The organism is Roseovarius litorisediminis, from assembly GCF_900172295.1.
Taxonomy (GTDB): Bacteria; Pseudomonadota; Alphaproteobacteria; order Rhodobacterales; family Rhodobacteraceae; genus Roseovarius; species Roseovarius litorisediminis.
The window spans coordinates 1-56,978 of the sequence record NZ_FWFL01000005.1 but is presented as its reverse complement, the minus strand read 5'-3'; the positions used below and the strand labels follow the sequence as shown (position 1 = coordinate 56,978).

The 56,978-nt window shown below is 53.4% G+C and carries 57 protein-coding genes (1 of these 57 running past the window's edge); 34 read left to right on the top strand and 23 right to left on the bottom strand.

The genetic code is table 11. From position 1 onward, the window contains the following. The 3 genes from PEL8287_RS10675 to PEL8287_RS10665 all read left to right on the top strand — a co-directional run. Positions 1-440: the 3' portion of a CCA tRNA nucleotidyltransferase gene (locus PEL8287_RS10675; RefSeq protein ID WP_085892395.1), read on the top strand. 706 nt of this gene lie to the left of the window's left edge; 440 of the gene's 1,146 nt are visible here — the last part of the coding sequence; its start codon lies beyond the left edge, outside the window; its stop codon occupies positions 438-440. Positions 441-482: 42 nt separating this feature from the next. After that, the gene (locus tag PEL8287_RS10670; protein WP_085892394.1) at positions 483-1,706 is read left to right on the top strand and encodes a class I SAM-dependent RNA methyltransferase; all 1,224 of its coding nucleotides are present in this window, start codon (positions 483-485) and stop codon (positions 1,704-1,706) included. A gap of 81 nt (positions 1,707-1,787) precedes the next feature. Continuing rightward, positions 1,788-2,285: a L,D-transpeptidase family protein gene (locus PEL8287_RS10665; protein ID WP_085892393.1), complete on the top strand. Its 498-nt coding sequence runs from the start codon at positions 1,788-1,790 to the stop codon at positions 2,283-2,285. A gap of 12 nt (positions 2,286-2,297) precedes the next feature. On the opposite strand, the gene dalA is transcribed toward PEL8287_RS10665, so the two are convergent. Further along, complete coding sequence (dalA, locus tag PEL8287_RS10660) at positions 2,298-2,807, bottom strand: divisome-associated lipoprotein DalA (RefSeq protein WP_085892392.1); 510 nt, start codon at positions 2,805-2,807, stop codon at positions 2,298-2,300. 166 nt (positions 2,808-2,973) lie between these two features. Between dalA and PEL8287_RS10655 the strand changes: the two genes are divergently transcribed. Then, entirely contained in the window at positions 2,974-3,576 is a 603-nt protein-coding gene (locus tag PEL8287_RS10655; protein ID WP_085892391.1) for a L,D-transpeptidase, read from the top strand. Positions 3,577-3,721: 145 nt separating this feature from the next. Continuing rightward, entirely contained in the window at positions 3,722-3,910 is a 189-nt protein-coding gene (locus PEL8287_RS10650; RefSeq protein ID WP_085892390.1) for a hypothetical protein, read from the top strand. A gap of 66 nt (positions 3,911-3,976) precedes the next feature. Here the strand turns inward: PEL8287_RS10650 and hemH are convergent, their stop codons facing one another. Continuing rightward, positions 3,977-5,041: a ferrochelatase gene (gene hemH, locus PEL8287_RS10645; protein ID WP_085892389.1), complete on the bottom strand. Its 1,065-nt coding sequence runs from the start codon at positions 5,039-5,041 to the stop codon at positions 3,977-3,979. 61 nt (positions 5,042-5,102) lie between these two features. After that, positions 5,103-5,918, bottom strand: a complete 816-nt coding sequence (locus PEL8287_RS10640; RefSeq protein WP_085892388.1) for a methyltransferase domain-containing protein — start codon at positions 5,916-5,918, stop codon at positions 5,103-5,105. 15 nt (positions 5,919-5,933) lie between these two features. On the opposite strand from PEL8287_RS10640, the gene PEL8287_RS10635 reads away from it, so the two are divergent. The 4 genes from PEL8287_RS10635 to PEL8287_RS10620 are packed head-to-tail and all read left to right on the top strand — an operon-like array spanning position 5,934 to position 8,236. Next, complete coding sequence (locus tag PEL8287_RS10635) at positions 5,934-6,665, top strand: double zinc ribbon domain-containing protein (protein ID WP_370737920.1); 732 nt, start codon at positions 5,934-5,936, stop codon at positions 6,663-6,665. A 33-nt stretch (positions 6,666-6,698) separates the two neighbouring features. Then, on the top strand, positions 6,699-6,956 hold the full coding sequence (grxC, locus tag PEL8287_RS10630) for a glutaredoxin 3 (RefSeq protein WP_085892387.1): 258 nt from the start codon (positions 6,699-6,701) through the stop codon (positions 6,954-6,956). A gap of 5 nt (positions 6,957-6,961) precedes the next feature. After that, the gene (locus tag PEL8287_RS10625; protein WP_085892630.1) at positions 6,962-7,792 is read left to right on the top strand and encodes a carbon-nitrogen hydrolase family protein; all 831 of its coding nucleotides are present in this window, start codon (positions 6,962-6,964) and stop codon (positions 7,790-7,792) included. Next, positions 7,793-8,236, top strand: a complete 444-nt coding sequence (locus PEL8287_RS10620) for a MarR family winged helix-turn-helix transcriptional regulator (protein ID WP_085892386.1) — start codon at positions 7,793-7,795, stop codon at positions 8,234-8,236. 3 nt (positions 8,237-8,239) lie between these two features. Here the strand turns inward: PEL8287_RS10620 and ubiG are convergent, their stop codons facing one another. Continuing rightward, complete coding sequence (gene ubiG / locus PEL8287_RS10615) at positions 8,240-8,986, bottom strand: bifunctional 2-polyprenyl-6-hydroxyphenol methylase/3-demethylubiquinol 3-O-methyltransferase UbiG (RefSeq protein WP_085892385.1); 747 nt, start codon at positions 8,984-8,986, stop codon at positions 8,240-8,242. Positions 8,987-9,035: 49 nt separating this feature from the next. Here ubiG and pip point away from each other — a divergent pair, with 49 nt between their 5' ends. From pip to infB, 5 genes are all read left to right on the top strand, one after another. Beyond that, complete coding sequence (gene pip / locus PEL8287_RS10610; protein ID WP_085892384.1) at positions 9,036-10,010, top strand: prolyl aminopeptidase; 975 nt, start codon at positions 9,036-9,038, stop codon at positions 10,008-10,010. A gap of 286 nt (positions 10,011-10,296) precedes the next feature. Next, the gene (gene rimP, locus PEL8287_RS10605) at positions 10,297-10,872 is read left to right on the top strand and encodes a ribosome maturation factor RimP (protein ID WP_085892383.1); all 576 of its coding nucleotides are present in this window, start codon (positions 10,297-10,299) and stop codon (positions 10,870-10,872) included. Between the two features lie 5 nt (positions 10,873-10,877). After that, entirely contained in the window at positions 10,878-12,491 is a 1,614-nt protein-coding gene (gene nusA, locus PEL8287_RS10600; protein ID WP_085892382.1) for a transcription termination factor NusA, read from the top strand. 24 nt (positions 12,492-12,515) lie between these two features. After that, a complete protein-coding gene (locus PEL8287_RS10595; protein WP_085892381.1) occupies positions 12,516-13,148 on the top strand; it encodes an RNA-binding protein in 633 nt (210 codons plus the stop codon). Further along, a complete protein-coding gene (gene infB, locus PEL8287_RS10590) occupies positions 13,145-15,640 on the top strand; it encodes a translation initiation factor IF-2 (RefSeq protein ID WP_085892380.1) in 2,496 nt (831 codons plus the stop codon). Before PEL8287_RS10595 ends, infB begins: the two co-directional genes overlap by 4 nt. 179 nt (positions 15,641-15,819) lie before the next feature. Here infB and mutT read toward each other — a convergent pair whose 3' ends face one another. The 3 genes from mutT to PEL8287_RS10575 are packed head-to-tail and all read right to left on the bottom strand — an operon-like array spanning position 15,820 to position 18,304. Continuing rightward, the gene (gene mutT / locus PEL8287_RS10585; RefSeq protein WP_085892379.1) at positions 15,820-16,218 is read right to left on the bottom strand and encodes an 8-oxo-dGTP diphosphatase MutT; all 399 of its coding nucleotides are present in this window, start codon (positions 16,216-16,218) and stop codon (positions 15,820-15,822) included. After that, positions 16,215-17,444 (bottom strand): bifunctional glutamate N-acetyltransferase/amino-acid acetyltransferase ArgJ, encoded by a 1,230-nt coding sequence (argJ, locus tag PEL8287_RS10580; protein ID WP_085892378.1) that lies wholly within the window; start codon positions 17,442-17,444, stop codon positions 16,215-16,217. Before argJ ends, mutT begins: the two co-directional genes overlap by 4 nt. 2 nt (positions 17,445-17,446) lie before the next feature. Next, positions 17,447-18,304, bottom strand: coding sequence for a peptidylprolyl isomerase (locus PEL8287_RS10575; protein WP_085892377.1), 858 nt, complete (start codon positions 18,302-18,304; stop codon positions 17,447-17,449). A 190-nt stretch (positions 18,305-18,494) separates the two neighbouring features. Here PEL8287_RS10575 and secA point away from each other — a divergent pair, with 190 nt between their 5' ends. The 3 genes from secA to PEL8287_RS10560 all read left to right on the top strand — a co-directional run bounded on the left by secA (position 18,495) and on the right by PEL8287_RS10560 (position 23,890). Then, a complete protein-coding gene (secA, locus tag PEL8287_RS10570; protein ID WP_085892376.1) occupies positions 18,495-21,191 on the top strand; it encodes a preprotein translocase subunit SecA in 2,697 nt (898 codons plus the stop codon). Positions 21,192-21,370: 179 nt separating this feature from the next. Continuing rightward, complete coding sequence (locus tag PEL8287_RS10565) at positions 21,371-22,306, top strand: hypothetical protein (RefSeq protein WP_085892375.1); 936 nt, start codon at positions 21,371-21,373, stop codon at positions 22,304-22,306. A gap of 24 nt (positions 22,307-22,330) precedes the next feature. Then, complete coding sequence (locus PEL8287_RS10560; protein WP_085892374.1) at positions 22,331-23,890, top strand: substrate-binding domain-containing protein; 1,560 nt, start codon at positions 22,331-22,333, stop codon at positions 23,888-23,890. On the opposite strand, the gene radC is transcribed toward PEL8287_RS10560, so the two are convergent. The 3 genes from radC to dnaK form a co-directional block, all read right to left on the bottom strand. Then, a complete protein-coding gene (gene radC, locus PEL8287_RS10555) occupies positions 23,887-24,651 on the bottom strand; it encodes a RadC family protein (RefSeq protein WP_085892373.1) in 765 nt (254 codons plus the stop codon). The two genes, PEL8287_RS10560 and radC, sit on opposite strands and share 4 nt — an antisense overlap. A 161-nt stretch (positions 24,652-24,812) precedes the next feature. Then, positions 24,813-25,958: a molecular chaperone DnaJ gene (dnaJ, locus tag PEL8287_RS10550; RefSeq protein WP_085892372.1), complete on the bottom strand. Its 1,146-nt coding sequence runs from the start codon at positions 25,956-25,958 to the stop codon at positions 24,813-24,815. 76 nt (positions 25,959-26,034) lie between these two features. Continuing rightward, a complete protein-coding gene (gene dnaK, locus PEL8287_RS10545) occupies positions 26,035-27,945 on the bottom strand; it encodes a molecular chaperone DnaK (RefSeq protein ID WP_085892371.1) in 1,911 nt (636 codons plus the stop codon). A 258-nt stretch (positions 27,946-28,203) separates the two neighbouring features. On the opposite strand from dnaK, the gene PEL8287_RS10540 reads away from it, so the two are divergent. Next, positions 28,204-28,653 (top strand): DMT family transporter, encoded by a 450-nt coding sequence (locus PEL8287_RS10540; protein WP_085892370.1) that lies wholly within the window; start codon positions 28,204-28,206, stop codon positions 28,651-28,653. Beyond that, the gene (locus tag PEL8287_RS10535; RefSeq protein ID WP_085892369.1) at positions 28,650-29,264 is read left to right on the top strand and encodes an alpha-ketoglutarate-dependent dioxygenase AlkB family protein; all 615 of its coding nucleotides are present in this window, start codon (positions 28,650-28,652) and stop codon (positions 29,262-29,264) included. Before PEL8287_RS10540 ends, PEL8287_RS10535 begins: the two co-directional genes overlap by 4 nt. A 57-nt stretch (positions 29,265-29,321) precedes the next feature. On the opposite strand, the gene PEL8287_RS20030 is transcribed toward PEL8287_RS10535, so the two are convergent. Both PEL8287_RS20030 and PEL8287_RS10530 read right to left on the bottom strand, forming a co-directional pair. After that, on the bottom strand, positions 29,322-29,492 hold the full coding sequence (locus PEL8287_RS20030; RefSeq protein ID WP_176228616.1) for a hypothetical protein: 171 nt from the start codon (positions 29,490-29,492) through the stop codon (positions 29,322-29,324). 33 nt (positions 29,493-29,525) lie between these two features. Continuing rightward, the gene (locus tag PEL8287_RS10530) at positions 29,526-30,347 is read right to left on the bottom strand and encodes an ABC transporter permease (RefSeq protein ID WP_085892368.1); all 822 of its coding nucleotides are present in this window, start codon (positions 30,345-30,347) and stop codon (positions 29,526-29,528) included. Between the two features lie 135 nt (positions 30,348-30,482). On the opposite strand from PEL8287_RS10530, the gene cysQ reads away from it, so the two are divergent. The 8 genes from cysQ (at position 30,483) to PEL8287_RS10490 (ending at position 39,524) form a co-directional block, all read left to right on the top strand. Then, positions 30,483-31,280: a 3'(2'),5'-bisphosphate nucleotidase CysQ gene (cysQ, locus tag PEL8287_RS10525; RefSeq protein ID WP_085892367.1), complete on the top strand. Its 798-nt coding sequence runs from the start codon at positions 30,483-30,485 to the stop codon at positions 31,278-31,280. Continuing rightward, positions 31,280-32,080: a 3-deoxy-manno-octulosonate cytidylyltransferase gene (locus PEL8287_RS10520; protein ID WP_085892366.1), complete on the top strand. Its 801-nt coding sequence runs from the start codon at positions 31,280-31,282 to the stop codon at positions 32,078-32,080. Before cysQ ends, PEL8287_RS10520 begins: the two co-directional genes overlap by 1 nt. A 160-nt stretch (positions 32,081-32,240) precedes the next feature. Then, the gene (gene galU / locus PEL8287_RS10515) at positions 32,241-33,134 is read left to right on the top strand and encodes a UTP--glucose-1-phosphate uridylyltransferase GalU (RefSeq protein WP_085892365.1); all 894 of its coding nucleotides are present in this window, start codon (positions 32,241-32,243) and stop codon (positions 33,132-33,134) included. Between the two features lie 18 nt (positions 33,135-33,152). Beyond that, complete coding sequence (gene galE / locus PEL8287_RS10510; RefSeq protein WP_085892364.1) at positions 33,153-34,136, top strand: UDP-glucose 4-epimerase GalE; 984 nt, start codon at positions 33,153-33,155, stop codon at positions 34,134-34,136. 43 nt (positions 34,137-34,179) lie between these two features. After that, positions 34,180-35,202 (top strand): glycosyltransferase family 2 protein, encoded by a 1,023-nt coding sequence (locus PEL8287_RS10505; protein WP_085892363.1) that lies wholly within the window; start codon positions 34,180-34,182, stop codon positions 35,200-35,202. A 201-nt stretch (positions 35,203-35,403) separates the two neighbouring features. Continuing rightward, positions 35,404-36,369, top strand: coding sequence for a glycosyltransferase family 2 protein (locus PEL8287_RS10500; protein ID WP_176228615.1), 966 nt, complete (start codon positions 35,404-35,406; stop codon positions 36,367-36,369). Positions 36,370-36,386: 17 nt separating this feature from the next. Then, positions 36,387-38,084, top strand: coding sequence for a DUF5927 domain-containing protein (locus PEL8287_RS10495; RefSeq protein WP_085892362.1), 1,698 nt, complete (start codon positions 36,387-36,389; stop codon positions 38,082-38,084). Between the two features lie 6 nt (positions 38,085-38,090). Then, positions 38,091-39,524, top strand: a complete 1,434-nt coding sequence (locus PEL8287_RS10490; RefSeq protein ID WP_085892361.1) for a sulfotransferase family 2 domain-containing protein — start codon at positions 38,091-38,093, stop codon at positions 39,522-39,524. A gap of 7 nt (positions 39,525-39,531) precedes the next feature. Here PEL8287_RS10490 and PEL8287_RS10485 read toward each other — a convergent pair whose 3' ends face one another. From PEL8287_RS10485 to PEL8287_RS10460, 6 genes are all read right to left on the bottom strand, one after another. Continuing rightward, complete coding sequence (locus PEL8287_RS10485; protein WP_085892360.1) at positions 39,532-39,996, bottom strand: PTS sugar transporter subunit IIA; 465 nt, start codon at positions 39,994-39,996, stop codon at positions 39,532-39,534. A gap of 51 nt (positions 39,997-40,047) precedes the next feature. Next, complete coding sequence (gene hpf / locus PEL8287_RS10480) at positions 40,048-40,611, bottom strand: ribosome hibernation-promoting factor, HPF/YfiA family (protein WP_085892359.1); 564 nt, start codon at positions 40,609-40,611, stop codon at positions 40,048-40,050. A 243-nt stretch (positions 40,612-40,854) separates the two neighbouring features. Next, the gene (gene lptB, locus PEL8287_RS10475; protein ID WP_085892358.1) at positions 40,855-41,613 is read right to left on the bottom strand and encodes an LPS export ABC transporter ATP-binding protein; all 759 of its coding nucleotides are present in this window, start codon (positions 41,611-41,613) and stop codon (positions 40,855-40,857) included. A 3-nt stretch (positions 41,614-41,616) separates the two neighbouring features. Continuing rightward, positions 41,617-42,114 carry a lipopolysaccharide transport periplasmic protein LptA gene (gene lptA / locus PEL8287_RS10470; RefSeq protein ID WP_085892357.1) on the bottom strand — a complete coding sequence of 166 codons (498 nt, stop codon included), beginning with the start codon at positions 42,112-42,114 and terminating at the stop codon, positions 41,617-41,619. After that, entirely contained in the window at positions 42,111-42,683 is a 573-nt protein-coding gene (lptC, locus tag PEL8287_RS10465; protein WP_235862276.1) for an LPS export ABC transporter periplasmic protein LptC, read from the bottom strand. The genes lptA and lptC overlap by 4 nt, the downstream gene beginning before the upstream one ends. 41 nt (positions 42,684-42,724) lie before the next feature. Continuing rightward, on the bottom strand, positions 42,725-43,336 hold the full coding sequence (locus PEL8287_RS10460; RefSeq protein ID WP_085892355.1) for a ribonuclease D: 612 nt from the start codon (positions 43,334-43,336) through the stop codon (positions 42,725-42,727). 210 nt (positions 43,337-43,546) lie between these two features. Here PEL8287_RS10460 and PEL8287_RS10455 point away from each other — a divergent pair, with 210 nt between their 5' ends. The 7 genes from PEL8287_RS10455 (at position 43,547) to mdoH (ending at position 53,160) form a co-directional block, all read left to right on the top strand. Next, on the top strand, positions 43,547-45,184 hold the full coding sequence (locus PEL8287_RS10455) for a thiamine pyrophosphate-binding protein (protein ID WP_085892354.1): 1,638 nt from the start codon (positions 43,547-43,549) through the stop codon (positions 45,182-45,184). Between the two features lie 12 nt (positions 45,185-45,196). Continuing rightward, positions 45,197-46,375, top strand: coding sequence for a CaiB/BaiF CoA transferase family protein (locus PEL8287_RS10450; RefSeq protein ID WP_085892353.1), 1,179 nt, complete (start codon positions 45,197-45,199; stop codon positions 46,373-46,375). Between the two features lie 85 nt (positions 46,376-46,460). Next, positions 46,461-46,931, top strand: coding sequence for a DUF302 domain-containing protein (locus PEL8287_RS10445; RefSeq protein WP_085892352.1), 471 nt, complete (start codon positions 46,461-46,463; stop codon positions 46,929-46,931). A gap of 209 nt (positions 46,932-47,140) precedes the next feature. After that, complete coding sequence (locus PEL8287_RS10440) at positions 47,141-48,517, top strand: tetratricopeptide repeat protein (protein WP_085892351.1); 1,377 nt, start codon at positions 47,141-47,143, stop codon at positions 48,515-48,517. Positions 48,518-48,548: 31 nt separating this feature from the next. After that, positions 48,549-49,781, top strand: a complete 1,233-nt coding sequence (locus PEL8287_RS10435; protein ID WP_085892350.1) for an OpgC family protein — start codon at positions 48,549-48,551, stop codon at positions 49,779-49,781. Further along, positions 49,778-51,289 carry an OpgD/OpgG family glucan biosynthesis protein gene (locus PEL8287_RS10430; protein ID WP_085892349.1) on the top strand — a complete coding sequence of 504 codons (1,512 nt, stop codon included), beginning with the start codon at positions 49,778-49,780 and terminating at the stop codon, positions 51,287-51,289. Before PEL8287_RS10435 ends, PEL8287_RS10430 begins: the two co-directional genes overlap by 4 nt. Further along, positions 51,277-53,160, top strand: a complete 1,884-nt coding sequence (gene mdoH / locus PEL8287_RS10425) for a glucans biosynthesis glucosyltransferase MdoH (protein ID WP_085892348.1) — start codon at positions 51,277-51,279, stop codon at positions 53,158-53,160. The genes PEL8287_RS10430 and mdoH overlap by 13 nt, the downstream gene beginning before the upstream one ends. 45 nt (positions 53,161-53,205) lie before the next feature. Here the strand turns inward: mdoH and PEL8287_RS10420 are convergent, their stop codons facing one another. The 5 genes from PEL8287_RS10420 to PEL8287_RS10400 are packed head-to-tail and all read right to left on the bottom strand — an operon-like array spanning position 53,206 to position 56,141. Further along, positions 53,206-54,048 carry a CE1 family esterase gene (locus tag PEL8287_RS10420; protein WP_085892347.1) on the bottom strand — a complete coding sequence of 281 codons (843 nt, stop codon included), beginning with the start codon at positions 54,046-54,048 and terminating at the stop codon, positions 53,206-53,208. Then, positions 54,045-54,488, bottom strand: a complete 444-nt coding sequence (locus PEL8287_RS10415; protein ID WP_085892346.1) for a rhodanese-like domain-containing protein — start codon at positions 54,486-54,488, stop codon at positions 54,045-54,047. Before PEL8287_RS10415 ends, PEL8287_RS10420 begins: the two co-directional genes overlap by 4 nt. A 3-nt stretch (positions 54,489-54,491) precedes the next feature. Next, positions 54,492-55,115, bottom strand: a complete 624-nt coding sequence (locus PEL8287_RS10410; RefSeq protein ID WP_235862275.1) for an SCO family protein — start codon at positions 55,113-55,115, stop codon at positions 54,492-54,494. Further along, positions 55,112-55,678 (bottom strand): hypothetical protein, encoded by a 567-nt coding sequence (locus PEL8287_RS10405; protein WP_085892345.1) that lies wholly within the window; start codon positions 55,676-55,678, stop codon positions 55,112-55,114. Before PEL8287_RS10405 ends, PEL8287_RS10410 begins: the two co-directional genes overlap by 4 nt. 10 nt (positions 55,679-55,688) lie before the next feature. After that, a complete protein-coding gene (locus PEL8287_RS10400) occupies positions 55,689-56,141 on the bottom strand; it encodes a hypothetical protein (protein WP_085892344.1) in 453 nt (150 codons plus the stop codon). Positions 56,142-56,978: the final 837 nt, after the last annotated feature.

Below are 56,978 nucleotides of genomic sequence, written 5' to 3'. Positions count from 1 at the left end.
CCACAGCAGACGATAGGGCACTCGGACCACTGATTCATTTCGAAAATCTGGCCGGAGTTGCACCTGACAGTATCCGCCGATTGGCTGTTCTTGGCGGTCAGGAGGTTCCCGATCGGCTGCGCCTCAGCAAGGATCAGGCGCGCCGCTTGTTGCAAATAACAGCGGGTGTTGAAAATATGATGTCAGCGGCAGAACTAGGCTATCGCTGTGGCGTTGATCTGGGTCGTGATATCCTTTTGGCCCGCGCTGCGTTACTGGAACAGTCGGTTCCATTGGGCATGCAGTCTGACCTTGAAAAAGGTTCTGCGATGCAATTTCCAATCACTGCGCAGGACCTGATGCCGGATTATTCCGGGCCGTCCCTTGGGGCCCGGCTGAAAGAGCTGGAGCAGCGCTGGATTAATTCCGGGTTTGAGCTAACCCGCGATCACCTTCTGTGAGCGCCCTTTAACGTAGGTTCCGGGCAGGTTAATCAACTGGGCATGAATCGGTATACAATCACCCGACTGGGCCATAAGGGCGATGGCATCGCTGATGGCCCGATCTTTGCCCCACTCACCCTGCCGGGAGAGGTGGTTACAGGAGTGCCCGAAGGTCAGCGTTTGCGCGATGTCAAAATTGAAACTCCCTCGCCTGATCGTGTTGCACCACCTTGCCGCCATTTCAAAGCTTGTGGCGGCTGTCAGCTTCAACACGCCACTGATGATTTTCTGGCTGAATGGAAAGTCGACGTGGTTCGTGCGGCATTAGCAGCCTATGGGATCGAAGCCGATTTTCTACCAATCGCTGTTTCGCCGCCATTGTCGCGTCGCCGTGCCACCCTGGCAGCGCGCCGTACAAAAAAAGGCGCGATGGCAGGATTTCACGCAAAAGAATCAGATGTGATTGTTGAAATTCCTGATTGTCAGCTTTTGCATCCGGATCTGCTGGCTGCCCTTCCCGTGGCCGAGGCGCTTGCACTGACCGGAGCCAGCCGCAAACAAAACCTGTCTGTTTCAGCGACGCTCTCGCTGAGTGGGCTGGATATTCACGTACTGGGTGGAAAGCCATTGGATGGCCCCCTGAGAATTGAATTGGCGGCGTTGGTTGAAAAGCATCAGTTGGCGCGTTTGTGCTGGCAGGATGAGGTGATTGCCACCCGCTGTCAGCCGGAACAGGCCTTTGGCCGTGCTAAACTTGTCCCTCCGCCAGGGGCGTTTTTGCAGGCCACGCCGCAAGGCGAAGCGGCCCTGCTGGCCGATGTAACGCAATTTCTTTCCAGTGCGGGACGGATTGTTGACTTATTTGCCGGCTGCGGAACATTTGCGCTACCGCTGGCAATACATAGTGCCGTTCATGCAGTTGAGGGCAGTCACGCGATGATGCAGGCCCTTTATGCAGGGTGGCGAAAGGCAGAGGGGCTGAAGGAAGTCAGCTGTGAGGCGCGCGATTTGTTTCGACAGCCACTTTTACCTGATGAGCTGCAGCAGTTTGACGCTGCCGTGATTGATCCGCCCCGCGCTGGGGCAGCGGCACAGATTTCCGAGATGGTAAAGGCCAAGATTCCCCGGATTTCTTATGTTTCCTGCAACCCGGCCAGTTTTGCGCGTGATGCAAAAACATTGATTTCCGGGGGGTACGGGATGGATCAAATTCGGGTGGTCGATCAGTTTCGTTGGTCGACACATATCGAGACGGTCGCGGGGTTTGCGATCAATTCCACTTGAATATTGGAAAAAAGACTGTCCGATTGTCTCGAGACCAGAGTATTAAAGTCCCACTCGAGCAGTATAAAAAACGGCAAGAAAATGCGAATTTTGAAAACTATGGTGCTTGTTGCGCTGGCTTCAGGCTTAACAGGTTGCACTAAGTCTAAATTCAAGACCTACAACGGCCCCGAAGTAACTCGTGTGATCGTCGACAAAAGCGAGCGCGAAATGTTTCTTCTGCATCATGAAAAAGTGCTGAAATCCTATAACGTTGATCTGGGATTTGCACCAAACGGTCACAAAGAATTTGAAGGCGACGGCAAGACCCCTGAAGGGAGCTATCTTATTGACCGGCGCAACCCGAACAGTGATTTCCATTTGTCGATTGGTATTTCTTATCCCAATGAAAGAGATATCGCCAAGGCGCGGGCCGTCGGCCGAGACCCGGGCGGAGATATTTTTATACATGGCCGCCCCAACAAACGCAGCGGTATCGGCCCTGACTGGACGGCCGGGTGTATCTCGGTCAAGAATAGGGAGATGGAAGATATTTATGCGATGGTTAAGGACGGAACGCTGGTTACAATCACTCCGTGATGCTTTGGCGCGTTAATCGCCCATCACCAGTGTCCACCAGATTTTACCATTGTCTTCCTGCAGCCAGGCGAAACCCATTTTGCGGGCATCCGGTGCCAGAATAACTTGACGCGTGCCCGGCTCTTCCATCCAGGCCGCCAATGTTTCCAGCTCGGTTTCGTAGGTTTCCGAAATATTTTCACCTACAAGGTTTCCAGAATAGCCGACACGTCGCACACGGTCGATTGGGGATGAGCCATCAGAGCCGAAATGCCACGGCCGGTTCTGGACCGACATATCGCGTGAATGAGTCGCCGCAGCGGCATTCAGGGCTGCATCCAGATCAACAGTTCCGTGACCCGCCGCCTGTCGAAGAGAATTAACAGAATCCAACATACTGAACTGAACTCTGGATGTGTCACCGGCGCGGATACGGTATAATTTAGGGAGTGGCTTTCCATCTGAACCAATTTGTGGTTCCGGGGCCGTACAGGCCGACAACGTCAAGATCGTAGTCAGAATCAGGATAAGAATACGCGCCATATTTAAGCCACCCGAATTTGTTGTTCCCCGAGCTTTATCTTGGGTCGCGTTGTGTTTCAAACCCAGTTCCGCGTATCTTTGCGGAATAACGCTTGTTTGATTTGCGATTGCGTCTTTCGGGACATATGTGTTCGCCTATACTGTGCATAAACTCGGGAGAGAAAGAATGGCCAATAAATTCGTGAACGGGTTGAACAGGCGCGCCTTTCTGGCCGGTACAGCGGCCGCCATTGGCGCACCTGCTTTGGCGCAGGATGTTGATGGTGCCGGAAGCGTTGAAATTGAAAGCGACGTCACAGAAACCGTCCGGCGCAATATTTCCAGCTTTCGGTCGCTGGATTGGCGACCCTATTTTTCGAATCTGAACAACGGTGCGATTCTGGTTGATATCACCTCACGGGCGCTGCATTTCTGGTCAGCGGATGGGCAAACCTATAAGCTGTATCCATCAAGCGTACCTGTTTCCGAAGAGCTTACCCGCCGTGGCCGGACACAGGTTGTTCGCAAAGTAGTAGGGCCCAGCTGGCGGCCGACTCCGTCGATGCTGGAAAGAAATCCCGAATGGCCAGAGTTTATCGGACCTGGCCCGGACAATCCTCTTGGGACCCATGCGATGTACCTGAGCTGGACCTATTACAGAATCCACGGAACGCATGATACACGCAAAATCGGGCGCCGGTCGTCCAATGGGTGTATCGGCCTTTATAACCAACACATCGCTGAGCTTTTTGGACTTGCCAAGGTTGGCACGCAAGTGTTGCTTATTTGACGAAAATTGGGCGAATTGTGTGGTTTAAGCGCTAACTTGTATTTGCAATCGGCGAAAATTGCTGTTTAGAAAAACACCACGAGGTTAAGTCTTGGGTGCCTGTCGTTGCGTGATAGCCGCGGCAGGCCAATATCTGGAGGTTACTATGAAAAAACTCGTTCTCGCCGCTGCCCTGACAGCTGCTGCATCGACCGCATTTGCAGGCAGCTATGCCGAGCCGGTCATCGAAGCACCTGTTGTGGTTGAAGAAACTGCTGCCAGCTCGTCTGCTGCCGGCGTTTGGGTGCCGCTGGTCCTGTTGGCCATCGTCGCTGCAGTTGTTGCTGCTGACTAATTCGGCAACATATCTAAAGGAAAAGGCAGGGGAAACCACTGCCTTTTTTTGTTTTTGGATTAACTCTTAGTCTACCCAGCCTCTAAGGTTGCTTTCAACAATCGAGGTCAAAGCTTGAATATGCGCCTGCTGGTCATTCAGGCAGGGAATATAGCTGAATTGCTTTCCCCCCGCCTCTTCAAAGCTTTCGCGAATTTCTTCGTTGATTTCTTCCAATGTTTCGATGCAATCGGCAGAAAAAGCGGGTGCAATGACAGCAATTTTCTTTTTACCTTCATCTTTGGCCAATCTTGCGACTTCTTCAACAGTGTAAGGTTTTAACCATTCTTCAGGCCCGAAAACGGATTGAAAGGTCGTTGTGATCTGGGTGTCGTCCCAACCTAGACGTTCTTTCAACAACCGCGTCGTTTTCTGGCACTGACAGTGGTAAGGATCACCCTGCATCAGATAGCGTTTGGGCATGCCATGGTAAGACACAATCAACACGTCAGGCTGGTCTTCGATGGTTGCGTAGGCCGTTTCAACCGACTTCGCAAGCGCATCAATGTAAAGCGGGTGTTCGAAATAAGGTTCGACCACGCGGGCAACCGGCTGTCGGGTTTCTTCCATAAGCGCGCGAAAAAACTGGTCATTCGCAGTGGCCGACGTGGCGCCCGCATAATGTGGGTAAAGTGGGAAGAAAAGGATGCGGGTGCATCCCGCTTGGGTCATTTCCCGCACCTTGGACTTTGTTGATGGGTTGCCATAGCGCATGCAGAAATCGACCATTACCTGGTCGCCATATCTCTCCTGCATCGCCTGAGCCAACTTAGTGGTTTGATCGCGAGTAATTGTCATCAAGGGGCTTTCGCCCTTTTCCTCGTTCCAGATTGATTTATACGCCTCGCCGCTTGTGAAGGGCCGTTTGGTGAGGATGATCAGCTGTAGCAGGGGCTGCCATTTCCAGGGCGAATAGTCGATCACACGACGGTCTGACAAAAACTCGTTCAGGTACCGGCGCATGGACCAATAATCGTAATTGTCCGGGGTTCCCAAATTGGCAAGCAGAATCCCGGTTTTTGCCTTTGGAATTGCCGGATGGTCGGCGGGCGCATGACTGGGGCGTTCTGAGGTTTCGCGCGCTTCTGACATGTTTGGGGTCAATCCTTGCTGTCATGTTTCACCGGTGGACATAACGGTTAAGGCCGCAAGGTCAATCTTTCAGACGGTTTTCATCAGTTTCAAGCGCATCTGCCAGTCGCGAGGTGGCAGATCCCGGGCGCAACGGTTGTGGTTGACTGGGGTCCGGCGACCAGCCCGTCAGAAAAATCATCTCGAATGTAGATGCAATGCGGCCGTCGGCCCCACCGAATTCGTTAGTGTAAATTTGGTTGGCTTTGGCAAGAAGCGTTTTCCGCATCATGTGCCGGGATCGCCCTGTCATCGCGTTGGTTTCACCCATGGCGCGCAAATCTTTCATAAGGTGTAGTGGTGATGCATAACTGACCTCTAAAGGCAGGCTGTCGGCAACAGGCAGGGCAAACCCGGCCCGTTGAAGCAGGGCCCCCAAATCACGAATTTCGCCCATCGGGACAACGCGTGGCGATAAGCCACCCGACAAATCGGACTCGGCCTGTGCCAGAGAAACGCGCAGTTCCTTAAGGGTTTCACCGCCAAGTAGCACAGCTAGCAAGAGCCCATCAGGCCGCAGCGCACGGCGGGCCTGAATCAACTGACCAACAGGGTCGTTGGCCCAATGCAGGCACATCGCGTGTATCACCAGATCATGTGCGCCTTCGGCAAGATCAAGCACTTCGGTGTCGGCTACGCATTTGGCGTTGGGCAGCACGGTTTGCCAGAAGTCCGGAAAACCGCTTACCACCGCTGGAGCAATAAACGATTTGTTAACCATCTCTAGCCGATCTTTGATTTCATCAGCGGCAGTGCCATGCAGGAACAGCGCTGGCGCTGCTGACGCACGCTGGCGATTGCGGATCAGGGCCGCGCGATCAATGAGGGGCTTTGTCATAGCGGGGACAATAGGGTGAGCTTGGAGGTATTTCAAACAGCGTTGCGTCTGATTTATCCGCCCAGATGTACAATTTGTGGGGTTCAGGTGGAAAGTGACTTTGGCCTTTGCGGGACGTGCTGGCGGGATACACCTTTTATTTCGGGTTCGTGTTGTGATGCCTGTGGCATTCCGCTTCCTGGAGAAATGGTGGATGAGGCCGAATATTGCGATGATTGTATGTCCATTTCCCGGCCTTGGAGCAGGGGGCGTGCTGCAGTTTTATACAAAGATAATGGCCGCAAGCTTGTTCTGGCCCTAAAGCACGGTGACCGGCACGACGTGGTGCGCCCCGCAGCCTTGTGGATGGCGCATGCTGCAAAACCTATTCTAACCGCCAATATGATCATTGCGCCCGTGCCTTTGCATTGGTCGCGTATGTTACGGCGCCGTTTCAATCAAGCGGCTTTGCTGGCGCAGGCCGTGGCTGATCAAACCGGTCTTTCCTGCTGTCCTGATCTTCTGATCAGGCCCAAACGCACAAGATCACTCGATGGTTTAGGTCGCGATGCAAGACACCAAACCCTGAGCGATGCGATTCGGGTGCACGGGAAAAGAAAGGCTGCTCTTATTGGCCAGGCCGTGCTGATCATCGACGATGTCATGACCTCAGGCGCTACGCTTTCCTCGGCGGCACAGGCCTGTTTTTCGGCTGGTGCCGCGGATGTTTGTATTCTGGCACTAGCGCGTGTGGCTAAGGATACTTAAGTTCCCGCGGAAAACGGTTGATGGGAACTGCAAATGAAAACGATTGAAATTTACACTTCGCCCATGTGCGGCTTCTGTCATGCCGCAAAGCGCTTGCTGAAGCAAAAAGGTGTGAACTTTGCCGAGATTAACGTCTGGTCAAATCCGTCACGCAAACCGGAAATGATACAGCGCGCCAACGGAGGGCGGACCGTACCACAGATATTCGTTGGCGAAACGCATGTGGGTGGTTGTGATGAGCTTTATGCACTTGAACGTGCGGGTAAGCTGGATTCGCTACTGGGATTGTGATTGCCATGAAGACTGCTCTGATCCAACTAAACAGCAGTGACGATCCGGTAGGAAATCTGCCAGTCACAACAGGGTTGGTAGATAGGGCAGCCAAGGCTGGCGCCAGTTTTATTCTGACACCCGAGGTTACAAATTGTGTGTCACTTGACCGCCGCCAGCAACGCGCGGTCCTGCAAAACGAGGATGACGACCGGACCCTTGCCGCATTGCGTTTTCAGGCGGCTGAACTGAAAATCTGGCTTTTGATCGGGTCGCTTGCTCTGAAATCAGAAGCTCCTGATGGACGTTTTGCCAACCGTTCGTTCCTGATCACGCCCCTAGGCGACATTGCTGCGCGCTATGACAAAATTCATATGTTTGATGTCGAAGTGTCTGAGACCGAATGCTACCGGGAATCTGAAGGCTACCGCGCAGGTGACTGCAGTGTGTTGGCTGAGATGCCGACGGGAGATTTGGGCATGACCATCTGTTATGATATCCGGTTTCCGCATCTTTACCGTTCTTTAGCTCAGGCCGGCGCAAGCGTACTAAGCGTTCCCTCGGCTTTTTCACCTGTTACCGGGAAAGCACATTGGGAAACTTTGCTGCGCGCGCGGGCGATTGAGACAGGCTCGTATGTGCTGGCCCCGGCCCAAACCGGATTGCATTCTGTTACCTCTGGCCGGGCGCGTAAAACCTATGGCCATTCAATGGCAATTGGCCCGTGGGGCGAGGTTTTGGCAGATGCAGGAACTGAGCCGGGAATCATATACGTTGATCTGGACCCTTCCGAAGTGGCAAAAGCACGTCAGCGCATACCGTCGCTTGTCACTGAAATAGGATTTAACGGCCCTTGAATGAACGAAAACACCAGCAATTCATTGGCCGTGGCCCTGTTCAGTGAGATTCTGACGAACGAACAGTTGATTCGGAATAGCCTTAGCCGTGTCTTGCCTAAGGGGATGGAAATCTCGCATTTTTCCGTTCTCAACCATTTGGCGCGGGCCGGGCATGAACGCAGCCCGGCGCAGCTGGCCAAAAGTTTTCACGTTACACGAGGGGCAATGACCAACACCCTGAGCAAGCTGGAATGGGCCGGTTATATACATATACGCCCAGACTGGGACGATGCCCGCCGGAAGAAGATCGCGATTAGTCAGGCCGGTCGTCAGGCGCGTGAAACGGCGCTTGCAGCTATCACGCCGATTTTTACCGACATGGTTGCTGAACTGGGCGAGGACAAGGTGCGCGCTACACTCCCGGTCCTGCGGGAATTGCGCATCAAACTGGAAGAAGGCTGATCGCTATTTAGGTTTAATGCTGGCGGTTACATAATTGACGCTAAGATCGCGGTCGGACAGACGCCAACGCCAGGTCACCGGATTAAAAACAAACCCTTTGCGATCTACCGGGTCCAGACCTGCGCTGCGCAACAGATTTTCAAGTTCATCCGGAGTTATGAATTTATTCCACTCATGCGTACCCTTGGGAAGCCAGCGCATAACGTATTCGGCACCAACGATGGCCATGGCAAAACTTTTCGGATTTCGGTTGATGGTTGAACAAATTTGCAGGCCGCCGGGTTTTAGCAACTGGCGGCAGGCGGTCAGATAAGCCTGCGGTTCGGCGACATGCTCGACCACTTCCATGTTCAAGATCGCATCAAACTGTTCACCTGCTGCCGCTAGGGCCTCTGCCGTGGTATGGCGGTAGTCAATTTTCAGACCTGATTGGTCGGCATGCACCTGGGCCACTGGAATGTTGCCTTCAGCGGCGTCAGCGCCCAAAACATCGGCGCCAAGGCGCGCCATGGGTTCGCTTAGCAAACCTCCCCCACAGCCGATGTCGAGAATACGCAATCCTTTAAAGGGTAAGGGTTGTGTCAGGTCTCGATCGAATTCAGCGGCAATCTGGGATGTGATATAGTCCAAGCGACACGGGTTGAGCATGTGAAGTGGCTTGAACTTGCCGTTCGGATCCCACCATTCAGCGGCCATCGCTTCAAACTTGGCTACTTCGGCAGGGTTGATCGTGCTGTGAGCGGCTTGCATTCTGCTCTCCATATGCTCAATTGGTGTCGCCCCTCTATATAGGACGGTCATGGATAAATTCTCAGGCCAAAAGAGCGCAGTTCAGTATCTATATCCACCGGTCGAACCTTTTCACCGGCAAATGATGGATGTTGGCGACGGTCACAAGATTTATGTTGAGCAATCAGGCAGGCGTGATGGGCACCCTGTTGTGGTACTGCATGGTGGTCCGGGCGGCGGGTGCAGCCCTGCAATGCGACGCTATTTTAACCCCAATATCTACCGGATAATACTATTCGATCAACGTGGCTGTGGCCGATCTACGCCCCATGCCAGCATCGAGGCCAATACGACATGGCATCTGGTTTCAGATATTGAGCGTATTCGCGAGTCTCTGGCAATCGAAGACTGGATGGTTTTTGGCGGCAGTTGGGGTGCCACCTTGGCGCTGATCTATGCCGAGACCCATCCCGAGAGAGTGTCGCACCTTGTGTTGCGTGGCGTATTCATGATGACGCAGGTCGAGTTGAAATGGTTTTATGGGGGCGGTGCTGGCAAATTCTGGCCCGAAACATGGAAACGATTTCAAGAGCTTATTCCAGAGGATGAGCGCAATGACATGATCGGGGCCTATCATAAACGGTTGTTTTCCGGGAATCTGAGTGAAGAAGTGCTTTATGCCAGGGCCTGGTCTGCTTGGGAAAACGCACTGGCCACAGTGCATTCCACAGGCGTGGGGGGTGAAAGCCCGGCCGAGTATGCGCGGGCTTTCGCACGGTTAGAGAATCATTATTTCACGCATGGCGGCTTTCTGGAATACGATGGGCAAATTCTGGATCAGATCGGTAACATTTCGGATATCCCAGGCACAATTGTGCAGGGGCGCTACGATATGATTTGCCCACCCGAGACAGCGTATACTCTGGCGCAAGCCTGGGGAAAGGCTGATTTGCGTATGATCCCTGTAGCGGGGCACGCGCTTTCAGAGCCGGGGATCAGCGCGGAACTTGTAGGCATCATGGACCGGATGGCACGGCAACTTTAGCCATAAGGCAGTAAGAATTCAGCCCGGTTCAGCAAGATAGCGTGTGATATGTTATGCGCCGCAGCGTAATCATCGTGCATTTTCTGAACTGACATTCAGAAAACTCCGTTATTTTGAATGTAGTGATAGGCATCATAGGCGCTTTGATGCGTCATATGTTCAATGTCCTTGCAGACTCGGATTGCAAAGCGTATATGCATCTCAACAGCGGCGCTTACGGGTCCACACCGAAGGCTCCACCGGATAGTTCAACGGGCCGCGCGCCCGTTTTTTTGTGCTTGGAAATATGACCAACGACCTGATTGCAAAAGCAGCGATTGATCGCCGGATGGCCGAGATCATCACCCCCGTTATCGAGGATATGGGGTTTGAGCTGGTGCGCGTGCGTCTGATGAGTGGCAAGACTGAAACACTGCAAATCATGGCCGAGCGGCCCGAAGGCGGGATTGAGGTGGATGATTGCGCTGCGATTTCAAATGCGATCAGTGCCGTACTTGATGTCGAAGATCCTATTCTTGATGCCTACACTCTTGAAGTTTCATCCCCCGGGATAGACCGGCCGTTGACCCGCCTGAAAGATTTTGAGGCGTTTGAAGGTTATGAGGCCAAGCTGGAAACCAGTGAGCTGATAGATGGACGCAGGCGATTCAAGGGCACGTTGGCGGGCGTTGAAGGCACCGAGGTGCTGATCAATGTCGAAGAAGGCACGATTGGGTTGGAATTTGACTGGCTGGTCGACGCCAAACTTGTACTGACCGATGATCTGATCAAAGAAATGCTGCGTCAGCGCAAGGCGGCGGGCACGATCAATGAAGACGAATTTGACGATATAGAGACCGATTCCGGTTCTGAGGAGGACTGAAGACAATGGCAATCACATCCGCCAACCAGCTTGAACTGCTGCAAACCGCCGAGGCCGTGGCCCGCGAAAAGATGATCGACCCCGGTCTGGTTGTCGAAGCGATGGAAGAATCCCTCGCCCGTGCGGCCAAAAGCCGGTACGGCAGCGAGATGGATATCCGTGTCAGTATCGACAGGAAAACCGGCAAGGCGACGTTCACCCGCGTGCGTACCGTGGTCGAGGATGAAGAGCTTGAAAATTACCAGGCCGAATTCACCGTTGAGCAGGCCAAGCAGTACATGGAAGATCCCAAGGTGGGTGACACCTTTGTGGAAGAAGTGCCGCCGGTTGAAATGGGCCGGATCGCAGCGCAATCCGCCAAGCAGGTGATCCTGCAGAAGGTACGCGAAGCAGAGCGGGATCGTCAGTATGAGGAATTCAAGGATCGTGCCGGCACGATCATTAACGGTCAGGTCAAGCGCGAAGAGTACGGCAACGTTATCGTGGATGTGGGTAGGGGCGAGGCAATTTTGCGTCGAAACGAAAAAATCGGCCGCGAATCGTATCGCCCGAATGATCGGATCCGCTGCTATATCAAGGACGTGCGCCGTGAGGCCCGCGGGCCTCAGATTTTCCTGAGCCGTACCGCGCCCGAATTCATGGCAGAGCTTTTCAAGATGGAAGTGCCGGAAATCTATGATGGTATCATCGAAATCAAAGCCGTGGCCCGTGACCCGGGTAGCCGTGCAAAGATCGCAGTGATTTCATATGACAGTTCGATTGATCCGGTAGGTGCTTGCGTGGGTATGCGCGGTAGCAGGGTCCAGGCCGTGGTGAACGAGCTGCAGGGCGAAAAGATCGACATCATCCCGTGGAACGAAGATCAACCGACATTCCTGGTGAATGCGCTGCAGCCTGCTGAGGTTTCCAAGGTGGTTCTGGATGAAGAGGCCGAGCGTATTGAGGTGGTTGTGCCCGAGGATCAGTTGAGCCTGGCCATTGGCCGCCGTGGTCAGAACGTACGTCTGGCCAGTCAGCTGACCGGTCTGGACATCGACATCATGACCGAAGCCGAGGATAGCGAGCGCCGTCAGAAGGAGTTCGAAGAGCGTACTAAGCTTTTCATGGATACCTTGGATCTGGACGAATTCTTTGCTCAGTTGCTGGTATCTGAAGGCTTTACCAACCTTGAAGAGGTCGCCTATGTCGAGCTGGACGAACTACTGGTGATTGACGGGGTGGACGAAGACACTGCCAAGGAATTGCAGGCGCGTGCCCGTGATGTGCTGGAAGCGAAGGCTAAGGCGGCGCTGGATCGTGCCCGCGAATTGGGTGTCGAAGAAAGCCTTATTGAATTCGAAGGCCTGACACCCCAAATGGTACAGGCACTGGCCGAAGACGATGTGAAATCGCTGGAAGATTTCGCCACCTGCGCCGACTGGGAACTGGCTGGCGGCTGGACAACAGTCGACGGGGAGCGGATCAAGGATGACGGCGTTTTGGAACCTTTTGGTGTCTCGCTTGAGGAAGCGCAGAATATGGTCATGACTGCCCGGATCATGCTGGGCTGGGTCGATCCCGCCGATCTTGAGTCTGACGAAGAAGAAACCGTAGGCGACGTACAGGAGGCAGAGGCCTGATTTATCAGGTCTCAGAGACACCTGATGGGGCGCAGCGGGCAACCCAAAGACCAAAGTGAAGGTCCCGAACGCAAGTGCATTGCCACGGGCGAGGTGCAGCCAAAGCATGGGTTGATCCGCTTTGTTATCGGCCCTGAAGGGCAGCTGGCGCCAGACGTTATGGAAAAGCTGCCGGGGCGGGGCATCTGGGTGGCCGCAGATCGTGCGGCGCTGGACAAGGCGGTAGCAAAGGGCCTTTTCGCGCGCGCCTCCAGGCAGCCGGTTAAGGTGCCCGATAACCTGACCGATGTGGTCGAGGCGCAGTTGGCACACCGCGTGGTGAACCTGATCAGCTTGGCGCGCAAGGGTGGCGGCGCCGTGTCGGGGTATGAAAAGGTCAAGGACTGGCTGGCTAAAGATCAGGCCGAGGTCCTTATCCAGGCCAGCGATGGCTCGGAGCGCGGAAAATCAAAGCTGAGCACGCCGTATGGCGGCTCTTTTATAGGTTGGCTGACAGCGGACGAGCTGGGTCAGGCCTTTGGGCGACAAACCACGATACATGCGGCACTGGGTGCTGGAGGTTTGTCGCAACGTGTTGTAGAGGAAGCGGCAAGGCTGAAAGGCCTGCGCGTTTCGGACGGTGGCAAGCCCACCGGAAAGGAAAGTAGAACCAGATGAGCGACAACGACGGAAAGAAAACATTGGGTGTGCGTGGCGGTCCCCGGGCGGGGAACGTGAAGCAGAGCTTCAGCCATGGCCGGACCAAGAACGTCGTGGTGGAAACCAAGCGCAAACGCGTCGTCAAACCGGTGACCGGGGCGAACGCTGCGGCTGGTTCCGCTGGCAAAAGCAAACCATTGGGGGACCCCTCGAAGCGGCCCGCAGGGATTTCAGACGCGGAGATGGAGCGCCGGATGAAGGCGCTGCAAGCGGCAAAGGCACGGGAAACCGAAGATGCAGCCGAACGCGCAGCTGCCGAAAAAGAACGCGAGGCAGAACGTCAGCGACGCCGTGAAGAAGCCGAGGCCAAAGAGCGCGAGCAGCGCGAAGCAGAAGAACGTGCCAAGGCCAAGGCTGATGACGAAGAGCGTCTCAAACGTGAAACCGAAGAGGCCGCCAAGAAGGCTGCAGTGGCTGCGGCCCAACCTGATGATGAGGCGCCTGTACGTGCAGCACCTACCAAAACGGCTCCGGTGCCTCGCAAACAGGAAAAAGAACGCGATCAGGCGCCGCCGCGCCGCAACAAGGGCCGTGGCGGTGACGATGGTCGTCGCGCGGGCAAATTGACCCTGAATCAGGCCCTGTCGGGTGGCGAAGGTGGCCGTCAGAAATCAATGGCGGCGATGAAACGCAAGCAAGAGCGCGCCCGGCAAAAGGCCATGGGTGGCAATGTTGAGCGTGAGAAGATTGTGCGCGACGTACAACTTCCTGAAACTATTGTAGTTTCAGAGTTGGCCAACCGTATGGCTGAACGTGTTGGCGATGTCGTCAAGGCGATGATGAATAACGGAATGATGGTTACACAAAACGAATCGATTGACGCCGATACGGCCGAGTTGATCATCGAGGAATTTGGCCATCGCGTCGTGCGGGTGTCGGATGCCGATGTAGAGGATGTAATCGACCAGATTGACGATTTGCCCGAAGACTTGATTCCACGCCCGCCGGTGATCACCATCATGGGCCATGTTGACCACGGCAAGACTTCGCTGCTGGACGCCATTCGTAATGCCAAGGTAGTAGCGGGTGAGGCTGGCGGGATCACCCAGCATATCGGCGCCTATCAGGTGACGACCGACAACGGTCAGCTATTGACGTTTCTTGACACACCCGGCCACGCGGCCTTTACCAGCATGCGGGCACGTGGTGCGCAAGTCACAGATATCGTGGTTCTGGTTGTTGCCGCAGACGACGCTGTCATGCCTCAGACCATTGAGGCGATCAACCACGCAAAGGCCGCTAAAGTGCCGATGATCGTGGCGATCAACAAGGTCGATCTGCCTGCGGCTGACCCCGACAAGGTGCGTTCGGATCTCCTGCGCCACGAGGTGATTGTCGAGGCGATGTCCGGTGAAGTGCAGGACGTTGAAGTGTCGGCCGCTACCGGTCAGGGCTTGGATGAACTGCTGGAGGCGATTGCGCTTCAGGCTGAGATCCTTGAGCTGAAAGCAAACCCGAATCGGTCGGCCCAAGGGGCGGTGATTGAAGCACAGCTGGATGTAGGGCGTGGGCCTGTGGCCACGGTACTGGTTCAGAAGGGTACGCTGCGCCAGGGTGATATTTTTGTCGTCGGCGAACAATTCGGTAAGGTGCGCGCTTTGATCAACGACCGGGGCGAGCGCGTGTCCGAAGCCGGCCCATCGGTACCAGTTGAGGTTTTGGGGTTGAATGGCACGCCCGAGGCGGGCGACGTTCTGAACGTGGTCGACACCGAGGCACAAGCCCGTGAGATTGCTGACTATCGCGAGAGCGCTGCGAAGGAAAAACGTGCTGCCGCCGGGGCAGGTACCTCGCTTGAGCAGCTTTTGGCGCAAGCCAAGGAAAATGAAAGCATCGCCGAGATGCCGATCGTAGTGAAGACCGATGTGCAGGGCTCGGCAGAAGCGATTGTGCAGGCGATGGAAAAGATTGGCAACGACGAGGTTCGCGTGCGCGTGCTGCATTCGGGTGTTGGTGCCATCACTGAATCCGATATCGGCCTTGCCGAAGCCTCGGGTGCACCTGTCTTTGGCTTTAACGTGCGAGCCAATGCCCCGGCACGCAACAGCGCCAACCAGAAAGGCGTGGAAATCCGCTATTATTCGGTCATCTACGATCTAGTAGACGACGTGAAAGCGGCGGCAAGCGGTCTGTTGGGCGCTGAAATTCGTGAAAACTTTATTGGGTACGCGAAAATCAAGGAAGTGTTCAAGGTGACGGGAGTTGGCAAGGTTGCCGGCTGTCTGGTGACCGAGGGTGTAGCGCGCCGGTCGGCCGGTGTGCGCCTGCTTCGCGACGATGTTGTTATCCACGAAGGTACGCTCAAAACGCTCAAGCGTTTCAAAGACGAAGTAGCCGAGGTGCAATCAGGTCAGGAATGTGGGATGGCGTTCGAAAACTACGATGACATTCGCCCTGGCGATGTAATCGAAATCTTTGAGCGCGAAGAGTTTACCCGCACACTTGAGTAACCTCAGGCATTTTTAATGCGAAAAAGGGCAGCTTTTGCTGCCCTTTTTTTGTCCGCATGAAGCGCGGATTTACGTATATTCGGATTTCAGCCCAAATCGTGCCCGTTTGCCGGATCAAGGAAGTACTGAGGCTTTGGTTTTGAAGGCTGTTAAAAACTAGCAGCTTATGCGGCCTGCTATTATATCCAGTCGCGAAGGATTGGAATGAGCGGAACGTCTGCAGGAGGCATCGGATAAGATTTCAGGTCTTTGCTTCTTACCCATTTAAGCGTTTGCCCTTCTTTACCAGTTGGCACACCCTGCCACTTCCGGCAGACGAAGAGTGGCATTAAAAGATGGAAATCCCCGTAGTTGTGACTGGCAAATGTCAGCGGGGCCAAACAGCTGGTCCATGTGTTGATGCCAAGCTCTTCTTCCAGTTCTCGAATTAATGCAATCTCGGGTGTTTCACCCCGTTCTACCTTACCGCCGGGAAACTCCCAAAGTCCCGCCATTGATTTGCCTTCCGGCCTTTGGCTCAGCAAGATGCGCCCATCAACATCAACAAGCGCTACAGCAGAGACAAGAAGCGTTTTCATGATCGGTAGTCGGCGTTGATATCGATGTAACCATGGGTAAGGTCACAGGTCCAGACAACAGCCGTACCACCGCCAAGCCCGAGATCTACATGAATTTCCAGCTCTTGATTTTTCATGTAGGCAGCGGCTTTTTCTTCACTGTATTCCGGGTTTACCCAGCCTTCCTTGGCGACAAGAATGTCACCAAATCTGATGGAAATAGAGTCACGATCTGCGCGGGCGCCGGATTTGCCGATAGCCATGACAATCCGCCCCCAATTTGGGTCTTCACCCGCGAGGGCCGTTTTTACCAAGGGTGAATTTGCGATGGCCATGGCGTGGGTCTTTGCCTCATCGTCACTTGCAGCGCCTGAAACAGATACTTCTACAAATTTGGTGGCGCCTTCGCCGTCACGCACGACCTGATGTGCAAGGTCAAGCATGACCCGCCGAAGCCCTTCCATGAAACCGATGCTGTTTTCGGTAATTCGGATGCCCGATGCTGCGGTTGCGGCAACCAAAAGCGTGTCAGAGGTAGACGTGTCGCTGTCAACTGTGATGCAGTTGAATGTTGACTGATTAAGCGCTGAGACCATGGATTGTAGCACCGAGCGCTCCACGACGGCGTCGGTGAAAATGTAAACCAGCATCGTCGCCATGTCCGGCGCAATCATGCCCGAGCCTTTGGCAATGCCAGCTATGTGAACCGCTTGGCCATCCATCGTGACCGTGGTTCCAGACCCCTTGGGGAATGTATCGGTGGTCATGATGGCCTGTGCTGCAGCCTCAATTGAATCGGACGACAGGTTTCCAGCCAGTTCCTCGAGTTTGGCGGTGATGCGATCATGCGGAAGAGGCTCGCCAATCACGCCGGTGGACGAAGAGAACACGCGCGTTTCGGGTATCCCCAGAGTTTTGGCGACAGCCGATGTAACGGCATGTGTGGCGTCGGCGCCATTGCGCCCGGTAAAAGCGTTGGCATTACCTGAATTGACGATGATTGCAGCGGGCTCTTCGCTGTCACCGCCAATCTTGGCCTGGCAATCCAGAACCGCAGCAGACCTGGTGGCCGATCGGGTGAAGGCCCCTGCAATGGACGTTCCCGATGCAAGCTGCACCAGCATCACATCTGTGCGGCCCTGGTAGCGCACCCCGGCTTGAGCAGTGGCAAAGCTGACGCCGCCAATGACCGGAAGTTTGGGAAACGATTTTGGGGCAAGGGGGGACAAGGGTATGGGAGCGCCCATTTTTATTTCTCCAGCAGGTCTGTCCTATTAACGATAGTAGGATCAAAGTCTTCGGGGTTAATGCGTTCAATCTTGGCTGCTGACTCTAGTTTTTTTATTAGGTTGTCAAATGAAGACTGGCGCAACTCGTTTTCCAGATTGTCGCGAACGTCTTTAAATGCAGGGTGCTCTTTTATACGTGTTTCTTCCAGTTTGATCACGTGCCAGCCAAATTGAGTCTGAACCGGGGATGAAACCTGACCAGGCTCAAGAGAAACGACCGCTTCGAAAAATGGCTCTACCATCACACCAGCCCCAAACCAGCCAAGCGCGCCACCTGCCGGGCCGGAAGGGCCAACGGAATGTTTCTTTGCAAGGTCCGCGAAATCAGCGCCGTCTTGTAACTCCAATTCCAGCGCTTTTGCTTCTTCCTCGGATTCGACAAGTATGTGGGCGGCCCTGTATTCAGTTTCGGTAGATGGCCCAGAGTATTTCGCGTCATACGCGGCCTTAAGTGCAGATTCCTCCAAAGGAGGCCCCATTGCCTTGTCGATTGCTTCGCTTGCAATGATCGCGCGGCGCTCGTTTTCTATAAGCAGGGTTGTGCGTAAAGACGGCTTGTCTTTGATTGACTGCATTAACAGGGTTTGCTGTACAAGCTGGTCAAGAATACCCTTAAAAAGAACTTCGGGCGAAACCTCCGAGTATTGTTCCGGCAGGCCTGCGCGCAAAGCCAGCATGTGGCCCAAGGTAATTTCAACACCGTTCACAGTTGCTAAAATCCTGCCAGGGTTGAGAGCGTCTTCGGATCTTGCTGTATGGCCAGATAGAAGCGACACCGACAGTGCTAAAATGGGCAGGATTTTGGTGCATATGGACATAGTAGTTTCCTTTGAGATGGCCGCCCGCTGCTATGTGCGGTTGCGTAACGTTGACAGTCTAACAACAGCCCCTTACATCGCCTTAAGATAAAGGCAATCCTGCTATCTGACGAACGTTGTACGGCGACGGCTATGGCAGGGCAAGAACTAGACAAGTCGCAAAATATCAAAAGACCGGAACGGATAAAATATGCTGGGTATCGGAACAGTCGCCAAAAAAATCTTTGGTACGCCTAATGACCGCAAGATCAAGGCAACCCGTCCGCTGGTCGAAAAGATCAACTTGCTGGAGCCAGAGTTTGAAGCACTAAGCGACGAAGGACTGAAGGAAAAAACCGAAGAGTTCAGGCAGCGCATTGCAGAAGGCGAAAGCTTGGATGATTTATTGCCCGAAGCATTTGCCAATTGCCGCGAAGCGGCGCGCAGGGCGTTGGGCTTGCGTGCTTTTGATGTACAGTTGATGGGCGGAATTTTCCTGCACCAAGGCAATATCGCCGAGATGAAAACCGGCGAAGGTAAAACGCTGGTTGCTACGTTTCCCTCCTATCTGAATGCGTTGTCGGGGAAGGGTGTGCACATCGTTACGGTCAATGACTATCTGGCCAAGCGCGACGCGGAGTGGATGGGCAAGGTTTATGCCGCGTTGGGGATGACGACTGGGGTTGTCTATCCGCAACAGCCGGATAGTGAAAAGCAGGGTGCCTATGCAGCCGATATAACCTACGCCACAAACAATGAACTTGGGTTTGACTATCTGCGCGACAATATGAAGTCGTCACTGGAAGACATGTATCAGCGTGGGCACAACTTTGCTGTTGTTGACGAGGTCGATAGTATTCTGATCGATGAAGCGCGAACCCCTTTGATCATCTCGGGCCCGGCACAAGACCGAAGCGAGCTTTATATTACGATTGATAAACTAATCCCTGAACTGTCCGAAGAGCATTACGCATTGGATGAAAAGACCAGGAACGTGACCTTTACGGACGAAGGTAATGAATTTCTGGAAAACCTGCTGCATGCACGTGGTTTGCTGGAGGAAGGGCAATCGCTTTATGATCCGGAAAGTTCCACGATCGTTCACCATGTAAACCAGGGCCTCAGGGCTCATAAGTTGTTTCACAAGGATAAAGAATATATTGTACGCGATAACCAGGTTGTTCTGATTGATGAATTTACAGGGCGAATGATGGCTGGTCGGCGCTTGTCGGACGGATTGCATCAGGCGATTGAAGCCAAGGAAGGCTGTAGTATCCAAGCCGAGAACGTCACGCTGGCACAGGTAACATTCCAGAACTACTTCAGGTTATACAATCGTTTGTCGGGGATGACGGGCACCGCTGTGACCGAAGCCGAGGAATTCGCCGAGATCTATGGTTTGGGTGTGGTCGAAGTGCCCACAAACCAACCGATTGCACGAGTTGACGATGACGACGCCGTTTATCGCGATGCGAATGACAAAATCAAAGCGGTCATCGAGTCGATTCAAGAAGCGTACAAAAAGGGACAGCCAATTCTTGTTGGCACGACCTCGATCGAGAAATCGGAAAAACTAAGCGAACACCTGACCAAAGCGAATATAAAACACAATGTTTTGAATGCGCGCCAGCACGAGAAAGAAGCGCAAATTATTGCTGATGCCGGTAAATTTGGCGCGGTGACAATTGCTACTAACATGGCTGGGCGCGGTACAGACATTCAGTTAGGTGGTAATGTCGAAATGAAGGTGCTTGAAGCACTTGACGCTGACCCAGAGGCTGACCCTGAAGCGATCCGCAACCGAATTGAAGCCGAGCACGCAGATGAAAAGAAAAAGGTGCTTGAAGCGGGGGGGCTATATGTTTTGGCGACGGAAAGACATGAAAGTCGCCGGATCGACAACCAGCTGCGCGGCCGATCTGGCCGACAAGGGGATCCTGGCCGGTCATCGTTTTTCCTGAGCCTTGATGATGACCTGATGCGCATTTTTGGGTCGGAGCGACTTGAAAAGGTTTTGTCTACGCTTGGTATGAAGGAAGGCGAGGCAATTATTCACCCTTGGGTGAACAAATCGCTGGAGCGTGCCCAGGCCAAAGTTGAAGGTCATAACTTTGATGTCCGCAAACAGTTGTTGAAGTTCGATGACGTGATGAATGAGCAGCGCAAGGTGATATTCAAGCAGCGGCTGGATATCATGAAAGCTGATGATCTTTCCGAGATCGTGCAGGATATGCGCAATGAGGTGATCGACGATCTTGTCGACACCTTTATGCCTCCTAAAACCTATGCTGATCAGTGGGATACCGAAGGCCTGTATGCAGCAGTGATTGAACAGCTCAATATGGATTTGCCGGTTATTGCGTGGGCGGGTGAAGAGGGCGTTGATGACGAAGAGATCGCCGAACGGATTGAAAAAGCTGCTGACGAACTTATGGAACAGAAGACCAAGCAGTTCGGGTCAGAGAACATGCGTAAGATCGAAAAGCAGATGTTGCTGCAGACGATCGACAACAAGTGGCGCGAACATCTTTTGACTTTGGAGCATCTGCGCAGCGTGGTTGGCTTTAGGGGTTATGCACAACGTGATCCTCTGAATGAGTATAAGACCGAAGCATTTCAGCTTTTTGAGTCGATGCTCGATAGCTTGCGCCACGACGTGACACAAAAGCTGTCTCAGATTCGCCCGATGACGGAGGAAGAACAGCAATTGATGGTGGATCAGATTGCACAACAGCGGGCCGCGATGGAGCAGGCCGCAACCCCGTCGGTGCCAGCAGAGACCCCAGAAAACGCAGTTTCCGGCTTTGACGAATCCGACCCGTCAACATGGGGTAATCCTGGACGGAATGAGACGTGCCCTTGTGGGTCTGGCAAGAAATTCAAACATTGCCACGGACGGCTTGCCTGATTAATCGGGCTGCCTCAGGGCGGCCCGAAAGACTCCGCGGCAACGCCTTATGTCAGCCTTGATTGTCAAATAGCTCTTGATTCTACCTTTTCCAGGTGTGGGAGGATGCTATGGTTACGGCAAGACGACTTGTGACTGCTGGGGGAACACTGGTTTGTGCGCTAAGCATCGGGTACCTGATGCAGTCCACAAGCAGCGCAGCACCTGATCCAATCGAAAAAAAGCAGATTGAACCAACTGCTGGCCGGACTCTTGACGCTCGGGCTGCAGATGAAATTCTGATATCCAACGTTGTTTTGACGTCTGCCGAACCGGCCCCGCCGAAATCATCCTCAGAACCAACGCAGTTTTCAGTAGAAAAAGTAGCATCGGCTTCGGTGAGTCCAGACAAACTGGATTTGGAGTATTCAAAGCGAGACCTGGCACCTAGACGAGAATGTAAACTTGAACTTTCGGCTACAGCGATTGCTGCCGCCATGGTCAAGTTGAATTTGGTGGCGCCTTGTTTGATTAACCAGCGGTTTACCGTTCACCACAATGGAATGATGTTCAGCGAAGTCACAAATAGTGACGGAAATAGTGTACTGACGATTCCAGCCTTAACAGAGCAGCCGGTCTTTATTGTTTCTTTCCCTGGCGGAAATGGAGTGGTGGCCAGCACACGCGTGACATCGCTGGAAAACTATGGTCGTGCGGTGGTGCAATGGCGTGGCGCAAGCAGATTTCATATCCATGCGCTTGAATATGCTGCCGACTACGGGGATGTCGGGCATGTCTGGGCCGATGCACCGCGTGATATGAAGGCCGCAGCCCTTGGCGAGGGTGGATATCTAACCCGGCTCGGTACGATGGCCATAGATAATCCGCTGCTGGCCGAGGTTTATACCTTCCCTGTAGCTACGGCCGTACACGAAGGTGAAGTACGTTTGAGTATCGAAGCCGAAGTGACAAACGGTAATTGTGGGCGTAACGTTGAAGCGCAAACACTTCAGATTATCGAGGGTTCGGTCGCAAAGGCGCAGGAAATCGTGCTGGCCATGCCTGATTGCAATGCGGTTGGCGATTTTCTGGTGTTGAAAAATACGTTCAATGACATGAAGATCGCGCAGAAATAAACCGCAGCGACAGGGGGTCATTTAATGACATTGGCACGTGTGGCGATTTTCGCCGCACTTATTCTTTTTGGTTTACCACCTTTTGCCATTGCGCAGGACGTTACCTTGACATCGCGCGATGGCGCCGTTGAAATTTCGGGTGACCTGTTGGGATTTGACGGAGAATTTTACCGTTTGGATACCATATACGGCGAACTGACGATCGATGGATCAGGTGTATTATGTGAAGGGCCGGGATGCCCTGATCTTGAAAACTACGTGGCGCGTGTAACCCTGTCAGGGGCGCCGACGATTGGGCGCGTCCTTATGCCTGCCTTAATAGAGGCGTTTGCAATCCGCAATGAATATGATCTGCGGCGTGAAAAGATTTCTGAATTTAACTATAGATATTCCTTGTCAGAGCGCAGGACCGGCAATCTTCTTGGTGAATTCAATTTTAAACTGACCAATACAGACGAAGGCTTTGCCGATCTGCTGGCGAATGAGGCTGATGTCGCCATGTCGCTGCGTGAGCCGCGACTCAATGAACTTGAGCGCGCGCGTGCGGCCGGTATCGGGGATCTGACCGCGCGGGGGCGAAGCCGTATCCTTGCGCTGGATGCCCTGGTGCCGGTAGTGGCGCCTAGCAATCCAATGCAAGCAATCACAACGCTGGAATTGGCGCAGGTGCTAGCGGGTAAGATTGAAAACTGGGCAACCTTGGGTGGGCCGGACGCCCCAATTTTGGTGCATCTTTGGGATTCTGGTTCCGGCTTGGGGCAGGCCACCGTTGACCGACTGTTGACGCCACAAAATATGGCACTTATTGAAGGTGCCGTTCGCCATGGTACAAGCGCCGAATTCACCAAAGCAGTTTCAACCGACCCGTTTGCATTGGGTGTTACCAGCCGCTCCGAGGTTGGAAATACCTGGGAGTTGGCGTTGAAGGGTGACTGCGGGTTTGCCCTGCGCGCAACCCGCCGAGCGGTAAAAACTGAAGATTATCCTCTGACCGCCCCCCTATTTCTATACCTGCCTGCGCGGCGCTTTCCGAAACTTTTGCGCGAATTTTTAACCTACATGAGCGACCCATCCGCACAGCTTGTGATCCGGCGGGCAGGATTTGTGGATCAGGCACCCGAAGAAATTGAAATCAACGCTCAAGGTGACAGATTTGCAAATGCAATTGTGCAGGCAGGTGAAGAGGTAGCGCTGGAGGAATTGCAGCGCATGGTACGCACGCTGGCGCCTCTGAAACGGCTTACAACCACCTTCCGATTCGAGGCTGGATCGGCCCGGCTGGATGCGCAATCACGTTCAAATGTGCAGCAATTGGCGCGCGCAATGGAGTTAGGCCTTTTTGATTCGCGGAGATTGGTTTTCGTTGGTTTCAGCGATGGCGATGGTCCAGCCGAGGCCAATCGAGAAATAGCCATTCGCCGGGCTGATACGGTGCGCAAAGCGGTGACGGCAGCGGCTGTGACGGCAAACCTGTCACGAATCGGGCTAGAGACCGAAGCCTTTGGAGAAGCGATGCCAATGGCTTGTGATGACAGCGCTTGGGGCAGGCAGGTCAATCGGCGCGTTGAGGTGTGGGTGCGCTAGAGAAACCCTTGTGTGCGGAAGCTGATTTCGCATGATTTTCCAATGATCAGGTGGTCATGCAAAGTGATACCCATGGTTTCGGCAGCAGCCTGAATCTGGTTTGTCATTCCGATATCAGCCTCCGAAGGCGTGGGATCACCAGAAGGGTGATTATGTACTAAAATCAGTGCGCTGGCGTTTAGTTGAAGCGCGCGTTTGACCACTTCACGGGGGTAGACCGGTACGTGATCAACGGTGCCGCGCGCCTGTTCTTCATCTGCGACCAGAACATTTTTTCGATCAAGAAAGAAGACACGAAATTGTTCAATTTCGCGGTGGGCCATCGTAGTATGGCAATAGTCCAATAGCGCCTCCCAGGACGAGATCACCTGTCGTTGCATGATCCGTGATCGAGAGAGGCGGTGGGCGGCGGCTTCGACGACTTTGAGCTCTGTGATCACGGCCGCGCCAACGCCAGGGACCATGGAAAGTTGGTCTGCCGGTGCAGAAACGACGCTGTTGAAGTCTCCAAACTGTTTGAGAAGCTGATGAACGAGCGGTTTGACGTCCCGCCGCGGAATGGCGCGGAAGAGGACCAATTCCAACAACTCGTAATCCGGCATCGCCTGTGCACCGCCCAGAAGAAAGCGTTCGCGCAGGCGCTTACGATGATCGCGAATATAAGAAGGTTGTTTGCCGGGGGTGAGCGCATCAGTCATCAATGCTTCATCACCCTTGAATAAGGGCAAAGAAATTTCAGAAAAAGAATGCGGATCAGACATTGCGCAAGGTTGCCGCAACAGAGTTAGCGAATGGTTAAAGACGTCTGTCTTATGGTTTCCGCAATAAACTCATACCAACAGGGCCGCTGATTTCATTGGAAGGAAACAAAAGGTGCGTGAGATCACGCACCGATTGAGCCTTCACCAACCGAAATCAAGTATCAACTTTTCATAGCATCCCAAAAGGATTTCACAGAAGAGAAGAAGCTTTTGCTCTCTGGGTTGTTGTCTTCTGATAATGCTTCGAACTCGCGCAGCAGTTCTTTCTGCTTTGATGTCAAATTCACGGGTGTTTCAACAGATAGTTCGATGAACATATCGCCGGTGCTTCCGCCTCGCAGTGCGGGCATGCCCTTGTTACGAAGGCGCATCTGACGACCAGATTGGGAACCTGACGGAATCTTAACGCGGCTACGACCACCGTCAATTGTCGGCACTTCGATATCACCGCCAAGTGCTGCTGTTGTCACAGAAACGGGCACGCGACAAAACAGGTTGGTTTCTTCGCGCTCAAAAAGTTTGTGCTTGGCCACCTCAATAAAAATGTAGAGATCACCCGGCGGACCACCACGCATGCCTGCCTCACCTTCGCCGGCGAGACGAATTCGGGTGCCGGTTTCAACACCTGCAGGAATATTCACATTAAGAGCGCGGTCTTTTTGGACGCGGCCCTGGCCGCCGCAGGTATTGCAGGGGTTCTTGATGATCTGCCCCATGCCGGAGCATGTGGGGCAAGTGCGTTCGACGGTGAAGAAACCTTGTTGTGCTCGGACTTTACCCATGCCCGAGCAGGTCGGACAGGTTGCTGGTTCACCGCCGCCTTCAGCTCCGGAGCCATCACATGCGCCGCAAGCAATGGCTGTGGGCACATTGATTGATTTCTGCAGGCCCGAATACGCTTCTTCCAGGGTTACGCGCAGGTTATAGCGAAGATCTGATCCGCGGGAGGCACGTTGACGGCCACCGCCACCACGGCCTCCACCCATGAAATCTCCAAAAAGGTCGTCGAATACGTCGGAGAATGCGCTGGCAAAATCACCCTGACCACCACCTCCGGGGCGACCACCACCTCCCATGCCACCTTCAAATGCGGCGTGGCCGAAACGGTCATAAGCGGCTTTTTTTTCCGGATCTTTTAGAACGTCATATGCTTCGCCCGCTTCCTTGAACTGCTTTTCGGCGTTGGGATTGTCAGAGTTCCGGTCTGGATGAAGCTCTTTGGCTTTCGTGCGATAAGCTTTTTTGATCTCGTCGGCCGAAGCGCCTTTGGATATACCAAGTACTTCGTAATAGTCTCGTTTGGCCATCAGGGATCTCCTTTTGAGGGAACACACAGGGCCGGCACGATTATCGAACCGGCCCTGTCAGGTTCCTTAACGTGCCTTAGGCACGCTTGTCGTCGTCGAGATCTTCAAAGTCGGCGTCGACAATATCGTCATCACCGGCCCCGGCATGATCAGCAGCCATAGGCTCGTCCGCCGCGTCGTCCTGGCTTGCCTTGTAGATGGCTTCGCCAAGCTTCATCGCCGCTTCGGTGACGTTCTGGATGCCTGACTTGATCTTACCGGCATCTTCGTTTTCCAACTCGTCTTTGAGCGCGGCAATCGCCAGTTCAATCGCCTCAATTGTGGTTGGGTCGACTTTGTCGGCGTGCTCTTCCATCGATTTTTCGGTCGAGTCTATAAGGCTTTCGGCCTGGTTTTTGGCCTCGACCAGTTCACGGCGCGCCTTATCGGATTCGGCGTTTTCCTCGGCGTCGCGGACCATCTTTTCGATGTCCTCGTCACTTAGGCCGCCAGAGGCCTGGATCGTGATCTTTTGCTCTTTACCGGTGCCCTTGTCCTTGGCCTGAACCGAAACAATACCGTTGGCGTCGATGTCAAATCCGACTTCAATTTGGGGCATGCCGCGCGGGGCGGGCGGAATGTTTTCCAGATTGAACTGACCCAGCATCTTGTTGTCAGCTGCCATTTCACGCTCGCCCTGGAAAACCCGGATCGTCACTGCGTTCTGGTTGTCTTCGGCGGTCGAGAAGATCTGGCTCTTGTTCGTGGGGATCGTGGTGTTGCGGTCAATCAGGCGCGTGAAAACACCACCCAAGGTTTCAATACCAAGCGACAGCGGGGTCACGTCCAGAAGAACCACATCCTTGACGTCACCTTGCAGAACGCCAGCCTGAATGGCGGCACCCATGGCGACAACCTCGTCGGGGTTCACACCTTTGTGGGGTTCTTTGCCAAAGAACTTGGTAACTTCTTCAACCACTTTGGGCATACGAGTCATACCGCCGACAAGAACAATCTCGTCGATTTCGTTGGCGGACATGCCGGCATCTTTCAATGCGGCGGCACAGGGCTTCATCGAGGCTTTGATCAGGTCGCCTACCAGGCTTTCAAGCTTGGCGCGGGTCAATTTCACAACCATGTGCAGCGGCGAGCCGTCCGCGCCCATCGAGATGAAGGGCTGGTTAATCTCGGTCTGCGAACTGCTGGAAAGTTCGATCTTGGCTTTCTCAGCAGCCTCTTTCAGACGCTGCAGGGCCATTTTGTCTTTGGTCAGATCTACGCCGTGTTCTTTTTTGAACTCGTCCGCCAGGTAGTTAACGATGCGCATGTCAAAGTCTTCACCACCCAAGAAGGTGTCGCCGTTGGTTGATTTCACTTCAAAAAGACCATCATCGATCTCAAGGATGGTCACGTCGAATGTACCACCGCCAAGGTCATAAACTGCGATGGTATGAGTGTTTTCCTTGTCGAGACCATAGGCCAGAGCAGCGGCTGTTGGTTCGTTGATGATACGCAGCACTTCCAGACCGGCGATTTTACCGGCGTCTTTGGTGGCCTGACGCTGAGCGTCGTTGAAATACGCAGGCACCGTGATGACGGCCTGTGTCACTTCTTCGCCAAGATAAGATTCGGCTGTTTCTTTCATCTTGCCAAGGATGAATGCACTGATCTGGCTTGGGGAGTATTTCTCGCCCTTGGCCTCGACCCATGCGTCGCCGTTACCACCGTCGATCACGTTGAACGGCATATTTTTCTTGTCTTTGGCAAGATCCTTGTCATCTGCACGACGACCGATCAGGCGCTTCACGCCAAAGATGGTGTTTTCTGGATTGGTAACAGCCTGACGTTTGGCTGGTTGGCCAACAAGGCGTTCGTTGTCTGTGAATGCGACAATCGAGGGCGTGGTGCGTGCCCCTTCCGAGTTTTCAATGACACGGGCGGCACTGCCATCCATGATGGCGACGCAGCTGTTTGTGGTTCCGAGGTCAATACCGATGACTTTGGCCATGTTTTTCGATCCCTTCTACTATAGGCGATGTTGCGGAAACCCGACCCGTTTCGGCATCTGGCTCCCGATGTTGTGACGGCCGCTGATAATCAGTTGCCGCGCTTCTGGGCGTATATAGGCAGGCGGGTGTGGCCCTGCAACCGTTCCCAGGGGCGAATTTGTCCGTTTTTGAAGCAAAATAACACTGATACAGTGGGGTCTGCAGCAGTCGGTCCGAAGAGCAGACCAACGTTGGAAGGATTCGAAGGGGGCGAAGGAATGAGTGAAGGCTACTGGATTGCACTAGTCGGAATATTTTTTGCCGGAGTCGCGATCTCGACGCAGGCACCAATAAACGCGCGCTTGGGCATTTCATTGGGTGATAGTATGGCCGCAGCGCTGATTTCATTTGGTGTCGGCTTTTTGCTGCTGCTGATCGTCGTCGTGCTTCGTGATGCGCTACCCAAGGTCGATGCACTACGAGGTGTGCCTTGGTGGGCATGGGGCGGCGGTGTCCTTGGGGCCTACTATGTCTGGGTCGCTGTTTACAGCGTGCCAAAATTGGGAGTGCTTACGCTGACCGCTGCTTTGATTCTAGGGCAGATAGTGGGCAGCATCGCACTGGATGCGTTTGGTGCATTTGGCCTGCCGGTACGTGAAATTGCCTGGCCACGCTTGCTGGCGGCAATCATGGTAGCGGGCGGCGTTTTGCTGTCAACGCAAGGATGAGTCTGGCCCAGCCAACAATCACCTTACGGGGCTTTGATATTTACAAACAGTATCTGAATGCGGATGCACAGTGCCATTTATTGAGCGAATTGCGCGAAGTGGTTAAGCGTGCCCCGTTATTTTCTCCCCAGACTCCTTATGGAAAGTCAATGTCGGTAAGGATGACATCGGCCGGGAAATACGGGTGGTTCTCGGACAGGGCCGGATATCGTTATGTGGACCGGCATCCTGGCGGCGGCGCCTGGCCCGAGATTCCTGAAACTGTGTTGTCAGTCTGGCATGCATTGGTAAGCGACACACGTGATCCCGACTGTTGCCTGATAAATTTCTATGGTGACGGCACCCGTATGGGGATGCATCAAGACAAAGATGAAGCCGATTTTTCCTGGCCGGTTCTGTCTGTGTCATTGGGTGATGAAGGTCTGTTTCGTATCGGGAATACAAGCCGGGGAGGAAAGACCGAGTCTATCTGGCTGAATTCGGGTGATGTTGTTGTGATGGGAGGAAAGGCCCGACTGACCTATCACGGTGTCGACAGGATCAGATTTGGAACGTCGCAGCTATTACCGAAGGGCGGGAGAATTAATCTGACCTGTCGTGTCGTTGAATAAAACAAAGGGCGCGCAATAACGCGCCCCTTGCAGTGATCAATGGCTGTTCAGGCCAATTCAAAGTTGTACCGGATATCGATCGATCTCGAAGTTGAATTCGTCAACATCCCAGTTGCCGCAATGGTCGTCCCGATCATCCTGATCCGGCATATCGTCCTGTTCAGGCATGGCATCGGCCAGATCGATATCAAGGTCACCGACGGCCTTGAAGTGATAGCTGTCAATCAAAATAATCCGGGTCCAAAATGTTGGCGCTGTGGATCAGCGTCGGGCATTCCAGCTGCTGGAGGCGTATTGGCGGGTATAGAATTCGCCCATCAACCCGATGATCAACAACACAAGGCCAACATAGATCGGATAGGAAACAGATGAATTATGCGGGGAGTAATTTATGAATACAAAACCCCGGCATTGATCGATTGCATGAAAGAGTGGGTTCCAATCAAACATGTTCAACATGAACGTAGGCAGTGAATTTGCAACAAACATCTTGCCGGACGCAATCATGTTGGCGCGTTGATAGACGGTGGTAAATACTCCTACGAAACCTGGAAACCAGGGCTTGATCGCCAGCAGGACAATGCCAACTGCAACGCCGGTGAACCATCCCACCAGCAGCATTCCGAAAGCTGGTAGCGGCTGTGCCACCTCGAACGGAGTAAAGGCCACGTGATAGGCAAACAGGATAACGAAAAGTGACAAAACCTGAAGATAAAGCGCCCCAATTGCAGCAGCAGCGATTGCAATGATTGTGTTCATCGGCGCGTGTTGCATCATCGGCGATGACGGTCCTTCCGCACCTACGACGGCCCCAAGGGCTTTAATGTGTGTTAGATATAGAAAAATTCCTGACAACATGTAGAGCAGGAAGTCACCACGAAGCCGTGCGCCCTTAAGGCCAAGAACGGTGAATACTAGATAAAAAACCAGAAGAAGGCTGATGGCCTGCACCATATTCAACCCAAGCGCAACAAAAGCATTGCCGTGGCCCTTGCGGACGTCGCGAACCACCGAATGGTAGACCAATTCGACGATAGAAACCGCCGATTGAATCGAGGATTTGGGTTTTACGCTTTGAAACATGGCCCTGCTACGACAGACTGCCTGATGATTGGTAATACAGAATTCTTGCTGTCTCGTTAGCAGCGTACCATAAGGGGCGCCGATAAATCTATCAACTTTGGCGTTGTGACGCCTTTGACCAAGCAGGAGACGACTTTGGATTATGAAACGCTTGTGGTGGTCATTCGCCGTCTTGCCCTCGAGGCCGGCGATAGGATCATGGAAATATACAATGCTGATGATTTCGACGTGAAGCTTAAATCTGACGACAGTCCCGTGACTGAAGCTGATGAGGCAGCAGACGCGATTATCTCAGCGGGGCTGAGAGCCGCATTTCCCGATGTTCTGCTGGTAACAGAGGAGCAGGCCGCTTCTCATCGTCAGACTGCAGATACTTTTTTGATCGTTGACCCTTTGGACGGAACGAAAGAATTCATTCACCGACGCGGAGATTTCACGGTTAATATAGCCTATGTCGAGAATGGAACCCCAACCCGAGGCGTGGTTTATGCGCCAGCCAAAGAGCGGATGTTCTTTACATTGGCCGACGGGAGTGCGGTCGAAGAAGCGGCCCCGTTTGACCATGGTCGGGTTGGCAGACTGGCACCCGTTAAGGTATCCGAGCCAGATAACGATGCATTGATGGTTGTGGCAAGTAAATCGCATCGTGACCAGGCAACCGATGACTACATCAGCAAATATGCAGTCAAGGATATGAAAAGCGCCGGATCTTCACTGAAGTTCTGTCTGATTGCCACTGGTGAAGCTGACATTTATCCCCGCGTCGGCCGCACGATGGAATGGGACACGGCGGCTGGACACGCTGTGTTGCAGGGTGCTGGCGGTAAGGTGGTCCGTTTTGACGATCATTTGCCACTCGTTTACGGCAAAGACGGATATGCCAATCCGTTCTTCATTGCCTACTCGCCCAAAGTTGTTCTGAAAGAAGCATAATGAGCGTATTGATTGTCATCCCCGCGCGCTACGCTTCTTCTCGATATCCGGGCAAACCTCTGGCCGCTCTGACCGGCGCTACCGGAGAATCCAAAAGCCTGATCCAGAGATCATGGGAGGCAGCAAAGCAGGTCAAATGTGCAAGTCGGGTTGTTGTGGCAACTGATGACGCGCGTATTCGCGAAGCATGCCAGGCTTTTGGGGCCGAAGTTGTAATGACATCCGAGGCCTGTACCAATGGTACTGAGCGCTGTGCAGAGGCGTATGAAAACCTGGGCGGTGGATACGATATTATCGTCAACCTTCAAGGTGATGCGCCGTTGACTCCTCATTGGTTTGTGGAAGATCTAGTCGATGGGCTGGAAAGGGATGCCACAGCGGAAGTGGCAACACCTGTTTTGCGATGCGACGGTCGGGCACTAAACGGTTTTCTTGAGGATCGTGCTAATGGGCGTGTAGGCGGCACGACGGCAGTTTTCGACTGCAATCGGCATGCTCTTTATTTCTCGAAAGAGGTAGTTCCATATACCGGGCAATCATTTGGCGACCATGAAATGACACCGGTTTTTCACCATGTGGGGGTTTACGCCTATCGCCCTGCGGCCCTTGCGGATTATCAAACTTGGGATTCAGGTGCTTTGGAAGCGTTGGAAGGTTTGGAACAACTGAGGTTTCTGGAACGAGGCCGTGCGCTTTTGTGTGTTGAAGTCGTGGCCCGTGGGCGGCAGTTTTGGGAATTGAATAACCCCGAAGATGTCCCTCGGATTGAGGCCATGATGGTAGAGATGGGGATGCCCTGATTTGCTCTGGCGGGTAAAAAATGAAAAAATAAGCAGGTACTTGCCGGAAATCACGACGTGGGCGGCAAGAGGACAAAATTTCTCCTTCTTTCCCCTTTAACACAATGCAAATTCGACGTTTGTAATGTACAATAAATCTAGCGACCTTGAGGAGCAGTAAATGCGTAAAAAAGTTACCAAGGCGATTTTTCCGGTCGCGGGAATGGGCACGCGGTTTCTCCCAGCGACCAAATCCGTACCAAAGGAAATCATGACTCTGGTTGATCGTCCCTTGGTACAATACGCGATTGATGAAGCGCGCGAAGCTGGAATCAAAGAGTTCATCTTTGTAACGTCGCGCGGCAAAGGTGCGCTTGAAGACTACTTCGATAATGCCCCGCAGCTTGAGCAGGAACTGCGCCGAAAAGGCAAAGACGAACTGCTTGAGATCTTGAAGTCCACTAACATGGATAGCGGTGAGATTGCCTATATGCGGCAACACAAACCGCTTGGCCTGGGTCATGCGGTGTGGTGTGCACGTCGATTGATTGCGAACGAACCTTTTGCCGTGATTCTGCCGGATGACGTTATTGCAGCCGAAAAATCATGCTTGGCACAAATGGTTGATGCATTCGAAGAAACCCAGAGCAATATCGTTGCCGCCATGGAAGTGCCCGATCATATGACGTCGTCTTATGGTATCCTGGATATTAAAGAAGACATGGGGTCTATTGTGTCGACAAACGGCATGGTGGAAAAACCCGTGGCCGGGACGGCGCCATCGAATTTGGCGGTGATCGGCCGTTATATTCTGACACCAACAGTTCTTCAGATGTTGAACAAAAAGAAAACCGGTGCAGGAGGTGAAATTCAGCTAACGGATGCGATTGATGACGCACGCCTGAAAGGCGAAGAAGTCTTTGGATATCGCTTTAAGGGAGAGCGCTTTGACTGTGGCTCCAAGGCTGGATTTTTACAGGCGACTGTTGCGTTTGCGCTTGCCCGGGATGACTTGCGTGATGATCTTTGGCGCTATTTGAACGATGTTGTGCACGCGGAGAAAGCAGCACAATAATCCACCGGGGGGCGGGCGTTGACGAATATTCTTGTTACTGGCGGTGCCGGATATATCGGTTCGCATGCTTGCAAGGCGTTGCGCGCTGCGGGTTACATTCCCGTTACCTACGACAATCTGAGCACCGGCTGGGAAGACGCGGTCAAATTTGGTCCTTTTGAAAAGGGTGATTTGACGGATCGCGCCCGGTTGGATCAGGTTTTTGCGGCATATCAACCGGTCGCCATTATGCATTTTGCAGCACTCAGTCAGGTCGGCGAAAGTATGCGTGAGCCTGGGTTATACTGGCATAACAACGTCGCCGGATCACTGACCCTGCTGCAGGCGGCCGTGCAGGCCGGATGCAAGGATATTGTATTCTCGTCAACCTGCGCGACCTATGGTGATCAGGACAATGTGGTGTTGAATGAGGATAGCAAGCAGTATCCGATAAACGCATATGGCGCCTCAAAGCGTGCGATTGAGGATATGCTTCGCGATTTTGAGGTTGCATATGGCCTGAATCACGTGGTGTTTCGGTATTTCAACGTGGCCGGAGCTGATCCTGACGGCGAAGTGGGCGAATTTCACCAACCTGAAACACATCTGATCCCGCTGATGTTGGATGCAATTGACGGCAAGCGCGACGCGTTAACTATCTTTGGCACGGATTACGATACACCTGATGGCACCTGTATCCGTGATTACGTGCATGTGATGGATCTGGTCGATGCCCATGTTCTGGGTGTGAAATGGCTGGAAGAGGGCAAAGGTAGCCGGGTGTTCAACCTGGGCACCGGTAGCGGATTTTCGGTGCGTGAGGTGATAGATCATTCAGGTGCCGTTACCAACCGCGACGTCCCGGTTGTCGAGGGTCCAAGACGGCCCGGCGACTGTACCAAGTTAGTGTCAGGGTCTACCCGCGCCAAAGCAGAACTGGGCTGGTGTCCGAAACGCTCGCATCTGGATCAGATGATTGCGGATGCCTGGCGTTGGCATCAGGCTGGACATTACAACAAATGACGCGAATTCTGCTAGCTATTCGGCGGAATCCTGACGATTGAAAATGGAGATCTTACGAAATTTGTTGAACGCTTACCGGCTTCGGTGGAAGCGGCGCCGGTTTCTGTTTCGTGCCTTTTGCAAGCGCAACCAATTAAAGCCGGTGGCTGATCGTACCGCTCAGATTTTGGATGACGATATTCTTGTGGTATCGACTGTGCGGAATGAACTCATCCGTTTGCCGCATTTTCTTGAACATTATCGAAGGCTTGGTGTGAACCATTTCCTGTTTGTGGATAACAATAGCGATGACGGCACGCGTGAATATCTAGCCAAAGAACCCGATGTTTCACTCTGGTCGACAGCGCAAAGTTACAGGTTGTCTCGGTTTGGTGTGGATTGGCTGACATGGTTGCAGTTGAAATATGCGCATGGGCATTGGTGTCTGACTTTGGATGCCGACGAAATTTTAATCTACCCGCATCATGATACCCGATCGTTAAAGGCTTTGGTGAACTGGCTTGATCAGACAGGTCGGCGTTCTTTTGGGACACTGATGCTGGATATGTATCCCAAGGGACGGTTGAATGATCGACTTTACCAGCCTGGTGACGACCCCTTTGAGATTCTGAGCTGGTTCGATGGCGGCAACTACATGATCCGCAAACAACCACTCCTGCAGAATCTCTGGATACAAGGTGGTGTGCGCGCCCGACATTTTTTTGCGGATCAACCACGCAGGGCGCCGACCATGGGCAAGACGCCTTTGGTCAAATGGCATCGTCGATACGCATATGTAAGTTCGTCCCACTCTATACTTCCGAGGCAATTGAACTGTGTCTATGACGAAGCAGGCGGGGAGCGGCTCTCGGGTATTTTGTTGCATACGAAGTTTCTTCATACCGCGACTGAGCGTTCTGCCGAAGAAAAGAAACGGGGTGAACATTTTGCCAACAGCAGCCAGTATGACAGTTATTATGATAGTATTGCCGACAATCCAGATCTCTGGTGTGATCGATCAACGCGTCTGATCGGGTGGCGACAATTGGAAGCGATGGGTTTGATGTCCAAGGGAAACTGGGTATGAACAGGGATGTGCTGCCGACAAAACGTCAGGTGCAGGGTATCTTTGGAAACGTCAGACCGGGCGTCACCACAGCAGAGATCGTGTCCGGCAAGGAAATTTTTAATTTCCTACGGTCAAAGTCCTGTAATGAGAAAAACATTTTGAGGAAAATCTAGCTTGAGCCTGTGGCAGTCATACCGGTTGCGGCTCCGCAGAAGGCGGATGAAGCTGCGCGCATACCGGAAACATTTTTCCCTCAAATCTGTTGTTGACCGCACCGAGCGTATTAAACCAGGTGATATTCTTTTATTCTCGACATTTCGTAACGAATACACCCGCCTACCGTATTTCATGAAATACTACCGCGATCTTGGGGTGTCGCATTTTCTGATGGTTGATAATGACAGTAACGATAGCGGTCGCGAATATCTGGCCGAACAGAAAGACGTGTCATTATGGAGCACCACTGCAAGCTATAAGATGGCACGTTTTGGGGTCGATTGGTTGAATTGGTTGCAGCAGAAATATGGTCACGGCCATTGGACTTTGGTTGTCGATCCGGACGAGCTTTTTGTCTACCCGTTCTGTGATACCCGTCCTATCCGCGCATTGACTGATTGGTTGGATGTATCGCAGATTCCGTCGTTTGGCGCGATGCTCCTGGATATGTATCCCAAAGGGCGCATTGATACAGTACAATATACGCCCGGGCAAAACCCAATTGAAATTGCATCTTGGTTTGACCCCGGAAACTACACGATCGAGCAGAATAAATTCTACGGAAACCTCTGGATACAAGGGGGGCCGCGTGCGCGTGTATTCTTTCCGGATGCCCCGAAAAAGGCACCCGCGCTGAATAAGATACCATTGGTCAAATGGGACCGGCGCTATGCCTATGTCAACTCAACCCACATGCTTTTGCCCAGGGGATTGAACAGAACTTATGACGAATGGGGCGGTGAGAAGGCCAGTGGCGTTCTGTTGCACGCGAAATTCCTGCGGGAGTTTGGTGAAAAGGCAGCGGAGGAATTGACGAGAAAACAACACTACTCTGCAAGTGTGGAATACAAAGCTTACGTCGAGAACCTGAAAGACAATCCAGAGCTTTGGTGCAAATGGTCGGAGAAGTATATAAACTGGCGGCAGTTGGAGATCCTTGGGCTTATGTCAAAGGGAAATTGGGCATGAGGGAAGGGCAGTAACTGATGAGTGTCGGGATTGTCATGCTTGTCCATACAGCCTTTGACCGCGCTGAGCAGGTTGTGCGGCACTGGTCTGCGGCTGGATGTCCGTTGGTGATTCACGCTGACAAATTGGTGCCGGGCAAAGCTTACGATGCCTTTGTACAGTCTGTGGCAGATGTACCTGATGTCCGGTTTTCCAAGCGTCACCGTTGCGAATGGGGAACGTGGGGGCTGGTTGCCGCAACCCAAAGTGCAGCGAATTTGATGCTGGAAGAGTTTCCCGATGTGCGACACGTCTATCTCGCATCAGGGTCCTGCCTGCCTCTGAGACCCGTTCAGGAACTGATCGATTATCTGGCCGAACGGCCAAATACGGATTTTATAGAATCCGCAACCACTGCTGATGTTCCCTGGACAGTTGGCGGTTTGGATCAGGAACGCTTTGTGCTGAGGTTTCCGTTTTCTTGGCGAAAACAAAAATTTCTTTTTGATAAATATGTTTCATTACAAAGATTTGTACGGTTCAAACGAAAAATTCCGAATGGAATAGTGCCTCATATGGGATCGCAGTGGTGGTGTTTGACGCGTCAAACGTTATCGGCGATTCTTCAAGATCCCGAACGTGAGGTTTATGATAGGTACTTCAAAAAGGTCTGGATTCCGGATGAAAGCTATTTTCAAACTCTTGCACGCCAGTACTCACGTCAGATCGAAAGCCGTTCACTGACCCTGTCGAAATTCGACTATCAAGGTAAGCCGCATATTTTCTATGATGATCACCTACAGTTGCTAAGACGGTCAGATTGTTTTGTTGCGCGGAAAATCTGGCCGTTTGCCGATCGTCTCTATGAAGCATTCTTGACCGACCAGGCCAGTGCCATGAAGCGTACAGAACCAAATCCAGGCAAGATTGACCGGATTTTTGCAAAGGCAGTCGATCGACGGCTTCGTGGTCGGCCCGGCCTTTTTATGCAAAGTCGTTTTCCAAGCGAGGACCGTGAAAATGGGCTGACATGTGCGCCATATTCTGTTTTCCAAGGCTTCACCGATCTTTTTGATAACTTCGAGAGCTGGTTGACAAAAACCAGTGGGGCAAGGGTGCATGGCCATCTTTTTGCGCCGAAAAGGGTAGAGTTCTCAGAGCAACAGACCGTCATGAACGGAGCATTGAGCGATAGCGCAGAAATACGTGACTATAATCCACGCGCCTTTCTGGTCAATCTGATCTGGAACACGCGGGGCGAACGACAGTGTTTTCAATTTGGACCGCGCGATAATCAGGAAATCCAGATTGACATGGCGAAAGATCCAAATGCCCAGATTTCAGTGGTTTCAGGAGCGTGGGCTGTGCCCCTTTTCAGATCGAACCGAGACTTTTCTGATATCCGCCAGGAAGCGGCGCTGCTTCAACAAATTGAAAGCAAACATCTTGAAATCCTGCGCTCGCAATGGACAAGAGCGCGCATCCGTATCTGGACAATGTCAGAGTTTATTGAAGCCCCGATGGAGGCGCTGCAGACAATTGTCGATGAGATTGGGCAGCAAAATTTAAGGGGATTGGCTGAAGTACCGAAAATGGCAGATCTGACCGGATTTGGCCAATTTCTTCAAAATCTGAAAAACCAGGGGATGCATCCTTATCTGATGGGAGATTTCCCGGTCGAGCATAATTTGCACGAACCGCAGCAAAGCAAACGCAAGCCCTACCTGGTAAGATAGAATACAATGCCCAAGCCATTTGACTATTTCATCGTTTTCGCCGCGATGCGAACCGGGTCGAATTTTCTGGAAAGTAATTTGAACTCCTTTGCAGGTTTTGAGTGTCACGGCGAATTGTTTAACCCACATTTTATTGGCTATCCCAACCGGGACGAAATTCTGGGTGTAACGCAGGCGGTGCGCGATGCAGATCCGGCCCGATTGTTGGAAACGGTCAAAACCGGCTCAAAGGGTTTGGGTGGATTCAGGTTCTTCCATGACCATGATCCAAGAGTTCTGGATTTATGCTTGAAAGATCCTCGTTGCGCCAAGGTAATCCTGACCCGCAATCCTCTGGATAGCTATGTCTCAAGGAAAATTGCACAGGTAACGGGCCAATGGAAGTTGACCAATGTCAAACGGCGCAAGGTCAGCACCATTACCTTTGACGGGCCTGAGTTTGAGCGCCATATCGCGCGATTGCAGGAGTTTCAGGGCCTGCTTGCCAACGGATTACAGAAGACCGGTCAGACAGCTTTTTATTTAGATTATGAGGATTTGCAGGACCTGGAAATAATGAATGGATTAGCGCAGTTTCTGGGTTCAGATGAAAAACTTGATGCGCTGGACAGTTCGGTTAAAAAGCAAAACCCAAGCGCTCTCCGGGACAAAGTTTTGAATTTTTCTGAAATGGAACGCACGCTTAGAGACTTGGATCATTTCAACATTACGCAAATTCCAAATTTTGAACCACGCCGCGGCCCCGGGGTGCCGGGCTATGTGGCGGGTGCTCAAGCTCCGATTCTTTATATGCCAATCAGGTCGGGGCCGGAAAGCCAGGTACGCGCTTGGATCGCCGCCCTTGATGGGGTTTCCGAAGAATCCTTGCCTGAAAAGATGAATCAAAAAGGCGTGCGACAATGGAAGCGCCGCAATCCGGGGCATCGTAGCTTTACAGTATTGCGCCATCCTGTCGCCCGGGCACATGCTGCATTCTGCGAAAAGATTCTGGCAAAAAGCGAGGGATCTTTCCTTGAAATTCGCAAGACGTTGCGAAATGCATACGATGTTCCGTTACCCGAGTGTGACCCCAGTGAATCCAAGGATTATGATCGCAGGGCACATCGCAACGCCTTTGTCGGATTTCTCAAATTTTTGCGGGCCAATCTGTTGGGGCAAACTGCGTTAAGGGTCGATGCTCATTGGGCGACACAGGCATCGGTAGTGCAGGGAATGGCCCAGTTTTCGCTACCTGATATGATTATACGAGAAGATGAGATGCTGGGGAACTTGGCGGCGCTGGCGCGGCAAATCGGGTACGTTAACTCGGAAGCGCCGCCAGATTTGCCATCGGGTCAGCCTTTCGAGCTGTCTGAAATTTACGATGGAGAAATCGAAACTTTGGCCAGTACGGTCTACCAGCGCGACTACATGATGTTTGGGTTTGAAGAATGGAAATGACGAAGGCTCAAGCCGCCTGAGCGGCCTGAGCTTCGGTCACGATAGTGTAAAGCGTCGCCGGGTTGGTGTTTGAACGCAACTTCGCGCAAACAGACGGATCCCGAAGTGTCCGCGATACCAGCGCAAGCGCCTTGAGGTGTTCAACACCTGCGTCACGCGGCGCAAAAAGCGCAAATGCCAAATCTACCGGCTGCCTGTCCACAGAATCAAAATCAATCGGTGTTTCCAGCAAAACCAATGCGCCGACAACTTCGGCCAAACCGTCAATCCGGGCATGCGGCAAGGCAACGCCATGGCCAACGCCAGTTGGACCTAGGCTTTCGCGCTCTTGTAGGGCTTCGACCGCTGCGGAATGGTCGACGCCATAGACAGATTCGGCGATTCCCCCCAATTCGTGCATTAGGCGTTTTTTGCTGGAGACAGCAGAAAGCACCCGAACAGCCCCAGGTTTGAGGATCATAGAAAGTTCCATCTATTTTAACCGCTCCGACAGGTTTGGCACCTTTGTGCCTTGCGCCCCGCTTTACGGATCGATCCAGCCGATGTTGCCGTCATCACGACGATAAACAACGTTCAATCCGTCATTCCCTTCCTTACGAAAGACGAGTACCGGGGCCCCTGCCAATTCCATTTGCATCACCGCTTCACCGACCGAGAGAGAGGGAATTTTTGTCTCCATCTCCGCAACGATGATCGGCTGCAGGCTTTCGGGCTCTGATTCTGCGCCTTCGCTTTCTGAGGCGAGGATATAAGAGGAAGCTCCGGAAAGTTCAACCGGCTCAGAACGGTCACGGTGGTGGTCTTTAAGTCGACGCTTATACCGGCGCAGTTGCTTTTCCATTTTCTCACGACACCCGTCGAAGGCCGCGTAGATTTCATGTGCCTTTGCACTAGCCTGAGCGGTCAGGCCGGTTGACAGATGCACAATGGCTTCGCAGACGAATTCGCTGGCATTCTTTGAAAAGATTACATGTGCATCGGTGGGTCGCTCGGCATATTTGGCCACTGCAGCGCCAAGTTCATCTTTCACATGTGTCTGCAGGGCTTCGCCAATATCGATCTGCTTTCCACTGATTTGGTAGCGCATCTTGTCTCCTTCATTTGACAAACCGGGTGGCATTGGGTCGCAAAAGCGCCGCGGCTGCCGTTAATCCCGAATGCTGAAAAAAGACATTTGTCTAGTTTGTCCAAAGCCGGACCCGGTGAAAGAGGGCCACTGCAAGAACAGTACGAAGTCCACAAATGTCATACCCCAATTGACGCGTTTTCAGCGGCCATTGTCAATGGGGATTGGTGGTAATACGCAAGGAAATGCGTGCAAAAAGCTGATTTAAGAAATGCGGAAATTATCGCCCAGATATACGCGACGCACGTTTTCGTTTTCCACCACTTCGCTGGGAGTACCGGACATCAGGACCTGCCCATCGTGGAGAATATAAGCGCGATCCACGATCTCAAGCGTCTCGCGAACATTGTGATCGGTGATTAAAACGCCAATCCCGCGTTTCTTCAAATCCGCAACCAAATGGCGAATGTCACCAACTGAAATCGGATCTACACCTGCAAAGGGTTCATCAAGTAGCAAATATTTGGGGTGCGCGGCAAGACAACGGGCAATTTCAACGCGTCGACGCTCACCGCCGGACAAAGCCAGGGCCGGCGCGCGGCGCAGGTGTTCGATAGAGAATTCGGAAAGCAACTCTTCCAGCCGCTCGCGGCGCTTGTGCCGGTCCGAAACCGAAATATCGAGGATAGCCATGATATTATCTTCCACCGACATGCCACGAAAAATGGACATTTCCTGTGGTAGATACCCAATGCCCATCTTGGCGCGGCGATACATCGGCAGATTTGTAACGTCACGTCCATCTATCAGAACATGGCCGCCTTCGGGATAAATAAGCCCTGCAATCGCGTAGAAGGTTGTTGTTTTACCAGACCCGTTGGGACCTAGCAGCGCCACGACCTCGCCCTGCTGAAGGTTGAGCGAGACATCGCGGATAACGATGCGCTTTTTATAGCTTTTCCGCAGGTTCTCAACCTTGAGTCCAGTGCTTTCATGAGCGATATGCAGATTGGGTTTGGACATCGTTCAATTCTTAGGCTGCAGCACTGTTTTTACCCGTCCTGTTACACGAGCGGTTCCGGCTTTGGTATCAACAAACATCTTGTCCCCGGTCAGCGCGCTGGTCCCCTGAACCAGCAGCACATCGCCCTGCATTTCGATCAAACCTGTGATGATATTATAGTCTGCTCGCGCAGATTCCGCAGCATCTTCGCCACTGACAAGAATTACGCCTCCTGTTGCCTCCAGGCTTTCGATGCCGCTCTGGTCTTCTAGGTAGACCACCAAAACGCGGGGGGCGGACAAACGCATCTGACCCTGCCCAATCAGGACATTTCCGGTGAACACGGCTGTGCCGTCATTCTGGTTTACGTTCAGATTATCAGCGGTGACTTCAACCGGTAGGCTGCTGTCTTGCTGCGCGCTTCCAAATGCGACTTGTGCACCCTGAGCCATTGAAACGACGGGTAAAAAAGACAAAACCAGCCAGGTGGCGAGCTTCAAAAATCTTGGCACGGCATTCATTCCTTGGACTTACCGGGTTTGTATAGCAGTTTGACTCCGTCAGTGAAAAGCAATTGTGGCTCACCAGAAATTTCATCGGTTTTCAATACCATCCGTCCCGCAGCCAGATCTCCGGGTGGACCATTCCCCGACACCGGCCCAGGGGTCTCGGCGTAAAGCAAATCAATGCGCGTCTTCAGATAGTCGGTGTCGACGACATAACCGGTTGTAGTGGTTATATGAACGTTGCCTTCCAGATCTGCTGTGCCTCTTTCCTGATTCATATCAGCGCTTTCAGAAGTTATATCAATAACCGTACCAGCAATCAGTTTCATTTGTGCAGTGACAACTTTGGCTTTCAGATGTGCCGGATCAGACTGGTCTGGTTGTGCGCTTTTTGCCCGAAACATAACCTGATCTCCACTACTCGTGACGCCTGCAAATACAGGATTTGTAGCACCCTGTTCATGTGCGCGCCGTTCAAGATCAATCTGGGCGACTGGGACAGATTTCGTCGGATCAAAGTTACGTGAGATTAGAAAAAGCGTGGACAACAACCCAAGCGCGGCCAGGGGCAGGATGATCTTCATCCAGGCCACAAGGCGCGAGTGGAAATTGTCTGACGCAGCCATTAGTGTGCGAAGATGTCTGTCTCGGGCCAGCCAGCTAGATCAAGTTTTGCTCGTGCCGGCAGAAAATCGAAACAGGACTGCGCTAGTTCCAGACGACCTTCACGGACAAGACGACGGTTAAGCTCGTCACGTAACCGGTGCAGATAAAGAACATCCGAGGCAGCATATTCAAGTTGGGCTTCGGTAAGAGTTTCAGCGCCCCAATCAGACGATTGCTGCTGCTTCGAGACGTCTACATGCAGAAGTTCTTGCAGCAGAAACTTCAGGCCATGGCGATCAGTATAAGTGCGGATCAGCTTGCTGGCGATCTTGGTGCAATAAACCGGTGCCGCAAGAGCGCCAATAGCATTGTACATTGCAGCAATGTCAAATCTGCCAAAATGAAAAAGCTTCAGGACTTCGGGATTTTCCAGCATGGCCGCCAAATTGGGCGCGCTTGTCTGGTCTTTCTCAAACTGCACCAAATGCGCATTACCGTCGCCACCCGACATCTGTACGACACAAAGTCGGTCGCGATGCGGGTTTAGCCCCATGGTTTCACAGTCTATCGCCACGACCGGTCCAAGGTCCAACCCGTCCGGCAGGTCATTTTTATAAAGATGGTTTGCCATGTGATCCTTTCCCGGAGGAAATGGAACCCAAAAAGAGGGTGCTGGAATGCATTCCTACCGAAGCTTGACCTAATGCTTTTTCATCGCCTTCTCAAGATGTTGATTCCAATTCAGGAATAAGACCTGTGCCGCGCATTGACGCAAAGATGCTTGCGGTCACAGAAAGGCTCGGCCACAAAGCAAAGCAGGATTTACTGGATTTATACACCAATGGCCGATCAGACACATTCACCCCTCACGGCCCGCGCGGCCGATTTTCTGGCCCGTCGCCTGTACGAGGCCGGATGCCGCCACGCATTTGGGATGCCGGGCGGTGAGGTGCTGACAGTGGTGGATGCGCTGCAAAAGGCCGGGATCGAATGTGTGCTGGCGCGTCATGAAAATGCCGCAGCTTTCATGGCCGAAGGGGTCTGGCACCGCACCGGTACGCCGGGAATATTGATTGCTACCTTAGGTCCCGGCGTGCTTAACGGGGTAAATGCGATTGCCAACGCGTATCAGGATCGGGTGCCGCTTATTGTCTTGTCAGGCTGTGTCGAAGAAGACGAGGCGCTGACGTATACGCATCAGGTGTTGGACCATCAGAAGGTTCTGGCCCCGATTACGAAAGCAACATTCCGGATGACCGCCAAGGGCGCAGATATTGTGGCGGATAAGGCAGTAACTATTGCCATCGAAGGCCGGCCTGGGCCGGTGCATATCGATGTACCGATTGAGGTGGCGGATGCTCAGGTTACACTATCCAGTTTGCGCAGACGCCCAGTGGCAGAACCAATGGTACCTGCAGATGGTGCGGCGCTTGAGGCCGCCCGCAGCTGGCTGGGGGCAGCGGAACGGCCGGTTATGATCGTAGGTCTTGATGCGATGAACGAAGCCTCGGGAGAGGATATCCGGCAGGTGGCCGAGACCCATCGTATTCCGGTAATCACGACCTACAAAGCCAAGGGCGTGCTGGACGAGATGCATCCCATGGCCCTGGGCGGGGCAGGGTTGTCTCCGCTGGCCGACAAGGTGCTGGTGCCATTTGTAGAAAAGGCCGATCTGATCCTTTGCGTGGGCTATGACCCGATCGAGATGCGCCCGGGCTGGCGTGAAATCTGGGATCCGGCAAAAGTAAATGTGATCGACATCGCGGCTGTACCCAACCACCAGTACATGCATCAGGCGACGACAAACTTTGTCGGCCACAGCGGCGCGACGCTGCGCCGGCTGGCCGATGGGGTTGCTCCGCGCAATACATGGGTTGGTGGAGAGTTAGAGACTGTTAAATCTCAACTTATCAAAGCCTTTCCAACCGACCAGAGCTGGGGTGCAACCGCTGCCGTGGATGAATGCCGAAAGGTTTTGCCAGAAGAAACGGTTGCTACCGTCGACAGCGGTGCGCATCGGATTCTGTTATCACAGATGTGGACGACGCTTGAGCCACGTGGGCTGCTGCAATCTTCGGCGCTTTGCACGATGGGCTGTGCTGTGCCGCTGGCAATTGGGGCGAAACTGGCTGATCCCAAGCGCCCGGTTGTCAGCTTTTCAGGCGATGCCGGGTTCCTGATGGTCGCCGGGGAGCTGTCGACTGTGGCTGACCTGAACCTGCCGGTTATATTCGTGGTGTTTGTTGATGCCAGCCTTTCGCTGATTGAGAAAAAACAGCGCGAAAGGCAACTACCAAATGCTGCGGTTGATTTCGGTCATCACGACTTTGAAGCTATCGGAAAGGCCTTTGGGGGTAACGGCGTGACAGTCCGTTCGCGGGGCGAATTGCGAGCTGCCCTTCAAAGCGCACTGGTGGCTGACCGTTTCACCGTGATTGCTGCCGAGATTGAGCGTGGCGCCTATGATAAACGTATCTGAAAGATTTGACCCATGACCGGACCCCTTGATGGCCTTGTGATCCTTGACCTAAGCCGCATTTTGGCTGGGCCGACCTGTACCCAGCTATTGGGTGATCTAGGGGCAGAGGTGATCAAGATTGAAAGCCCCGAACAGGGCGATGACACGCGCAGCTGGGGCCCTCCCTTTGCGATGGACGCAAACGGCAATCCCACGGACCTTTCGGCTTATTTCATGTGCGCCAACCGCAACAAGAAATCCGTGGTGGTCGATCTGACCGACCCAGAGGGGCAAAAAGCGCTGTTCAAACTGGCAGGCCGTGCTGATGTGGTGATCGAAAATTTCAAACCGGACGGCCTGAAGAAATACGGGCTGGACCATGATACGCTTTGCGCAGCCTATCCCGGACTGGTTTATTGCTCAATTTCGGGATTTGGGCAGACCGGACCGAACCGCGAAAAGCCGGGCTATGATCTGATGGCACAGGGTTTTGGCGGAATCATGAGCATTACCGGCGAGGCAGGGCGAGAGCCGATGAAAGTGGGTGTTGGCATTGCCGATGTGGTCTGCGGGCTTTATGCGACGGTGGGCATTCTGGCAGCCCTCAGACACAGGGATGCGACAGGTGAGGGCCAACATATTGATCTGGCTCTGGTGGATACGCAGATGTCCTGGTTGATCAACCAGGGTCTGAATTACCTGACCTCAGGAAATGTGCCGACGCGGGCAGGCAATGCGCACCCCAATATCGTGCCTTATCAGGTGTTTGAAACCAGCGATGGCTATGTGATTGTCGCGGTGGGTAATGATAGCCAATACACTAGGTTCTGCGACTTTATTGGTAAGCCCGATTGGGCCACCGACCCACGATTTGCAACCAATACCGCAAGGCTCAGCAATCGCGAAATCCTGGTACCGATGATTTCCGAGGTTTTGCGTGGGCTGACCACGACCGCTGTGATTGAAGGGCTTGAGATACGCAAGGTGCCGGTTGGGCCGGTCAATACTCTGGAAGGGGCGTTGCGCTCGGATCAGGCGGCGGCCCGAGAAATGACAATTTCCATGCCTGCGCCGCAAACCGGCAAGGGCGAAGTCGAATTGCTGGGTAACCCGCTGAAGTTTTCCCGGACCCCTGTCAGCTACCGCTGCGCACCGCCGTCCCTGGGGGCGGATACCAAGGCTGTGCTGAACGATCTCAAAGAGGGCGACTAAGGGCGCCGCAACAAATCCTCGCGCCATAGTGATTTGCCTGAACGACCGTTCGAGCATTAACAGTTGGTAAACAAAAGGTGTTTTCATGGTGCGTCTACTGCTGATTTCAGCCCTGATAACTGTGACTGCGGCGCTCGCTTCGGCGCTAGAGACCCGCGAGGGTTGGGTCATACATGATACTGGGAAAAGTTTCGACGAGTTGGTTGGTGCAGTGCGTGCGGCGGTGAAAAAAGCGCCAATTGCCGTCGTTACCCAAGCCAGCGCATCCGATGGGGCGCGATCGCAGGGCCACGAAATACTAGGTAACCGGGTTTTCGGGCTTTATCGCAACGATTATGCCCGTCGAATGCTGGCCGCCAGCGTGGCATCGGGCATCGAAGCACCGATTCGGCTTTATGTGACAGAAAACGCCGATGGCACAGCGAGCCTGAGCTACAAAACCCCAACGGCGGTTTTTTTGCCCTATTTTGACGAGGGCGGGGATGCGCTGCGCGATCTGGCGACCGAGCTGGACGGCATTTTCGATAGTGTCGCCGAAATGGCGATAAACGATTGAAAACTGCGCAAAATTGCCAAGGCCAGGGCTATTTAAGCGGTAAGACGCCGAAATTGCTTCGCCTGTTGGTGGAACTGCTGCCAACGGATTCTCAACTTTGATACGGTCGCGATAACGTATTGGTGAGAACAGGGTCTGGCCTGTTGCTGGGGCGTTACTTAGCGGGCTAGCTGACTAGGAAATTCTTACGACCGAAAGGAAATCGGGCCATGCGTAGTGATCAATTTGGGTATGAAATGTCAATCACCTCGCCCGAGGCTGCAAAAGCTTGGGATGCGATGGTGATGGCTTTCCTTGCCCATGCCGCAAGGACACCCGAATATTTGGGGGCCGCCTTGAAGGAAGCGCCTGACTTTGCGATGGCGCATGCCACCAAGGGGCTTTTCTTTCTGATGCTGGGCCGTCGGGAACTGACAGAAACCGCACAAGACGCATTTGTAGCAGCCAAAGCTGCAGCGGACGCCAGTTCGCAAACTGAGCGTGAAATGGGATATGTTCGGGCGCTTGGCGCATGGTTGGATGGACATCCCAGCAGATCCATCCATGAGATGGAGACGATCCTTAAACATTGTCCCGAAGATGCGTTGGCGATGAAGATCAGCCACGCCATCAGGTTCATCTTGGGAGATTCTGCTGGTATGCGCCGGTCGGTCGAGGCGGTTCTGACAGCCTATGACACAAAGCATCCGGCGAGGGGTTATCTTTTTGGGTGCCACGCGTTTTCATTGGAAGAAACCGGCGAATATGCGCGGGCAGAAACAGCGGGGCGTATGGGTCTTAGTCTGGTGTCTGATGATGCTTGGGGCCTGCATGCGGTGGCGCATGTACACGACATGACGGGCAATTCTAAGGCGGGCCTTGACTGGTTGACGGGCCGTGAAAACGCCTGGGCCCACTGCAATAACTTCCGTTACCACGTCTGGTGGCACAAGGCATTGATGCACTTGGATCAGGGCGAGATAGACACCGTTTTCGCGCTTTACGATTCCCAAATCCGCAAAGACCAGACGGATGATTATCGCGATATATCGAACGCAACGTCTTTGCTCAGCCGGTTGGAGTTGGAAGGCGTTGATGTGGGGAATCGTTGGGAAGAGTTGGCGGATTTGTCCGAACGCCGAACCGAAGATGGTTGCCTTGTTTTTGCAGATCTTCACTACCTACTTGCGCTGATTGGCGGTGATCGCAAGCAGGCGGTTCAAGATATGTTGGCAAGGCTGCACCGTGATGCCAAAGCAACGTCGGAATCTGAAATGAAGGCGCGAATGGCAACACCCGGCCTATCGGCGGCAACCGGGCTTGAGGCGTTTGGTGAAGGCGACTACAAAACGGCGTTTTACAATCTTGGACGGGCCCGACATAACATGCAAATGGCAGGCGGTAGCCACGCTCAGCGTGATGTATTCGAAAGATTAACCATTGACGCCGCGATCCGTGGTGGGTTCTTGGAGGATGCCGAGGCAATTTTACGCGAACGTACGGCGCAAAGGGCCGGACGTCAGGATAATTATGCTGCGGTCCGCATGGATCTGATTTCTGCTTCGCGCGGGAATTGGAACCAAGCCGACCGCCTGCCTGCAGAATAGTTGCGGAAAGCCCAGGGAGAGCTGACACGGCATGACAAGTATTGCTGATCCGGCCATGGCCCAACCCCGGTCTAATGTAGCTGCCGCAAAGCCTGCGGTGTCGACGCGGGATATCCGTCTGGATTTTTTTCGCGGTCTGGCGATGTTCATTATCCTGTGTGCACACACGCCAAGGAATTTTTTCACCAGCTGGATTCCTGCCAGGTGGGGTTTTTCGGACGCCACAGAGATATTCGTGTTTTGTTCGGGTATGGCCTCGGCCGTCGCCTTTGGGCGTGCGTTTGACCGGGCGGGATGGAGGCTGGGCGCGTCACGTGTTTCTTATCGCGTCTGGCAGGTTTATTGGGCGCATATCGGCATGTTTCTTGCGATTGCCACGCTGCTGGCGGCAATTGATCAGTTCGGCGGGTTTGACAAATCCTATATCGGGTCGCTGAACCTGTGGAAATTCTTTGCTGATCCGGGCCCTCAGCTGGTGGGGCTTTTCACGCTGACCTACGTGCCCAACTATTTTGATATCCTGCCGATGTATATGATCATCCTGCTGATGATGCCCGCTGTCATGGCGCTGAGCCGGGTCAACCTTTGGTTTGTAGCGCTAGCGGTGGCGCTGGTCTGGTTGATGGCACAACGCTCGGTGCTAGAGGCGCTTGGCATGCTGGGCTGGCATTTCGGTTTCCCGGCTGAACCCTGGTCGGATCGCAAGTGGTTCTTCAATCCGTTTGGCTGGCAGCTGATCTTCTTCAGTGGATTTGCCTTCATGCGCGGCTGGCTGCCCAAGCCACCGGTACACCGTGCGCTGATCATGTTGGCGGGTGTAATCGTCGTGGCCAATATCCCGCTGTCAAATATCGGTGTACGCGAATTTGGGTTTGACTGGGCAAAAGACTGGCGGATTGACAATCGCGGTCTGTTCAACAAATCCGATTTCGGCATTCTGCGCTATGTGCATTTTCTGGCACTGGCTTATCTGTGCTGGGTTGCGGCGGGCGATGGCGGCAAACGCCTTATTGCCTCAGGCCACGGGTTTACGGCGCGGGCCTGGGACACATTTTTGGCGATGATCCTGAAGGTTGGTCAGCAATCCTTGGCGGTGTTCGTTTTCTCGATGTTCTTCGCGCGCCTGTCGGGCTTTGTGATGGATCAGGTCGGTCGCACGACGTGGAACATGACGCTGGCCAACTTTGTCGGATTTGCTGCGCTGATCGCCGTTGCCTATGGCGTGTCGTGGTTCAAGTCCCAACCTTGGCGGAAACACTCATGAAGCGCCGGGATTTCTTCAAGATGATAGCAGCGGTCGCTGCAAGCCCGACATTCGCGACCGGCCTTGAGTCGCAGAAGGACGAGGCATTTTCGGAGGAAATGCTGCATCGGCTGGCGCAAGACGTGGCAGATATGCCCTATCGGGATCGTCCCATGGTTCCCAAAGCCATGCAGGACTGGTCTTATGAGCAGTACAAATCCATCTGGTTCAACACCAGTAAAGGAATTTGGACCGGGACAGAATCGCCTCTTCAGGTTGATCTGTTTCATCCTGGATTGTTCTATCCCCACCCGGTCGAAATTAACCTGGTCGAGAACGGCAGATCACGGACACTGCCATTTGATTGGGGTTTGTTTGACAAAACTGACAAGGCACCCACCCTGCCGACCCAAGGCAATTTGGGGTTTTCTGGCTTGCGGCTGCGAAGTGAGCTGGAAAAACCAGAGATATTTCAAGAGTATGCTGTGTTTCAAGGAGCAAGCTATTTCCGTGTGATTGCCAAGGATCTGGTTTATGGTTTGTCAGCCCGCGGTCTGGCGGTAAACACTGCCGACCAAGACGGTGAAGAATTTCCTGATTTCACCCGGTTCTGGATCGAGCGCCCAAAGGCGGGCGCACATGCGCATGTCATTCATGCGTTAATGGAATCGCCTTCGGTGACCGGGCTCTATCACTTCACCCTCTACCCGGGGCCAACAACCGAAGTTGATGTGCGCGTCAGCTTGTTTCCCCGCGATGATCTTAAGAATGTTGGGTTGGGGCCACTGACCTCGATGTTCTATTTTGATGAAACCAACCGTGGACGGTTTGATGATTTCCGCCCGGCAGTGCACGATAGTGACGGGCTGAGCATTTTGAATGGCCGCGGTGAGATGATCTGGCGACCGCTTGCCAACCCCAAACAGATTCAGATCTCAAGTTTTGTGGATGAAAATCCCCAGGGTTTTGGACTGGCGCAACGCGAGCGCAGGTTTTCGGACTTTGCCGATCTTGAGGCGCTCTACCACAAGCGCCCAAGCCTGTGGATTTCACCTGGTGAGGACTGGGGCAAAGGGGCCATAACGCTGGTTGAGATCCCAACCAACAAGGAAATCTACGACAATATAGTTGCCTACTGGCGCCCACGAGAACCACTGGCGGCGGGACAGGAACACAACTTCAGCTACCGCATGACGTGGTGTGCACAGATTCCTGAGAAAAAGCCGGTTGCGCCGGTGCTGAACAGCCGCATTGGCAAGGGATTCACTGACAATGAAAATAAGGTCGTAACGATTGATTTTGCCCCGCATTCGGCCTTGCCCGAGGTCTTTGACGATATCACGATCCACGTCAGTTCAAACCGTCTGAAAGTTTCGGATGGGGTTTTGCAGCGAAATCCAGAAACCGGCGGACCGCGCCTGGCGTTTTCTTTTGACCCAGGCGATGTGAAATCAGCCGAGTTGCGTGCGCAACTGATGTTTCAAGGTCGCTCGGTGTCAGAAGTGTGGTTGTACCGATGGACAACCTGACGCCCTTTCCCCTTGCGGCGCACATGCCAGCGCCAGATCCGTTGAATGTGCCCGTACAGGATTTACGAAAACCTCATCGCGATCCCCTGGCGCCGGAATGGGCGCCTGCTCGTTATATCTGGCTCAGGCGCGCGGTTACTTTCTTACCCGCGGTTGCAACAACGGCTTCCTTGTCAGCCGCCTTCGCCGACTGGCTGTCGGATGGTGGAATGTGGTGGCTTGAATGGGTGCTGGTCGTATTGGTTACCCTTACTTTTTTCTGGATTTCCTTGTCTGTTGGCACGGCGACTCTTGGTCTGCTTCGGGTCGTCTGGCGCAAGCATCAGTGTCTCGGTGGCCAGGTTGATCCGATGCGGATTGCCTTGCTTGTTCCTGTCTTTAACGAGGATACCCCCGAGGTGTTTGGCAACGCTTGCGCGATGATGCTGTCGCTGTCACAATCCGATACTGCACACAGGTTTGAGTTGTTTGTTCTGAGTGATACGCAGGATCCGGAAATTGCTATGGCCGAGCAGCGTGCTTTTGCTACTTTGCGCGCAACCCTGCCGCGCGCTGCAGCTGTATGGTATCGCCGGCGGCCACAAAATACCGATCGTAAATCCGGTAATATCGCACAATGGGTCGAAACGTATGGCGCCGCTTATCAGGCGATGGTCGTGCTGGATGCTGACAGCCTGATGAGTGCTGATGCGTTGGTCTGTCTCGCCGATGAAATGGCGACTGATCCCGCGGCCGGGCTGATTCAATCCAGTCCGGTGCTGGTGGGATCCAGTACCTTGTTTGGTCGGGCCCAGCAGTTTGCAACTGTAGTATACGGTAGCCTGCTCAGCGAAGGGCTGGCTGGCTGGTCAGGTAATGAGGGAAACTATTGGGGCCACAATGCGATCATTCGCACCGCCGCCTTTGCTGCCTGCGCTGGTCTGCCACGCATGCCATCGCTTTGGGGCAAGGGCGGGCTGATCATGAGCCACGATTTTGTCGAGGCAGGTCTTCTGCGGCGTGCGGGCTGGGCTGTTCGTTTTCTGCCTTCGGTATCTGGCAGCTATGAAGAGCCACCCGCGACGCTGATCGACTATGCCTTGCGTGACCGCCGTTGGTGTCATGGTAACCTTCAGCACCTAAGGCTTCTGGCGACGCGCGGGATGCATCCGGTGTCGCGGTTTCATCTGTTTCACGGCGCTGTCAGTTACCTGCTGTCACCGGCCTGGTTCGGCCTGTTGGTGATCTGGGCTTTGCTCGGAAACGGACCGGACAGCGTTATAACCTATTTCTCGGACGAAAACCCGCTTTATCCGGTCTGGCCAGAGATGAGCCATGTCAGTTCGTTTCTGATCCTGTTGTTCATGTACGGGATGTTGCTGGCACCCAAAGTGCTGGGCGCCGCAACACTTGGCCTGTCTGGCATCAAGATCGACAAGTTGGGTGGATGGCGGCGATTTGTCCTGTCATTTATCAGCGAGGTTGTAATCTCGATCCTGTTTGCCCCGGTCATGATGGTGCAGCAGTTGGTTGCGGTACTGCGCACGGCGATTGGCATCAAACCGATCTGGTCGCCACAGGCGCGTAAGGGTGGCAACTATAGCCTTTTGACCACGCTAAATTTTCACGCGCTGGAAACGGTCAGTGGCATTTTGCTGATCATAGGTATGCTGGCCGGAGTCGTTTCGCTTTGGTTGATTCCGATTGCGATAAGCCTTGCCGGGGCGGTGCCGTTGTCGATGTTGTCATCTGCTAACCTGGCGCAATGGCGAACGACACGTTATCTGTTGGCAACACCCGAATTTTTCTCGGTGCCAGACATTCTGCAACTGGCACGCAGCCAGCGGCAAGTCTTTCGCGCAACTTCCGATCAAAAGCTGGCAGCAGAGTAGCGGGCGATTTTGTTTCAATCTGCGCGTCGGTCAAGTGCGAATTGTTTAATCGGCATTTGCATCCAGACCCTCAAACCAGTCCAGTACCATATCGGCCCAACCGGGTGGCACCCCGTGACCGCCATCAAACAGGGCAAGTTCCAACGCGGTGCTGGGGAAGCATTTGTTCCAAATTCGACGCCAGAACAGACCCTTGGTGTCAAACTGATCCGCCCGGTAATTGGCGCAGCCGTTGACGGTTCGCCAGATTAGCATAGCGTGAAATACATCGCCTTGTGCCAGGGTTTTATCGCCGATCTGCCTCAGGATACGTCCCTCTAAGGGTACCGTCTTGTCGCGCCACCCATGGGTGTGCAGAAGACGCACGGGGCCAGCACAATGTTCGGGATGCGGTCGCCACAGATTGCCAGCCACAGGCGCATATGCTGAAAAATCACTGGGGTGATCGCAGGCAATATAGCTGGCCAGTGAACCGCCGATCGAAAAGCCGGCAAGGATCGTGCGCTTTGGGTCAAGATTGAACCGTTTTGTGGCATCTGCCAGAACATCGCGGATAAAGGCCCGTTCGTCTCTGCGTTTGACAAAAAATGGATGGAACGACCATCCACTACGCATGCGACCCGGGCGTATCAATCCGTTTGGTGCGATATAAGCGTACCCACGACTGACAGCGGTTCCAGAGATTCCACCCGAGCCCACCAGCGCGGCCCCTTTTCCACCGGCGCCATGCAGAAACACCATGACAGGATGCGGCCCGGGCCCCTCAGGCAGAACGATGTGATAGGTGCCGGCCGAAATCTCGCAAGGAGTTTCAGGGCCACCACAATTCTCTTGTGAATGAGCCGTAGCAGCTCCGAGTGCCAGAAGGGCTGCGGCGAACCACTTCAATAGGCGACCACAGGCAAGCCCCGCTCAACCCAGCCGGGCCCGGCGCGGGAACCTGTCATGCCTTCGGGCACGTCAATGATATGGGTGAAACCAGCCTTTTCCAGTTTTAGACTTGTTCGGTCTGAACGCACCCCGGCGGCACAGATCAGGGCCACCGGTTTGGACCGGTCGCCGCCGGTCACTTCAAGAAGGGCGTCGACAAAGTCTTTGCGCCGCATGTCGATGGGATGGGCGCCTTCACCGATGCCGGTCTTTTTCCATTCATCGGGGCGGCGAATGTCGATCAGCAAAACGTCACCATTTACCGCCGCTTCATGCGCCTCGGGTGGCGTCATTTCGGCGCCTTCAAATTCGGGGCGCATCGCCCACATTCCGACACTAGCGACAGCAACTGCTGCGGTTGCCAGCAACAGGTTACGTCGATTCATGAGTTGGGCCATCGGTCATTCCTTGGCATAACGGGCCACAATGTCAGCCACCTGTGTTGCTGGCAAAATCGGAGGCAACAGTGTTAGAACCTTGCCTTGCCCATCCAACAAATAAATGTGGCTGCCATGAGCATAGATCGGTCCGTATTCCGGGTCATCCATGATCTTTTCGAATGAGACCTGATAGGCATCATACGCCATTTCCAGATCTTTTCGGCTACCTGTGAGGCCTACAAAATCAGACGAAATTCCCGACAGCTTTGGGCCCATCCTTTCAACGGTGTCCAGGTCGGGGTCGATGGTGATCAGTAGCGGACTTGTCTCTATTCCCCGGCGCTTTAGTTCGTCCACGGCGTCGGCCATCATTGGCAGAGCGGCACTACAGATGCCGGGGCAACTTGCATAGCCAAAGAACAAAAGCTGTAATTTACCTTCGGGATCGACCTGAGTACGTTGAACTCCGGTGTGATCAATCAGGTTGAATGGCCCGCCGATATTCCACGGCAGCGGAGCGATTTTGGTGGGCAGTGCAGCAGGGTTAGCCGTGGCCGGAATGTGTTTTTCAGATCCATGGGCAAAGGCACTTGCGGCCGCCAGAATGCTGGCGGCACAAAAGCAACTGGCAATGCGTAACCTCACTCGAACAGCTCCTTGATGAAGGGTTGTTCAGCTTCAACACCAATTCCGGTGTAGCCGTCCTCAGCGATCGCTGCCCTGACCCTTGGATCACGACGGAACCAGGGACCTTTACCCTTTGCGTCCGGATTTGCCTTGGCCCATTTCTTGGTCCAGCTATTTGCCTTGGTCCAGTTTTCCTCGCCCACCAGACGGATTTTCTGCACAAGATAAATGTTCTTGGCGGCAAGATCAGGGTCTTCAATCAACAGGCCGTCAACCTCGACATCGGCACTGCAGTAAGGCAGCAGTTCGAGCGCGGCACCGGTAAAGGCTGCTTGCGCGTTTTTGTTTGGATAAACCAGTGCTTTATCTGCTGCGCGCAACAGCCCCAACTGCCGCCGCCCGTCACCGCAGTTTTCAGGGCAGTCGCCAGTCAGTTCGCACAGGATATCGACAACTTTCGCCTCAAATCTGGCGGGCTTTTCAGCGTAAAGGTTCCAAGTTTTTGCGCCGGAACCTGCTGAGAAATCCTGCGCTGCAGCAGGTGCCGCCAGAAGAGCAAGAATCAAAATGATGCGTTTCACTTGTCTGATCTCACTTCTTGGGTTCGGGAATGGCGAAGCCGGGGACAGGCCCGTAATCTTCATGATTCAGATTGGTAATGCCGTGGTCGGCAACGATTTTTTCCACCACGATATATTTCAATCCGTCTCGTTCGTAATAAATGCCATCAGCAGTGATTTCGTGACTGGCAAGGCTAAGTTGAGTGTTGCCGCCAGCGGATCCGTCATCGCCTTCGATCTTGAGCACCATGTAAACCTGTCCGTCTTCACCCAGAAGGCCGACAGGAATGCCGCCGGCAGAGCACCACAGCGCGCAGGTATGATGCGCGCTGCCAATTACTGCATCCGGGCCACCCATTACACCTGAAAAATAACACCAGGTATCAATCATTTCGCCTTTGATCTGGATACGCTTACCCTCAGCGGCCAGCGCCGTTGCCGGTAAAGTCAGAGCCAAGCCAAGCAGTGTGAATATGTTCCGCATTTAGCCTTCCTAAATTCAGCAATATAGAGTGATTATCTCATAGCTTTGGAGCCAAACCCACGCTCTTTTTTTCAATGTTTCGTGAGAGTAGGTTACCATGTTTCAATAGCACTCACTATACGACTGTCAGGGTGCTTTGTGTGATCCGTGGGACCGGGGAGTTCGAAAGACCGCGGAACGCCCCTCGCTCTGAGTGATACTGGTAAAATCGCGCGAATTATTTAAGAATCGCACATTTACCAATGTTCGGGATGATAGCGAAAAAAGTACCAGTCTCAAAAATAATGAGATTTGCTAAGCGGCTGAATTCTGGAGAATTGGTGCCAGGAGAGGACCAAATAATTAAATACAAGCCTTTGATTTTAAATTGTTAACTGCCGTAAGGTTTTTATTGATACCCCCACCGATACCCCGGTTGGAAAAGAAATTTGGAAGTTCGAGTGCCAAACGATGACACAATCCAGTGCTTTCCTTGGATTCTCTTTTGATACCAGAACACCGCTAAAATACCCAGATATAGACAAACAGTTCATCCGCTTAAGTCTTGATCTGTGCGCCAAGCTTGCTAGCGTGAACGCCTCTCGGGAGATTTGTCGAAACCCGAGCATCGCGATGCTCTTCTATCATGGAGAGATCGTGATGAAGATACTGTCAAAACGCCAAGTTACGGAGTTGGTCTTGTATTCCCCGCAACACATCGCACGTCTGGATGTCTGACGTCAGCGCTTATGGGTCCAAATAGGGTGATTTGATAAGGGAGTGTTCTTGGCTCATCGTAACCACTGAGGAGTGGACGATGAGAAAGACAACTGGAACCCGCAAAAGCCCTGGCGAGAA

Bases quoted from the DNA above. Each gene is read 5' to 3' on its own strand.
- PEL8287_RS10670 (WP_085892394.1), top strand. From the start codon at position 483: ATGAATCGGTATACAATCACCCGACTGGGCCATAAGGGCGATGGCATC.
- PEL8287_RS10665 (WP_085892393.1), top strand. From the start codon at position 1,788: ATGCGAATTTTGAAAACTATGGTGCTTGTTGCGCTGGCTTCAGGCTTA.
- dalA (WP_085892392.1), bottom strand. From the start codon at position 2,807: ATGGCGCGTATTCTTATCCTGATTCTGACTACGATCTTGACGTTGTCG.
- PEL8287_RS10655 (WP_085892391.1), top strand. From the start codon at position 2,974: ATGGCCAATAAATTCGTGAACGGGTTGAACAGGCGCGCCTTTCTGGCC.
- PEL8287_RS10650 (WP_085892390.1), top strand. From the start codon at position 3,722: ATGAAAAAACTCGTTCTCGCCGCTGCCCTGACAGCTGCTGCATCGACC.
- hemH (WP_085892389.1), bottom strand. From the start codon at position 5,041: ATGTCAGAAGCGCGCGAAACCTCAGAACGCCCCAGTCATGCGCCCGCC.
- PEL8287_RS10640 (WP_085892388.1), bottom strand. From the start codon at position 5,918: ATGACAAAGCCCCTCATTGATCGCGCGGCCCTGATCCGCAATCGCCAG.
- grxC (WP_085892387.1), top strand. From the start codon at position 6,699: ATGAAAACGATTGAAATTTACACTTCGCCCATGTGCGGCTTCTGTCAT.
- PEL8287_RS10625 (WP_085892630.1), top strand. From the start codon at position 6,962: ATGAAGACTGCTCTGATCCAACTAAACAGCAGTGACGATCCGGTAGGA.
- PEL8287_RS10620 (WP_085892386.1), top strand. From the start codon at position 7,793: ATGAACGAAAACACCAGCAATTCATTGGCCGTGGCCCTGTTCAGTGAG.
- ubiG (WP_085892385.1), bottom strand. From the start codon at position 8,986: ATGCAAGCCGCTCACAGCACGATCAACCCTGCCGAAGTAGCCAAGTTT.
- pip (WP_085892384.1), top strand. From the start codon at position 9,036: ATGGATAAATTCTCAGGCCAAAAGAGCGCAGTTCAGTATCTATATCCA.
- rimP (WP_085892383.1), top strand. From the start codon at position 10,297: ATGACCAACGACCTGATTGCAAAAGCAGCGATTGATCGCCGGATGGCC.
- nusA (WP_085892382.1), top strand. From the start codon at position 10,878: ATGGCAATCACATCCGCCAACCAGCTTGAACTGCTGCAAACCGCCGAG.
- PEL8287_RS10595 (WP_085892381.1), top strand. From the start codon at position 12,516: ATGGGGCGCAGCGGGCAACCCAAAGACCAAAGTGAAGGTCCCGAACGC.
- infB (WP_085892380.1), top strand. From the start codon at position 13,145: ATGAGCGACAACGACGGAAAGAAAACATTGGGTGTGCGTGGCGGTCCC.
- mutT (WP_085892379.1), bottom strand. From the start codon at position 16,218: ATGAAAACGCTTCTTGTCTCTGCTGTAGCGCTTGTTGATGTTGATGGG.
- argJ (WP_085892378.1), bottom strand. From the start codon at position 17,444: ATGGGCGCTCCCATACCCTTGTCCCCCCTTGCCCCAAAATCGTTTCCC.
- PEL8287_RS10575 (WP_085892377.1), bottom strand. From the start codon at position 18,304: ATGTCCATATGCACCAAAATCCTGCCCATTTTAGCACTGTCGGTGTCG.
- secA (WP_085892376.1), top strand. From the start codon at position 18,495: ATGCTGGGTATCGGAACAGTCGCCAAAAAAATCTTTGGTACGCCTAAT.
- PEL8287_RS10565 (WP_085892375.1), top strand. From the start codon at position 21,371: ATGCAGTCCACAAGCAGCGCAGCACCTGATCCAATCGAAAAAAAGCAG.
- PEL8287_RS10560 (WP_085892374.1), top strand. From the start codon at position 22,331: ATGACATTGGCACGTGTGGCGATTTTCGCCGCACTTATTCTTTTTGGT.
- radC (WP_085892373.1), bottom strand. From the start codon at position 24,651: ATGTCTGATCCGCATTCTTTTTCTGAAATTTCTTTGCCCTTATTCAAG.
- dnaJ (WP_085892372.1), bottom strand. From the start codon at position 25,958: ATGGCCAAACGAGACTATTACGAAGTACTTGGTATATCCAAAGGCGCT.
- dnaK (WP_085892371.1), bottom strand. From the start codon at position 27,945: ATGGCCAAAGTCATCGGTATTGACCTCGGAACCACAAACAGCTGCGTC.
- PEL8287_RS10540 (WP_085892370.1), top strand. From the start codon at position 28,204: ATGAGTGAAGGCTACTGGATTGCACTAGTCGGAATATTTTTTGCCGGA.
- PEL8287_RS10535 (WP_085892369.1), top strand. From the start codon at position 28,650: ATGAGTCTGGCCCAGCCAACAATCACCTTACGGGGCTTTGATATTTAC.
- PEL8287_RS10530 (WP_085892368.1), bottom strand. From the start codon at position 30,347: ATGTTTCAAAGCGTAAAACCCAAATCCTCGATTCAATCGGCGGTTTCT.
- PEL8287_RS10520 (WP_085892366.1), top strand. From the start codon at position 31,280: ATGAGCGTATTGATTGTCATCCCCGCGCGCTACGCTTCTTCTCGATAT.
- galU (WP_085892365.1), top strand. From the start codon at position 32,241: ATGCGTAAAAAAGTTACCAAGGCGATTTTTCCGGTCGCGGGAATGGGC.
- PEL8287_RS10505 (WP_085892363.1), top strand. From the start codon at position 34,180: ATGGAGATCTTACGAAATTTGTTGAACGCTTACCGGCTTCGGTGGAAG.
- PEL8287_RS10500 (WP_176228615.1), top strand. From the start codon at position 35,404: ATGAAGCTGCGCGCATACCGGAAACATTTTTCCCTCAAATCTGTTGTT.
- PEL8287_RS10495 (WP_085892362.1), top strand. From the start codon at position 36,387: ATGAGTGTCGGGATTGTCATGCTTGTCCATACAGCCTTTGACCGCGCT.
- PEL8287_RS10490 (WP_085892361.1), top strand. From the start codon at position 38,091: ATGCCCAAGCCATTTGACTATTTCATCGTTTTCGCCGCGATGCGAACC.
- PEL8287_RS10485 (WP_085892360.1), bottom strand. From the start codon at position 39,996: ATGGAACTTTCTATGATCCTCAAACCTGGGGCTGTTCGGGTGCTTTCT.
- hpf (WP_085892359.1), bottom strand. From the start codon at position 40,611: ATGCGCTACCAAATCAGTGGAAAGCAGATCGATATTGGCGAAGCCCTG.
- lptB (WP_085892358.1), bottom strand. From the start codon at position 41,613: ATGTCCAAACCCAATCTGCATATCGCTCATGAAAGCACTGGACTCAAG.
- lptA (WP_085892357.1), bottom strand. From the start codon at position 42,114: ATGAATGCCGTGCCAAGATTTTTGAAGCTCGCCACCTGGCTGGTTTTG.
- lptC (WP_235862276.1), bottom strand. From the start codon at position 42,683: ATGAAGATCATCCTGCCCCTGGCCGCGCTTGGGTTGTTGTCCACGCTT.
- PEL8287_RS10460 (WP_085892355.1), bottom strand. From the start codon at position 43,336: ATGGCAAACCATCTTTATAAAAATGACCTGCCGGACGGGTTGGACCTT.
- PEL8287_RS10455 (WP_085892354.1), top strand. From the start codon at position 43,547: ATGGCCGATCAGACACATTCACCCCTCACGGCCCGCGCGGCCGATTTT.
- PEL8287_RS10450 (WP_085892353.1), top strand. From the start codon at position 45,197: ATGACCGGACCCCTTGATGGCCTTGTGATCCTTGACCTAAGCCGCATT.
- PEL8287_RS10445 (WP_085892352.1), top strand. From the start codon at position 46,461: ATGGTGCGTCTACTGCTGATTTCAGCCCTGATAACTGTGACTGCGGCG.
- PEL8287_RS10440 (WP_085892351.1), top strand. From the start codon at position 47,141: ATGCGTAGTGATCAATTTGGGTATGAAATGTCAATCACCTCGCCCGAG.
- PEL8287_RS10435 (WP_085892350.1), top strand. From the start codon at position 48,549: ATGACAAGTATTGCTGATCCGGCCATGGCCCAACCCCGGTCTAATGTA.
- PEL8287_RS10430 (WP_085892349.1), top strand. From the start codon at position 49,778: ATGAAGCGCCGGGATTTCTTCAAGATGATAGCAGCGGTCGCTGCAAGC.
- mdoH (WP_085892348.1), top strand. From the start codon at position 51,277: ATGGACAACCTGACGCCCTTTCCCCTTGCGGCGCACATGCCAGCGCCA.
- PEL8287_RS10415 (WP_085892346.1), bottom strand. From the start codon at position 54,488: ATGGCCCAACTCATGAATCGACGTAACCTGTTGCTGGCAACCGCAGCA.
- PEL8287_RS10400 (WP_085892344.1), bottom strand. From the start codon at position 56,141: ATGCGGAACATATTCACACTGCTTGGCTTGGCTCTGACTTTACCGGCA.